Origin of the sequence: Streptomyces sp. NPDC056061 (assembly GCF_042266885.1) — a bacterium.
Lineage (GTDB): Bacteria > Actinomycetota > Actinomycetes > Streptomycetales > Streptomycetaceae > Streptomyces.
This window is the reverse complement of record NZ_JBHJWQ010000001.1, coordinates 115,344-171,134: the sequence shown is the minus strand read 5'-3', so window position 1 is coordinate 171,134 and position 55,791 is coordinate 115,344. Positions and strand designations below refer to the sequence as shown.

The following is a 55,791-nucleotide window of genomic DNA, read 5'->3' as shown; positions in this document are numbered from 1 at the left end:
CAGGGGTCCTGAGTAGTCGTGAACCGTCGTACCGGGTGCGGAGAACCGGGCAGAGATGGACTCGTCGCGCCGGGCCCCGGACGCAAGCACGAACAACACCGGGCCCCGACGGCAAGCGCGCGAGGCACCGGGCCCCGCAGCCGGGCGGGGGAGGCGGCGGGCGGCGGAGTTGCCCGCCGCGGGGCGGCCGGTGACGGTCCGTCGGGCGGACGGCTATCTGCGCCGCAGGTCCGCCACCCTTGTCCGGTCCCCCTGCCCCTGGTCCGCCAGCACGGCGGCTCCCCGCAGTTGCTGCGGGCCCGGCGCCCCGGGGCCGCCGCCACGGGTGCGGCGCTGGCCGGGCAACGGCATCTCACGGCGTGCCTGCCGACCCGGCGGGGGCGCCTCGGCCGGTGCCGGACCGCCGCCCGCTCCGGCCACCGCGATCTGCACCCCCTGGTCCGCCAGGGCCCGGAGTTCGGTGGCGGCCCGGTCGTCGTGCGCGGGCGGCTCGTCCGTCACCAGGCGGGTGATGAGGTCCGTGGGCACCGTCTGGAACATCGTGTCGGAACCGAGCTTGGTGTGGTCCGCCAGCACCACCACTTCCGCCGCCGCCTGCACCAGGGCCCGGTCCACGCTCGACGAGAGCATGTTGGACGTGGACAGCCCGCGCTCCGCGGTGAGTCCGCTCCCGGAGAGGAAGGCGCGCGAGACCCGCAGCCCCTGGAGGGACTGCTCGGCCCCGCTGCCCACCAGGGCGTAGTTCGACCCGCGCAGGGTGCCGCCGGTCATCACCACTTCGACCCGGTTGGCATGGGCCAACGCCTGGGCGACCAGGAGGGAGTTGGTGACGACGGTGAGGCCGGGGACGCGCGCGAGTCTGCGGGCCAGCTCCTGCGTGGTCGTACCGGCGCCCACGACGATGGCCTCGCCCTCCTCGACGAGTCCGGCGGCGAGGTCGGCGATGGCCGTCTTCTCGGCGGTGGCGAGATGGGACTTCTGCGGGAAACCGGACTCCCGCGTGAACCCACCCGGCAGCACCGCACCGCCGTGCCGACGGTCGAGGAGCCCTTCCGCCTCCAGCGCCCGCACGTCCCGCCGTACGGTCACTTCGGAGGTCTGGACGACGCGGGCGAGCTCACGAAGCGATACCGCCCCGTTGGCGCGCACCATTTCGAGGATCAATTGACGACGTTCTGCAGCGAACACGAAACTGACAGTAACGCGCCCACCCGAGCGTTTTCAGCAGTTTGCACCGAATAACAGAAGTTGCACACACAAGGGGTCACCAAGTGGTATAGGTGATCCCGTCGTTGCTCCGTACCGATCGTCCTACGGTCGTTTCGGTCGCCCGAGCTGCCGCAAATCGCCGCGCGACACAACGAGATGCAGCGAGATGCCGGGGGGGCACCGGAACCCCGGAGGGACGCGGCGAACCCCCGGGACCCCCTACGCCTCGCCCGACTGCTTCCGGGTGTGCAGCTGACGGGCCACTTCCGCGATCGAACCCGACAGGGACGGGTACACGGTGAAGGCGTTTGCGATCTGTTCGACCGTCAAATTGTTGTCGACCGCGATCGAGATCGGGTGGATCAGCTCGCTCGCCCGCGGCGCGACGACACAGCCGCCGACCACGATGCCGGTGCCGGGGCGGCAGAAGATCTTGACGAAACCGTCGCGGATGCCCTGCATCTTGGCGCGCGGGTTGCGCAGCAGCGGGAGCTTGACCACCCGGGCGTCTATGGCGCCGGAGTCGACGTCGGCCTGGGTGTAGCCGACGGTGGCGATCTCGGGGTCGGTGAAGACGTTCGAGGAGACGGTCTTCAGGTTCAGCGGGGCCACCGCATCGCCGAGGAAGTGGTACATCGCGATCCGGCCCTGCATGGCGGCGACCGAGGCGAGGGCGAAGATCCCGGTGACGTCACCGGCCGCGTAGACGCCCGGGGCGCTGGTGCGGGAGACCCGGTCGGTCCAGATGTGGCCGGACTCCTTGAGCCGGACCCCGGCCTCCTCCAGCCCCATGCCCGCGCTGTTCGGGATGGCGCCGACGGCCATCAGGCAGTGCGAACCGGTGATGACCCGCCCGTCGGCGAGGGTGACCTCGACCCGGTCGCCGACGCGCTTGGCGGCCTGGGCGCGGGAACGGGCCATGACGTTCATGCCGCGGCGCCGGAAGACGTCCTCCAGCACGGCGGCGGCGTCCGGGTCCTCGCCCGGCAGCACCCGGTCGCGGGACGAGACCAGGGTGACGCGGGAGCCGAGCGCCTGGTAGGCACCCGCGAACTCGGCACCCGTCACACCGGAGCCGACCACGATGAGCTCCTCGGGGAGCTCGTCGAGGTCGTAGACCTGGGTCCAGTTCAGGATGCGTTCGCCGTCGGGCAGCGCGTCCGGGATCTCGCGCGGGTGGCCGCCGGTGGCGATCAGCACGGCGTCGGCGGTGAGCCGTTCCTCCGTGCCGTCGGCGGCGGTCACCACGACGGTCCGCGAGCCGTCGGCGGCCTGGAGGCCCTCCAGACGGCCCCGGCCGCGCACCACCCGCGCGCCCGCGCGGGTGACGGAGGCGGTGATGTCGTGGGACTGGGCGAGCGCCAGACGCTTCACCCGTCGGTTGACCTTGCCGAGGTCGACGCCGACCACCCGGGCCGCCTGGTCGACGGGCGGGGTGTCGTCCGCGACGATGATGCCGAGTTCCTCGTACGACGAGTCGAAGGTGGTCATCACCTCCGCCGTCGCGATCAGGGTCTTCGAGGGCACGCAGTCGGTGAGCACGGACGCGCCGCCGAGGCCGTCGCAGTCGACGACGGTCACCTCCGCGCCGAGCTGGGCGCCCACCAGCGCCGCCTCGTAGCCGCCGGGTCCGCCGCCGATGATCACGATCCGGGTCACGAAAAGTCCGCCTCGCGTATGTCATCCCGCGGCCGTCCGCTGCCCCGGCCGGGGGTCCGGGGGGTCGCCCCGGGGAATGCAGTACGTACTTCATTGTCCCGCACGCGCCAAGCGGCTTCGCCCCGGGGCCCTCCATCCGGGCGCGAGACCTCGCACAGGGGCCCGGCACGGGGCTCCGCCGCCGCCCGGGCGCGGGGAGCCGGCAGGAGCCTCGCACGCCCCCGGCACGAGGTCTCGCGCCAAGGAGTCGACGTTCCGCCCGTCACCTCCCGTACCCTCGATCACATGTCGCTCTACGCCGCGTACGCCGGCAACCTCGACGCGCGGCTGATGACGCGCCGCGCACCGCATTCCCCGCTGCGCGGCACCGGCTGGCTCAACGGCTGGCGGCTGACCTTCGGCGGCGAGCAGATGGGCTGGGAGGGCGCGCTCGCCACAGTGGTGGAGGCGCCCCGCTCGCAGGTCTTCGTGGCGCTGTACGACCTCGCGCCGATGGACGAGGACTCCATGGACCGGTGGGAGGGTGTCGGCCTCGACGTCTACCGGCGGATGCGGGTGCGCGTGCACACCCTGGACGGCGAGGAGCCGGCCTGGATGTACGTGCTGAACGGATACGAGGGCGGGCTGCCCTCCGCCCGCTATCTGGGCGAGATCGCGGACGCCGCGGAGTCCGCGGGCGCCCCTCACGACTATGTGATGGAACTGCGCAAGCGCCCCTGCTGACCGAGCCGCCCGGCATTTTTGTGCGATTGCACGAGTAATCGGACGCAGACTCTGCACAAGGGCATCTACGCGCGTAGGGAATCAGCGGTTACGCTCATCCGCGTGAACGCATCAGTTATTCCGGACAACATCCAGGGCGACCCCCGGGCCGCCGCCGACGCCGCCGCCGCGCGCCTGCGCGAGCTGACCGGCGCCGAGACCCACGACGTCGCGCTCGTGATGGGTTCCGGCTGGGCTCCGGCAGGCGACGCGCTCGGCACTCCGGAGGCCGAGTTCCCGGTGACCGAGCTGCCCGGTTTCCCGGCGCCCGCCGTGCAGGGGCACGGCGGCACGATCCGCTCGTACCGGATCGGCGGGAAGCGCGCCCTGGTCTTCCTCGGCCGCACGCACTACTACGAGGGCCGCGGCGTCGCGGCCGTCGCGCACGGGGTGCGCACCGCCGTCGCCGCGGGCTGCAAGACCGTCGTCCTGACCAACGGCTGCGGCGGTCTGCGCGAGGGGATGCGCCCCGGGCAACCGGTCCTGATCAGCGACCACATCAACCTGACCGCCGCGTCCCCCATCATCGGCGCCAACTTCGTCGACCTGACGGACCTGTACTCGCCGCGGCTGCGCACGCTGTGCAAGGAGATCGACGACACCCTCGAAGAGGGCGTGTACGTGCAGTTCCCCGGCCCGCACTACGAGACGCCCGCCGAGATCAACATGGTCCGGGTCATGGGCGGCGACCTGGTCGGCATGTCCACCGTGCTGGAGGCGATCGCCGCGCGCGAGGCGGGCGCCGAGGTGCTGGGCATCTCCCTGGTCACGAACCTGGCGGCCGGGCTGAGCGGCGAGCCGCTCAACCACGAGGAGGTGCTCCAGGCGGGGCGGGACTCCGCCACGCGGATGGGCGCGCTGCTGGCCCGGGTGCTCGAACGGATCTGACGGCCTCGCACGCCGCCCGTCGGCGGGACCGCGGACCGGACCCGGAACGCGTGGCGTGGCCGCGCACGCGGGACGGGCCCGTACCGGCGGGGCCGCGTCCGCCGGATCGCCGCCCGCCCCGGGCCCGTACCGACCACCCGCCCGGGTACCGATTCCTTCAACCCTCCCCGCAGAAAGGCGGACACCGTGCAGCAGGACCTCATCGCGCGGGCCAGGACGTGGCTCGCGGAGGACCCCGACCCCGAGACCCGTGACGAGCTCGCCGCGCTCATCGACGCCGGTACCGCCGAGAGCGCCGACGAGCTCGCCGCACGGTTCGCCGGCACGCTCCAGTTCGGCACGGCCGGGCTCCGCGGCGAACTGGGCGCCGGGCCGATGCGGATGAACCGTGCCGTCGTCATCCGCGCCGCAGCCGGACTCGCCGCGTACCTGAAGGCGCGGGGGCAGGCCGACGGGCTCGTCGTCATCGGCTACGACGCCCGCTACAAGTCCGCCGACTTCGCCCGCGACACCGCGGCCGTGATGACCGGCGCGGGCCTGCGCGCCGCCGTCCTCCCGCGCCCGCTGCCCACCCCCGTGCTCGCCTACGCCATACGGCACCTGGGCGCCGTCGCGGGCGTCGAGGTGACCGCCAGCCACAACCCGCCGCGCGACAACGGCTACAAGGTCTACCTCGGCGACGGCTCGCAGATCGTGCCGCCGGCGGACGCGGAGATCGCCGCCGCGATCGACGCGGTGGGGCCGCTCGACGGCGTGCCCCGCCCCGACGGCGGCTGGGAGATCCTCGGCGACGAGGTGCTGGACGCCTACCTGGCGCGTACGGACGCCGTGCTCGCCGCCGGCTCGCCGCGCACCGCGCAGGTCGTGTACACGGCGATGCACGGAGTCGGCACGTCCGTGCTGACCGCCGCCTTCGCCCGGGCCGGATTCCCGGAGCCGGTGCTCGTCGCCGAACAGGCCGAGCCCGACCCGGCGTTCCCCACCGTCGCCTTCCCCAACCCGGAGGAGCCCGGTGCGATGGATCTCGCCCTCGCCACCGCCCGCCGCACCGGCCCCGACCTGATCATCGCCAACGACCCGGACGCCGACCGCTGCGCCGTCGCCGTGCCCGATCCGGCCGCCGAGGGCGGCTGGCGGATGCTGAGCGGCGACGAGCTCGGGGCGCTGCTCGCCTCCCACCTGGTGGACGGCGGCGCGACCGGGGTGCTCGCCGAGTCGATCGTGTCCTCCTCCCTGCTCGGGCGGATCGCCGAGAAGGCGGGCCTGGGGTACGAGGAGACGCTGACCGGCTTCAAGTGGATCGCCCGGGTGGACGGCCTGCGCTACGGGTACGAGGAGGCGCTCGGCTACTGCGTCGACCCCGAGGGCGTGCGCGACAAGGACGGCATCACGGCCGCGCTGCTGGTCGCCGAACTCGCCTCGGTCCTCAAGGAACGGGGGCGCACGCTCCTCGACCTCCTCGACGACCTCGCTGTCGAGCACGGGCTGCACGCCACCGGTCAGCTGTCGGTCCGGGTGGAGGACCTGAAGGTCATCGCGGACGCCATGCGAAGGCTGCGCGAGCACCCGCCCGCCTCGCTCGGCGGCCTCGCCGTCACCTCGGCCGAGGACCTGTCGCGGGGCACGGCGCAGCTGCCGCCCACCGACGGGCTGCGCTACCGGCTCCGGGGCGCCCGGGTGATCGTCCGTCCGAGCGGCACCGAGCCGAAGCTCAAGTGCTACCTGGAGGTCGTGGTACCGGTCGGCACGGCGGAGGAACTGCCCGCGGCCCGCGCGAGGGGCGCGGAGCTGCTGGCCGGGATCAGGCGGGACCTGGCGGCCGCGGCCGGTATCTGACTCCGCGACGCCTCCCCACCACCCGTCCCGCCCCCGGGCCCGGGACCTGCACGCGGTCCCGGGCCCGGGTGGTTCGTCGGCCCGGCCGTCCGGTGTTCTCGGGGTGGCTGTGCCGGGGCCCGGTGCTCAGGGTGGGTCGACGGTGAAGACCACGCGGTGAACCGTGTATTCGTCCAGGCCCCGGAGCCGGCCGGAGGCGAAGCTGTACGTGAGGTTCTGCGTGAGGCTGGGCGATCGTGTGACGACGGAGGGCGCGTCCTTGGGCCGGGCCCGGTGGATGCACGAGGAGGCACCCGTGGCGGTGGGGTCGGACACCCGACTCGTGGGGCACTCCCTGGCCATGCAGAACCAGGTTCCGTCGGTGGCCACGAACAGCTTGTTGCCGTACCAGACGATGCCGTCGGCGTGGATGTTGGAGATCGGCACGAAATTGCCGTTCACGGCATCACCGGTCGGCGCGACCAGCATCACGTGGCCGTGGCCGACCGCGTTGCCGGTGGACTCGGCGATGGTGATGCGGCCGTACCGGTTCTGTGTGGAACCGGCGCCGTAGTACCAGGAGGCGAGGTACAGGTGGTGGCCGTTGTCGTCGCTGCCCGTCGCGTCGTGGGCGGCGGTCATGCCCTGCGAGTGCCGGCCCCCGCCGCTGGAATACGCGCTGGTGTTGTCGTCGGCCGTGTCCCAGCAGAAGCCGTCGTATCTTCAGGGATCCGTACAGGCCCGTGTTGTGGCACAGCGCCGCCCGCCCGGTGTGCTGTCCGGACTCGGCCACGGCCAGGGGCGTCACCCGCTCGACGGCACCGCTCTTCTCGACCCCGCCGATGGCGGCACCGTAGGCGTCGTAGTCCGATGCCCGGTCGATGTTCAGCTCGAAGGACTTGACCGTCGCATCCGGCAGGGAGGCGAACGACGCGGCGGCGGTCGCCGGTGGCGCGGCCACCAGCAGCGCCGCGATGGTGGCGGGCTCGCGCACAGCGACCCCAACAGCCGCCGTAATCTCAAATATTCGCCCGATTTCATCGGCGCAGAGGACATCGCCCCACCCGATCCCGATGCGCCCCGACGGGCTCCCGGAGAACGGGATACGGTCCCCGATCCGCCCGCCCTCCCCGTCGCCCTCGTCGCGGATCGGGCGGCACGCGCACTGCGGGAGGGCGGGCGCGGCCCGTGCCGCCGCCGGGCACCATCCGTTCGATTTACCCGATATGACACGAATGAGGAACGTACTTACGCTCAGTCACGGGTCGACTACCGGGTCGACCGCTCCCGGACAGGAGAAGTGACATGGTCACGCGTTCCCTCATCATCACCGCCACCAGTACCGTCGCCGTGGCCGTCGCGACCGCGGCGGCCCTCGCCGCGACCGGCGGCACCTTCAGCTCGGCCGCCCCCGACAAGGCACCCCAGGCCGCTCCGGCCGCCCGGCACGCCGAGGCGCCCGCCGCGCCCCCGCACGACGGGGCCGCCGCCCCGAAGAACGACACGAGCAAGGGCAGCACCGGCGAGAGCGCCGCCGGGGACAGAGGCGGCGACACCTCGCGCGGGAACGAGGAAGGAGGGGGCGGCGGAGACCGCGGCCGTGACGGCGGCGACCGCGGCGAGGGCGGGGGCGGCGAGGGCGGGGGCGGCGACCGGGGCGAGGGCGGCTACGACCGCGACCGGGGCGGCGACGAGGGCGGAGGCCACGGACGGGGCCGGGGCCGGGACCACGACGAGGTGGGCCGCATCCACTTCAACGAGCGCACCTACCCCGCCTACCCCGGCGGCTGCGTCACCGCGGCCAGCGGCCTCGGCGCCACCAGCTTCAACATCTTCAACGACAGCCGGATGACCGTCGAGGTCTTCTCCGGCGCGACCTGCGACAACGGCGGCCCGGTCGCCGTCGTCGGCCCCCACGGCGACACCGCGGGCGTGTTCCCGCAGCGCGTCCAGGGCGGCGTCTCCGTGTTCAACGGGGTGGGCGCGAGCTTCCGGGTGCTCGGACACGACGACTGGGACTACTGAGCACCCCGCCCCGCCCGGCCGCCCGCCCGGCACGGCGACGCACGACACATCGCCGCACGACGGCGCACGGCACATCGCCGCGTGACGGCGCACGGGGCCCGGCCCACCGGAATCGGGCCGGAACCCCGTCGCCCGCGCTCGCCCCGCAGCCTCCCCCCACGTGAGTAGGTAGACTGGTCTACCTACTCACGGAGAGGGGCAGCCATGTCCGACACCGGGACCACCGGGACGCCGGGGAAACGGCCCGCGACGCGGAGGCGCGGGAGTGCGAGGGGCCGGATCCTGGACGCCGCGGCGCGCCGGTTCTACGCCGACGGCGTGACGGCGACGGGGATCGACACGATCACCGCGGAAGCGGGCGTGGCGAAGATGAGCCTCTACAACAACTTCGACTCCAAGGCCGACCTCGTCCGCGCCTACCTCCAGGCCCGGCACGAGGAGTGGCTGGACCTCTACCGGCGCCGTCTGGCCGACGCCCGGGGCCCGCGCGAGGCCGTGCTCGCCGTCTTCGACGCGTACGCCGACCACGCCGATCTCGGCTACGAGCACGGGTTCCGGGGGTGCGGGCTGCTCAACGCCGCCGCCGAACTCCCCACCGGCCACGAGGGCCGTGCGGTGGTGCGCCGCCACAAGGAGGAGGTCGAGGAGCTCCTGACCGGCCACCTCCGGGAACTGCTGCCCGGCCGGGACGAGCGGGCCCGCGCCACCGCCGAGCATCTGGCGTTCCTCCTCGAAGGGGCCATCGTGCGCGCGGGCCTCGAGGGGGACGGCGCACGCATGCGGCACGCCCGCGACCTGGCGGCACGCCTGGTGGACGAGCTGTGACGCGGTCGGCCGGACACGCCACCGGGCCGGGTGCCGGAGCCGCCTCCGGCACGACGGCCGGGGCGGGTACGGGCCCCGGCCCGGACGCGACGGCCGGGGCTGATACGAGCAGCGGCCCGGGGGCCGGGGCGGGGGCACTCGCCGTGCTGGTGGCCTCGGTCCTCTGGGGCACCACGGGCACCGCTGCCACCTTCGCGCCCCGGGTGGGGCCACTGGCGATCGGCGCCGCCGCAATGGGCCTGGGCGGCCTGCTCCAGGCGGCGATGGCCGGACGGAGCATCGCGCGGGTGCGAGCGGTACTCGCGGCGCAGTGGCGGATCGTGCTCGTCGGCGGGGCGGGCGTGGCCCTGTACCCGCTCGCCTTCTACACCTCCATGCACCTGGCCGGGGTCGCGGTGGGCACGGTCGTCTCCATCGGGTCGGCCCCGCTCGCGTCGGCGCTGATCGAGCGCATCGCCGAGCGGCGCCGCCTGTCCCGGCGCTGGACGGCCGGTGCGACGCTGGGGCTGGTCGGCACCGTGCTGCTGTGCGCGGCCGAGGCCGCGCAGTCGGGTTCCGGGCCCGGTGCCGGCTCCGCGGGGCAGACCGTCGCCGGGGTGGGGCTCGGGCTGATCGCGGGCGTGACCTACGCCGTCTACGCCTGGGCGGCGCACCGGCTCATCACCCGTGGCGTGCCGTCCCGCGCGGCCATGGGTTCGGTGTTCGGGCTGGGCGGGCTGATGCTGGTTCCGGTTCTGCTCGCCACCGGCGCGCCGCTCGTCGCCTCCTGGGCCAACGCGGGAGTGGGCCTCTACATGGCGCTGGTGCCGATGTTCACCGGGTACGTGCTCTTCGGCTTCGGCCTGGCCCGCATCCCGGTCAGCACGGCGACCACGCTGTCCCTGCTGGAGCCCGCCGTGGCGGCCGTCTTCGCGGTCCTGGTCGTGGGCGAGCACCTGCCCGCACTCGGCTGGACGGGGATCGTCCTCGTGATCGCCTGCCTGGGCGTGCTGACCGTCCCCGCCCGGCGCCGGCGCGCGTCTCGTCGGCTCCCCGCGCCCGTCCCCGCGCCACCGCGCCACGAGGAGACGACCGGCGCCACGTCCGGCCGGTGACCGGCGCCCGATCACCGGCGACCGCCGGGGCCCGACGCCAGGTCCCGGTGCCGGAGCCCCGGCGCGGCATCCCGGCGCGACGTCCCGGCGGGCACCCGCCCACCGGACGATCCGTCTCAGCCGATCGCGAGCAGCACCACGAACAGCACCGCGCCCGCCACGGCCGGCGCGATCACCTCGTACGCCCAGCGCACCGAGACCGACGGCTCCGCAACGGCCGCGGTGTGCGCGTCGGCCGCGGCGTCCGACGCGTCCGGGTCCGTCGAGGCCGCGTCGGACGCCGCCCGCACGGACGCCTGCGCCCTCGCCCGCTCGGCCAGCTCCCGCAGTTCCGACATGGCCCGGTCGGCCGGGGCCATCCGGGACGAGGGGGCGCGGACGTCGGCGGGTGCCGAGGTCCGGCCGGAGGCGCCCACCGCCGCGTCCCGGGCCTGCTGCCTGGACGCCCGCTTCCGCTGCCGCAGCGACACCGGCACCGCCCACATCTGGTACTTGCTGCCGTCCTCGGTGAACAGCTCGCTCGAATACCCGGCGCGGAGATCCGCGACCTCGGTCCACGGCGCGACGATCGTCCGGAACGGGTTGCGGACCCGGATGCGCTGCTCGTTGGCCGACACCACGGGCCGCACCGTGAACGCGACGACGAGCGGCACCACGGTCAGCATCCCGGCCAGGGCGAGCCACGGCACCCGGCCGGTCCCCCGGAACAGGGCGTCCCCGCCGAGCCAGCAGATGAGGAGGAGCAGCATGACACCGCCGGCGATCCCGGCGGGCGACCGGAAGGTCCGGTCGGCGTAGGTCGGTTCGGCGGGCGGTGTGGGGCTCGTCATGGGCCCGATTGTGCCTGACGGTCCCGGGGGCCACCGGGGCGCCCGTCCGGTACCGCACCGCGCACCGTCCGGCATGCCGCGCGTACCGCGAGGAAACCGACCCCCTGTACAGGTCGCTACGCGCGTAGATATGCTCCTCTGGTGACCATGCCCACCACAGCTCCAGCATTCTCCGACGCGACCGCGTCCGACAGTGCGCTGCGCCGCTTCCTGCACGGGCTGCCCGGCGTCGACGCCGTCGGCCTCGAAGCGCGCGCCGCGTCCCTCGGAACCCGTTCGATCAAGACCACGGCCAAGGCGTACGCCATCGACCTGGCCATCTCGATGATCGACCTGACGACGCTGGAAGGCGCGGACACCCCGGGCAAGGTCCGGGCCCTCGCCGCCAAGGCCGTCAACCCCGAGCCGCTGCGCTACACGCCGCACCGGCTCGCGACCGACCTCCCGGACGCCGAGCCCGACCGCCCCGCCCCGCGCACCGCCGCCGTCTGCGTCTATCCCGACATGGTGCCGACCGCCGTCGCCGCGCTCGCGGGCTCCGGTGTGAAGGTGGCGTCCGTGGCGACGGCCTTCCCGGCCGGCCGGGCCGCGCTCGACGTGAAGCTCGCGGACGTCCGCGACGCCGTGGCCGCCGGGGCCGACGAGATCGACATGGTGATCGACCGGGGCGCCTTCCTCTCCGGCCGCTACCTCAAGGTGTACGAGGAGATCCTGGCCGTGAAGGCCGAGTGCGCGCGGGCCGACGGCCCCGACGCCCGGCTGAAGGTCATCTTCGAGACCGGTGAGCTGTCCACGTACGACAACATCCGCCGGGCCTCCTGGCTCGGCATGCTGGCGGGCGCCGACTTCATCAAGACGTCGACCGGCAAGGTCTCCACCAACGCCACCCCGGCGAACACCCTGCTGATGCTGGAGGCGGTGCGCGACTTCCGGGCGCAGACGGGTGTGCAGATCGGTGTGAAGCCGGCCGGCGGCATCCGCACGTCCAAGGACGCGATCAAGTTCCTGGTCCTGGTGAACGAGACCGCGGGCGAGGACTGGCTGGACAACCACTGGTTCCGCTTCGGCGCCTCCAGCCTGCTGAACGACCTGCTGATGCAGCGCCAGAAGCTCAGCACCGGCCGTTACTCCGGCCCCGATTACGTGACGGTGGACTGATCCCCATGGCATCTGCATTCGAATACGCACCCGCCCCCGAGTCCCGCGCGGTCGTCGACATCGCGCCCTCGTACGGCCTGTTCATCGACGGCGAGTTCGCCGAGGCGGCCGACGGCAAGGTCTTCAAGACGGTCTCCCCGTCGACCGAGGAGGTGCTGTCCGAGGTCGCGCGGGCCGGCGCCGCCGACGTGGACCGGGCGGTGAAGGCGGCCCGTAGGGCGTTCGAGAAGTGGTCGGCGCTGCCCGGCTCCGAGCGCGCCAAGTACCTCTTCCGGATCGCCCGGATCATCCAGGAGCGCAGCCGCGAGCTCGCCGTCCTGGAGACCCTGGACAACGGCAAGCCGATCAAGGAGACCCGCGACGCGGACCTGCCCCTGGTCGCGGCGCACTTCTTCTACTACGCGGGCTGGGCCGACAAGTTGGACCACGCCGGGTTCGGCGCCGACCCGCGCCCCCTCGGGGTCGCGGGCCAGGTCATCCCGTGGAACTTCCCGCTGCTGATGCTGGCGTGGAAGATCGCTCCCGCGTTGGCCACCGGCAACACCGTGGTCCTCAAGCCCGCCGAGACGACCCCGCTGTCCGCGCTGTTCTTCGCGGACATCTGCCGTCAGGCGGGCCTGCCCAAGGGCGTGGTGAACATCCTTCCCGGCTACGGGGACGCGGGCGCCGCCCTGGTCGCGCACGAGAACGTGGACAAGGTCGCGTTCACCGGCTCGACGGCGGTCGGCAAGTCGATCGCCCGCCAGGTCGCCGGCACGGACAAGAAGGTCACCCTCGAACTGGGCGGCAAGGGCGCCAACATCGTCTTCGACGACGCCCCGATCGACCAGGCCGTCGAGGGCATCGTCACCGGCATCTTCTTCAACCAGGGCCAGGTCTGCTGCGCGGGCTCCCGCCTGCTCGTCCAGGAGTCGGTCCGGGACGAGGTGCTGGACGCCCTGAAGCGCCGGCTGTCCACCCTCCGGCTCGGCGACCCGCTGGACAAGAACACCGACATCGGCGCGATCAACTCCGCGGAGCAGCTCGCCCGGATCACCGCGCTCGCCGACACCGGCGAGGCGGAGGGCGCCCGGCGCTGGACCGCGCCCTGCGAACTCCCCTCCGCCGGCTACTGGTTCGCCCCGACGCTGTTCACCGACGTCACCCAGGCGCACACCATCGCCCGGGACGAGATCTTCGGGCCGGTGCTGTCGGTGCTGACGTTCCGCACGCCCGACGAGGCGGTCGCCAAGGCGAACAACACCCAGTACGGCCTGTCGGCCGGCATCTGGACGGAGAAGGGCTCCCGCATCCTCGCGGTGGCGAACAAGCTCCGGGCGGGCGTCGTCTGGGCCAACACGTTCAACAAGTTCGACCCGACCTCGCCGTTCGGCGGCTACAAGGAATCGGGCTTCGGCCGCGAAGGCGGCCGTCACGGCCTGGAGGCGTACCTCGATGTCTGAACCGAACCGTCTGAGCGTCTTCAAGACCTACAAGCTGTACGTCGGGGGCAAGTTCCCCCGCTCCGAGAGCGGCCGGGTGTACGAGGTGACCACGCAGACATCCGCCGCCGACGCGGCGGGCAAGGGCAAGTGGCTGGCGAACGCTCCGCTGTCCTCGCGCAAGGACGCGCGTGACGCGGTCGTGGCCGCCCGCAAGGCGTTCGGCGGCTGGTCGGGCGCGACCGCGTACAACCGCGGCCAGATCCTCTACCGCGTCGCGGAGATGCTGGAGGGCCGCCGGGACCAGTTCGTCCGGGAGGTCGCGGACGCCGAGGGCCTGTCGAAGTCGAAGGCGGCGGCCGTCGTGGACGCGGCGATCGACCGCTGGGTCTGGTACGCGGGCTGGACCGACAAGATCGGCCAGGTCGTCGGCGGGGCGAACCCGGTCGCGGGCCCGTTCTTCAACCTGTCCACGCCCGAACCGACGGGCGTGGTCGCGGTCCTGGCGCCCCAGGAGTCGTCGTTCCTGGGTCTGGTCTCGGTGATCGCCCCGGTGATCGCGACCGGCAACACCGCGGTCGTCGTCGCCTCGGAGAACTCCCCTCTGCCCGCCCTGTCCCTGGGCGAGGTGCTGGCCACCTCGGATCTGCCGGGAGGCGTGGTGAACATCCTGTCCGGGCGGACCGCGGAGATCGCGGCGCCGCTCGCCTCCCACCAGGACGTGAACGCCATCGACCTCACGGGCGCGGGCCCGGATCTGGCGAAGGAACTGGAGATCGCCGCGGCGGACAACCTGAAGCGGGTCCTGCGTCCACGGCCCGTGGACGGGGAACGCGCGGCGGACTGGACCGCCGACCAGGGCACCCACCGCCTGACGGCGTTCCTGGAGACGAAGACGGTCTGGCACCCGACGGGCGCACTGGGCGTGTCGGGCTCCTCGTACTGACGACCCGGCACCCAGTAGTGCTGCGACCGGAAATGTTCACCGGCTCGCGGCGCCCGGCACGGCACCTCGCCGCGTTGTCGCATCACCCGAGTACGTCCAGTACGAGGGCGATCCTCCGCCTTGCGATGCACCGCACCGGACGCCGCGAGCTTCCCGGCAAACCTTTCCGGCCACAGCACCAGCCGCGGTGCACACGGACACGGCCCGCTCCCCGGGGTATCCGGGAAGCGGGCCGTGACGTGTTCCGTGCACGCGTCCGTGCGCGTGCCGGACGTCCCCGGCAGGGTCTCAGCCGTGCAGCGCCTGCACCGCCTGCCCCACCACCGGCAGGTCCTTCAGCGCGCCGCCGCTGGTCAGCGGGTCGGTGACGAGGGTTGTGGAGATGGGCTCGAAGTCGGCGACCTGCGTCCCGACCGCGTTGTTCAGCGGGTCCGTTCCGGTACCGGCCAGCGGGTCGAGCTTCAGGTGCGTGATCGGTGCGACGCCGCTCCTGAGCGACTGTCCGAGCGCGCCGGTCACCGCGTGCCCGGCCGCTTCCGGATTGCTGTCGGTGCCCGTGGCCGACGCGACGGGCAGCGGCGCCGCCTGGGCAGCCGCACCCCCGGCGCCGAGTGCGGCGCCCACCGCGGTGACGGTAAGCCCCGCCCGCAACAGGGTGCGGCGCCGGGACGTTTTCAGTGCGTGACGTGCCATGGAGTTCCCACCTGATCGAGTCGATCGAGTAATCAACTGAACGCTCAGCGTAGTTGAGGTGTGATGCTCGATACCAACACGACCACCGGGGGATCCCCTGCGCGGGTCGATGCCTCACACTGATGTCCTGTGAGTTCCCAACCCATCCCGACCCGTGTCGTGCTGCTCGCCGGCCCCTCCGGCTCCGGCAAGTCCCACCTCGCCGCCCGCACCGACCTGCCGGTGCTGCGCCTGGACGACTTCTACAAGGAGGGCGACGACCCCACGCTGCCGCTCGTGTCCGGCAGTACGGACATCGACTGGGACTCCGCGCAGTCCTGGGACGCCGACGCGGCGGTGACGGCGATCGCGGAACTGTGCCGCACCGGACGCACCGAGGTCCCGGTGTACGACATCGCCACGAGTTCCCGGGTGGGCAGGGAGACGCTCCACATCGCGCGCACGCCGTTGTTCGTGGCCGAGGGGATCTTCGCCGCGGACATAGTCGGGCGGTGCCAGGACCTGGGCGTGCTCGCGGACGCGCTGTGTCTGCGCGGCCGTCCCACGACGACGTTCCGCCGTCGGCTGCTGCGCGATCTGCGGGAGGGCCGCAAGTCGGTGCCGTTCCTGCTGCGGCGCGGCCTGCGGCTGATGCGGGCGGAGCGGCGGATCGTGGCCCGGCAGACGGCGCTGGGCGCCCACCCGTGCGGCAAGGAGGAGGCGCTGGGGCGACTGGCCGCCGCCGCTGCGGGTCGCTGCCGCCGCACCCCCACGGTGCGCGACACGGTGTAGGAGCCGTCCCACGACGGCCGGTGGTCGCGAGGGCCCGGCCCGGCACACGCCCCCCGGGACGCACGGCCGGAAAGGCCCCGTGCGTGCCGACCCCGGAACACGCCGACGGGGCCGGACAGGCCCCCCAGCCCGTCCGGCCCCGCAGCGTTTCCCCCGTACTCCCCCAGCAGGTCCCCCGACCCAGTGGGTCCCCCGTACTTCCCCCGTGTCTCCGCCGCCTCCCCCGAAGCAGCGGCCCCACTTCCCCCGTGGGTCCCCCGACCCATTTCCCCCGTGAGCCCCCGTGTCCCCCGCGGGCTCCCGTTTCCCCCGTTCCTTCAGGCCACCAGCTCGCCGAAGGACTCCTCCTGGTCACGGCCGAAGCTGAGGACCTCGTCCTCGCGCAGCCGACGGAGCGACCGCCAGATGCTGGACTTCACCGTGCCGACACTGATGTCGAGGATCGCCGCGATCTCCGGATCGGTGCGGCCCTCGTAATACCTCAGGACCAGCATCGTGCGCTGGAGTTCCGGCAGCCGCGCCAGCGCCTGCCAGAGCACGGTGCGCAACTCGGTGCCGCGCATCGCGTCCGTGTCACCGGGCGTCTCCGGCAGCTCCTCGGTCGGGTACTCGTTGAGCTTGCGCCTGCGCCAGGCACTGATGTGCAGGTTGGTCATGGTGCGGCGCAGGTAGCCGCCGATCGCCGCCTTGTCGCTGATCCGGTCCCACGCCCGGTACGTCGAGAAGAGGGCGCTCTGCAGCAGGTCCTCGGCCTCGAACCGGTCGCCGGTCAGGTGGTAGGCGGTCGCGTACAGGGAGGCACGACGTTCCCTGACGTAGGCCGTGAACGCCGTGTCGGCGTCCTCGGCCCGCGCCGGGACCGTCTTTTCCCCCGTGGTCTCCCCGTTGCCCCCCGCGGGCATGTCGACCACCGCCATCCAGGACCTGCGTCCCGTATCGGCGGACGACGTGCACGGACGTCCGGCGCCGCGGGCACACCCCCGTGTTCCCCCGTGCTCCCGGCCCCGTTCGAGCAGGGCGGTCCCCGCTCCGGCACCGGTCTTCTCGGCGCTCCGGCCGACATCGTGGAGACGCGTGACAACTGCGCTTGCGGTGATGCTGTGAGTTGCGTTCATCTCGCGCCCCCCATCGGTGGAGTCCGGCTCGTTCCGTGTGCCAATGAGCTTGCCGGGGCAGTTTCATCACGCTGTCCCCCGACTGTCACAGCCCTGTCACAGGGCCTGTCGTTCCCACACCTCCGGTGCGCCCGGCGCGCGAGTCGGCGCCAACGGTCGAACTGAGGCTCCACCATGGGTCAGAATGACCAGCGTGCCTTTCCTGTTGCTGATCGAGGACGACGATTCCATCCGCACGGCCCTCGAACTCTCGCTGTCACGCCAGGGCCACCGTGTGGCCACCGCGGCGACGGGAGAGGACGGCCTGAAACTGCTGCGCGAGCAGCGGCCGGATCTGATCGTGCTGGACGTGATGCTGCCCGGCATCGACGGCTTCGAGGTGTGCCGGCGCATCCGGCGCACCGACCAGCTGCCGATCATCCTGTTGACCGCGCGCAGCGACGACATCGACGTCGTGGTCGGGCTGGAGTCCGGCGCCGACGACTACGTGGTGAAGCCCGTGCAGGGCAGGGTGCTCGACGCGCGCATCCGGGCGGTGCTGCGCCGCGGGGAGCGCGAGTCCACCGATTCCGCGGTGTTCGGGAACCTCGTGATCGACCGGTCCGCGATGACGGTGACCAAGAACGGCGAGGACCTCCAGCTCACGCCGACCGAGTTGCGGCTCCTGCTGGAGCTGAGCCGCAGGCCGGGCCAGGCCCTGTCGCGGCAGCAATTGCTGCGCCTGGTCTGGGAGCACGACTACCTCGGTGACTCCCGTCTGGTGGACGCCTGTGTGCAGCGGCTGCGCGCCAAGGTGGAGGACGTGCCGTCCTCGCCGACCCTGATCCGTACCGTTCGGGGCGTGGGCTACCGGCTGGACTCGCCTCAGTGACTGCCGCCGCTGTACGGAGCCTGCTCACCGGGCTCCGCTGGACGAGCCTGCGCCTGCGCCTCGCCGTCGTGTTCGGACTGGTGGCGCTGACCGCCGCGGTGTCCGCCTCGGGAATCGCGTACTGGCTGAACCGTGAGGCCGTGCTGACCCGCACCCAGGACGCGGCGCTCGGCGACTTCCGCCAGGAGATGCAGAACCGCGCGGCGTCGCTGCCGCTGCGGCCCACCAAGGACGATCTGCAGAAAGCCGCCGTGCAGATGGCGAGCAGTTCGCCCGGTTACAGCGTGCTGCTGGTCGACGAGCGGGACGCCGGAAAGCCGATCGTCGGCAACTCCGACCTGGACTCCTTCACGCTCGACAACGTGCCGCCGTCGTTGCAGAAGGCGGTCACCGAGGAGCAGAAGGTGGGGCCGGGCAACAAGTACGAGTACCACCTGTTCTGGCAGCGGACCAGCATCGGCGGGACGCCGTACCTGGTGGGCGGCACGAGGGTCACCGGCGGCGGCCCGACCGGCTACATGCTGAAGTCGCTCGACCAGGAGCGGCAGGACCTGAACTCCCTGGCCTGGTCGCTGGGGATCGCCACGACACTCGCCCTGATCGGCTCGGCGCTGCTGGCGCAGGCCGCGGCGACGACCGTGCTGCGGCCCGTGCAGCGGCTCGGCGATGCGGCGCGCAAGCTCGGCGAGGGCAAGCTCGACACCCGGCTCGCGGTGTCCGGCACCGACGAACTCGCCGACCTTTCCCGCACGTTCAACAGGACGGCGAGTTCGCTGGAGAAACGGGTCGCGGACATGAGCGCGCGGGAGGAGGCGAGCCGCCGGTTCGTCGCCGACATGTCGCACGAACTACGCACCCCGCTCACCGCGTTGACCGCCGTGACCGAGGTGCTGGAGGACGAGGCGGACGGCCTCGACCCGATGATCGCGCCCGCGGTGCATCTGGTGGTGAGCGAGACCCGGCGCCTGAACGACCTGGTGGAGAACCTGATGGAGGTCACCCGCTTCGATGCGGGCACGGCCCGTCTCGTCCTCGACACGGTCGACGTCGCCGACCAGGTCACCGCCTGCATCGACGCCCGCGCCTGGCTGGACGCGGTGGACCTGGACGCGGAGCGCGGCATGATGGTCCGCCTCGACCCGCGTCGGCTCGACGTGATCCTGGCGAACCTGATCGGCAACGCGCTCAAGCACGGCGGTTCCCCGGTACGGGTCGCGGTGCGGACCGAGGGCGACGAACTCGTCATCGAGGTCCGCGACCACGGCCCCGGCATCCCCGAGGACGTCCTGCCGCACGTCTTCGACCGGTTCTACAAGGCCAGTGCCTCCCGTCCGCGTTCCGACGGCAGCGGTCTCGGGCTGTCCATCGCGATGGAGAACGCGCACGTCCACGGCGGCGACATCACGGCCTCGAACTCGCCGGACGGCGACGGCGCGGTGTTCGTGCTGCGTCTGCCGCGCGACGCCGAACGGCTCACCCGTTCCGGCGACGACGGGCCCGACGGCCCCGACGGCATCCCCGGGGAACGCGACTCCGGCGGCCGGGGCGAGGAGGACGACGCGACGTGATGGGCAGCAACCACCGGGCCCGCCGCCGGGCCGCGGCACTTGCCGGTGCCGTGCTCACGGCGGCACTGGCCGCGGGCTGCGGGATCAGGACCACCTCGGTGCCGGTGGACGCCGGGCCCGCACCTTCCCGGGTGCCGTGCACGACGTCCTCGGACGACGTGACCACGCAGGCCCTGCGGGGCATACCCGTGCAGATCTATCTGCTCTGCTCCTCGCAACTGGTCGCCGTGGACCGTGCCGTGCGGGTCGACGAGACGGCGTCGGGGACGAACCGGGTCGAGCTCGCACGGGCGCTCCTGGCGGAGTTGCGGCAGCGGCCTCCCGCCGAGGAGCGACAGGCCGGGTTCACCACGGCGGTCCCCGAGCGCCTGCGGATCGACGCGCCCCGTGACGGCGACCCGCACTACGCCCTGCGGCTCGGCGAACAGCCGGAGGATCTGCCGGCCGAGGCGCTCGCACAGATCGTCTGCACGTACGCGAAGAGCACGACGCTCGCACCGGGGGGCACCGTGGTGCTGGGCGGGCCCGGGAAGTACCCGTCGCGCAACTATCTCTGCACCGCGGAGATGAAGGCGAGGCCGCAGGCGGTCACGACGCCGAGCAGGAATGCGGACCCGGACGCGGATTCGGGGACGGAACCTGGGTCCGGGACGGGAACGGGGCTGGGCTCCGGGGCGGGAACGGGCGACGACTGAGCACCGGGGCGGGCGACCGCCGCGGATACCGCGTGGTTTCCCACGCGGCTTCCCCGCGCCGCATTCCCGGCGGACGGAACCGATCCTGCCGCCCGACGCGTCTTGGGTGGCGTGCGTCAAGGTTCGGACAGCCAAACTGTCATCCGTTTCCGCGCGGCCGGGGTCCTTCTCCTCCTCGCGCATCTGTTGTTCGTCGGGTGGCTGACCCTGCGTCCGCTCGATGTGCCCTGGATGACCGCCTCGAACCTGCATCCTTTCGCCGGGATCAGGGCGGATCTGTCCCTCGGCCCCGTCGAGGCGACTCGCCGGATCGGCAAGGGGCTGCTGCTGCTCGCCCCGCTCGGCATCCTGCTGCCGATGGCCGGGGGCCGCCTGTACGTCTCCCCCTGGGCCTCGATGGCCCGTACCGTCGCGGCGGGAGCGATGATTTCGCTGGCCATCGAACTGGGCCAGACCGGGGTGCCCGGACAGCGCGTCGATGTCGACTCCCTCCTGCTGAACACCATCGGTGTGGCCCTGGCCCATCTGCTGGTCGTCCCGATGTGCCGGGCGCGGCTGCGTCGCCGGAGGCAGCAGCAGCGGCAGCAACGGCAGCGGCGGGTCAGGGAGGCGCCCCGCCCGGAGGACGAGACGGCTCAGGGACCGACCCCGACGATTCCCAGGGTCGGGATGGCACCGTAGAGCGACGCTTCGCCCCGGTTTGCCGGGCGACCATGGAGGCATCGGGAGCACGGAGGAACGGCTCCCCCACCACGGTTCACGAAGGAGCCCACCATGGCCGCACTTGCCCGCCCCCGTGACGGACGCATGATCGGCGGAGTGTGCGCGGCGCTGGCACGGCGCTTCGGTACCTCCGCGGGGACCATGCGCATCATCTTCCTGATCTCCTGCCTGCTGCCGGGGCCGCAGTGCCTGCTCTACCTGGCGCTGTGGGTGCTGTTCCCGGCCGAGAAGACGCCATCGACCGCCTGGTGACAACCGCCGCACGACATGCCTGTGGGCGGCACCCGAATGCGGGTGCCGCCCACAGGCATGTGCCGGACACGTCGTACGGCGGGTACGCGGTGTAGCGGCGGTGTCGGCCGTGCGAAGGGGCTCAGCCGCCGAGCGGGAGTCCGTTGACCGAACCGCCGGCGGCGTTCAGACCGCCCGCGGGCAGGCCGCCGAGCAGACCCTTGACCGGGGCGGTGACGCCACCGACGAGCTTCTGCTGGCCGGTGCCGAGGAGCTTCGTGGCCGTGTCCTCGACCGGCAGGGTCTTGGTCGCGTTGCCCAGCGCCGCACCGGCGACCGGCAGGGCGGTACCCGCGGCGTCGGTCGGCAGCACGGCGGCGGAAGCGGTACCCGCGGCGGCAGCGGCGAAAGCGGCACCGAGAACGGCGGCACCGAGGGTCCTGGCAGCAGACTGCTTCATGTGAAATTCATCCTTGAGGAAGGGGATTGAGCGGCTCCGAAACGTAGTCAGCCCACTACCGCTTCCGCAAACAACACCGACACGGAAAACGGCCGGGACAGCCTCGCGATTCCGAGGCCCCGGCCGTCTTCCACGACATGCCTATCAGCCCGCCGACGCGGAAGAAACGCTGGTCGCGGCCGTCTGCTGGAAAAGCCACTCCGACTTCAGCTCGGCATAGCCGGGCTTGATCACCTCGTTGATCATTGCCAGACGTTCATCGAAAGGGATGAACGCGGACTTCATCGCGTTGACGGTGAACCATTGCATGTCGTCGAGCGTGTATCCGAAGGTCTCGGTCAGCTTCTCGAATTCGTGGCTCATGCTCGTGCCACTCATCAAGCGGTTGTCCGTATTCACGGTGGCGCGGAAATGCAGCTTCCGCAGCAGCCCGATGGGGTGCTCGGCGTACGAGGCGGCCGCCCCCGTCTGGAGGTTGGAGGTCGGGCACAGCTCCAGCGGGATGCGCTTGTCCCGTACATAGGAGGCGAGGCGTCCCAGCTTCACACCGCCGTCCTCGGCGACCTCGATGTCGTCGATGATGCGGACGCCGTGGCCGAGCCGGTCGGCCCCGCACCACTGGATGGCCTGCCAGATCGAGGGCAGCCCGAATGCCTCGCCCGCGTGGATGGTGAAGTGGTTGTTCTCCCGCTTGAGGTACTCGAACGCGTCGAGGTGGCGGGTGGGCGGGAAGCCCGCCTCCGCCCCGGCGATGTCGAAGCCGACGACGCCCTGCTCCCGGTAGCGGTTGGCGAGTTCGGCGATCTCCAGGGAGCGGGCGGCGTGCCGCATCGCGGTGAGGAGGGCGCCGACACGGATGCGGTGCCCGTCCTGCCTGGCCCGCCGCTCGCCCTCGCGGAAACCTTCGTTGACCGCCTCGACGACCTCCTCCAGGGTCAGTCCGGCCTCCAGGTGCTGCTCGGGGGCGTACCGCACCTCCGCGTACACCACACCGTCGGCGGCCAGGTCCTCGGCGCATTCGGCGGCGACCCGGACCAGGGCGTCACGGGTCTGCATGACGGCGCAGGTGTGCGCGAACGTCTCCAGGTAGCGCTCCAGCGATCCGGAGTCCGCCGCCTCGCGGAACCAGATGCCGAGCTTGTCGGGTTCGGTCTCGGGAAGCCCGTCGTATCCGCTCGCGAGAGCGAGATCGACGATCGTTCCCGGGCGCAGACCACCGTCGAGGTGGTCGTGGAGAAGGACCTTCGGGGCGCGCCGGATCTGATCCCGGCCGGGCACGTGCGGGGTGGGGCTCGTCATTTGGGCACTGTAACGCCTACGCGCGTAGATTGTCGCTCGTCGATACGTAACAGTGACCGCGAAGACGGGTGGAGTACACCCGTCCTTCTGACACTGTTCTGTCATGGCACAGCGCGCACTCACCCCGCCCGGCGCAAGGCTGGGACGGGCCGTCGGCACGGCCGGAACACCGACTTCGGTCAGCGGCGTCGTTCTGCTGCTCCCGGACGGCGAACCCGACTCGCACCGCCGCCCCTCCCCCCTCGCGTACGCCCGCCGCCTACCGCTGGCCCGAGCCCTGGCCCGCGCGGGACGCGCGGACGGCCTCGCCGTGCACGTCGTGCACTACCGCTGCCACGGCTGGAACGCGCCCGACGCGCACCTCGCGGCGGACGCCGAATGGGCGACGGACGAGATCGTGCGGCGCTACGGCGACGTCCCCGTCTGCCTCACCGGCCATGGCATGGGCGGCCGTGCCGCCCTCCGGGCGGGCGGCCACGAGGCCGTCACCTCCGTTCTGGCCATGGCGCCCTGGCTGCCCGAGGACGATGCGGGCGATCCGGAGCCGGTCAAGCACCTGCTCGACCGCCGGGTCCTGCTCGTCCACGGCACCAACGACGCCCGCACCGACCCCGAACTCTCCTTCCGCCTGGCCGAACGCGCCAAGAAGACCAACCGCGACACCTGCCGCTTCGAAGTCCACTCCGACGGCCACGCGCTGCGCCAGCACCGTTATGAAGTGACCGCCCTGGCAACGGACTTCGCGCTCGGCTCCCTCTTCGGCCACGCCTACGCCCGCCCGGTCGCCGACGCCCTGGCGGCCCCGCCGCCCCTGGGGCTGCGGATGCCCCTCGCGGCGGGGTTCGGGAAGTCGCTGCGGAGGTGAGGGGACCGGGGCCTTTTTCGCGAGGACGGGATCGAAGGGCCGAAGCGAGGCGGCCACGACCCCGTGGTCCGGCAGCCACCGCCTCGCGACGTGATGGGGCGCATCGGGCTCGGGCGGGCGTCCCTGCGGTGTCACCGGGCGGTACACCTGCCCGATCGGGGACATTGTTCCCAATCGTTATACGGGACTATCGGGACAAGCAGCGCACAACGCGGCACATGCGGTCAGAGGTGCATTGACGGGGCGTGTGCCGTCGCAGGAAGCTGAGCGTTCTCCCCCCACGGTAGCCATTTCATTCAACCGTTGGATTACCCATGCGCACAGTTGCTTCCGCAAGCACGCTCACGGCCGCCGTCACCGCGGCCCTGCTGCTTGCCCCCACGGCGTACGCCACCGCTCCCGGCGACAACGGCACCGTGAAGATCCACGATGCCGCGACCGGCGAGGAGCTTCGCAAGAACGAGCCTCACGTGTGCACCTTCTACCTCGACGCCTTCGGTTTTGATGCCGGTCAGAAGGTCGACTGGCGCATCGAGGCCTGGCCCCCGACCGCCAAGGTCAAGGGCGAGATCGTGAAATCCGGTTCGCTGACGCTCGACGGCAAGGGACATCTCCGTTCGGAGGACCAGTCCCTGCCCGACGGCCACTACAAGCTCTTCTGGAACTTCGACGGCGAGCACGGCCGGGCCAAGCACAAGGTCTTCTGGGTCGATTGCGGCGAAACCCCGAGCGGTGAGAACCCGAGCGGTGAGAACCCGGGTGGCGGGACCCCTGGCGGCGAGACCCCGGGCGGTGAAACGCCTGGTGGCGAGACCCCCGGCGGGTCCACGCCGTCGGGCTCCGCCACCGAGCCGGGCGCCGTCGCCCCGTCCACCCCCGGGGACGCCACGGCAACCCCCTCGGCTGCGGCCTCGGCCTCCACCCCCTCGTCCGCACCGTCCGCACACGGTGGCGGTGACCTCGCCGAAACCGGTAGCAGCGCGCCCGTCGCCCTGCTGTCCGCGGCGGCTGCCGCGCTCGTCGCGGCCGGCGGCTTCCTGGTGATCCGTCGCCGCAAGGCCCAGCAGCACTGATGCGCGTCGGAGTCCCCGTGCTCCGCGGCCGGTGAGCCGTCGTTCGCTCTCCGACGCCCGTGGTCGGCCCTCGGCCGGCCACGGGCGTCGGGGTTTTCGGGGCGGCTTGGACGCTCGAACCGCGCCGGTGCCGCGGAGGGTGTCGCCGAGGTGGGCACCGGAGGCCGGGCCACTGGTGCAGTTCATCGACTGCCGCACTGCGACGGGCCGGAGGTCCGTGCTGAGCAGTGGTTCCTCGCGGTCAGGCCCGGTGGGCGCGGGACGCGAGGCGATCGGCGAACTCGATGACGCGGTCGCGCAGTTCGTCGGGGCGCTCGACGACGAACGGCCGGTCGAGTGAGGCGAGTACCGGAGGCAACCAGTCGAGCCGCTCCGCCCGCAGCTCGACGTGGAGCCAGCGCTCGCCCGCCCCGACCTCGCCCGCCGCGGGCTCGTACTCCAGCAGGCTCGCGATGCCGGAGGGAAGGTGGGCGCGGATCTGCTCGACGGTCCCGTGGATCCGCAAGGTCACCTCATGCCGGTACTCGGCCGTGGCGAACCCCGACAACACGCGCTCTGCGGGACCGGGACCTGTCGGCACCTCGAAGGAGCCGGGCAGGGTCCGCGCGTCTGCGATGCGATCGAGCCGGAAGGTTCGGTCCTCGCCGATCCGGGCGTCCTTGCCCGTGACGTACCACCGGCCCGAATGGCTGACGATCCCGTACGCGTGCAGTGTGCGTTCGCTGCGCCGTCCGTCGCGGCCGGTGTAACGGATCGAGACCGGTCGGCGGTGGCGCACCGCATCGGCGACGGCGAGCAGGACCCCGGCGTCCGGGGTGCCGGACTCTCCGGGCTGTTCCGTGAAGGCGAGGGATTCCAGAAGTGCGTCGAGACGGCGGGCGATGTGCTTGGGCAGCACCCGCCGGATCTTGGCCGATGCCGTCTCGTTCGCCGTGTGCTGCGTCGTCGTCAGCCCTGCCCGGCGGCCGGCGACAAGGCCGAGCAGCACGGCCAGCGCCTCGTCGTCGCTGAGCATGAGCGGAGGCAAGCGGTACCCGGGGGCGAGCCGGTACCCGCCGTAGCGGCCGCGCACCGATTCCACCGGCACGTCGAGGTCGATCAGCTGGTTCACATACCGCCGCACGGTGCGCGCTTCGACGCCGAGCCGGTCGGCGAGCTCGGCCACGGTCCGGCTGCCGCCCGATTGCAGCAGCTCCAGAAGTGTCAGCACGCGGCCGGTGGGTCGAGACATGTGCACAACCTAGTGCGAATACAGGACCGATTCTGTCCACTATTTCTCCTAGCCTGCGCTGTGCACGCCTCCACACAGCCAAGGAGATCCCCCCATGAACTTCGTCTCGATCCGCATCATCACCAGCGATGTGGCGCGTCTCGTCGAGTTCTACGAGCGAGCCACAGGAGTGCGGGCGACGTGGGCCACCGAGGACTTCGCCGAGCTCGGGACCCCGGGCGCCACCCTCGCGATCGCCGGCACCCGCACCGTCCCGCTGTTCGCCCCGGGCTCTGCCCGCCCGGCGGACAACCACAGCGTGATCGCCGAGTTCCTCGTCGACGACGTGGACCGCGTGCACCAGAACCTGACCGGCTTCGTCACCGACTTCGTCAACGGGCCCACCACCATGCCTTGGGGCAACCGGTCGCTGCTGTTCCGCGACCCCGACGGCAACCTCGTCAACTTCTTCACCCCCGTCACCCCGGCGGCTGTCGAGAAGTTCGCGCGCTGACGCCGCGCACGGCCGCTCGGCGTCAGGGGCGAAGCGCCACCAGGAGATCGACGACGTAGGTCTCTTCCAGCTCCTCGCGAGGAAACATCCTGCCCAGCCGCTCACGCTCCTCGGCGAAGAACGCACGGCGGGCGGACTCTTCCAGGACGAGGAATGCCGATCGGCTGCCGATGTTGGCGAGATGCATGTCCAGCGAGACGGTGCGGCTCCAGCGCACCTGGCGGCGCCCGACCCTCAGCCCCGTCAGCCCTGCCAACCGGACGGCCTCACTGTCCGAAGGGCGCACCGCGGACCTCGGACTCACCCCGCAGTGGTGCGCGATGCGCGCGTGCTGCTCACGGAGCCACGGCACGTCGAAGGCCGTGGTGTTCCACCAGATCGCCAGTGCACCGCTCGCTCGCAGCACACGCAACGCCTCCGGGACGGACCGGCCGGGGTCGGTCCACTGCCAGGACTGCGCATACGTGATGAGGTCGCAGGAAGCATCGGCCAGCGGCAGAGCGTTGCCGTCGCCCCTCACGACCGGCATGCCCGGGAGCGCCTGATGGAACCCACCGGCCATGACCTCACCCGGCTCGACGGCGATCACCTCGGCACCCCGCTCCCGCAGAAGCGCACTGGCGATTCCGGTACCCGCGCCGACATCGGCGACCCGGGCACCTGCCAGACGACAGCCTGCGAATTGCTCGACGGAGTCGAGGACCTCGGCCGGATAGGCGGGCCGACTCGCTGCGTACTGAGCCGCGGCCACATCGAACGACTGGGCGCGAGAGCTGGCGGTCATACCCTCGTCATCGCGTCCCTGCGCCGAACGTTCCACCACCGCGAACCCGGTGAACGTTTCCGGTCACGGCACCAGGGCGTGTGAGGAGGACCCGCCTGCCCACACGCCCTGGTGCTCGGACACGCCCCAGGAGGACTTCGGCGGGGACAGTGCGTTCGGTCGCGCATGCGAAGCCAGGGCTACGCTCGTCGGCATGCCGAACCGTGTTCCTTTCAACGAGGCGCTGCTCTCCACCGTGGGCACCCCCCAGCAGGCCGAACTCCTGGACAGCAGTCCGCGGTCACGGGTGTGGCGGGTGCGGCCGGCCGACCGGCAGCCGGTGATCGTCAAACAGATCACCGACGGCGGGGACGCGGACGCCGACGCGAACACGCGCTTCGCGCGGGAGGTCGCCGGGCTGCGCCTGGCGGGGCGGGCCTCCGGACCCGCCGTGGCGCCCGCGGTGCTCGCCACGGACCTGCCCTCGCGGGTGATGGTCCTGGAGCACGTGGACGACCTCGGCAGGACGGACGACTGGATGCCGGGGTACGCCGAGTCGCTCGCCCGGCTGCACGCCCTGACCGGGCCCGCCGACGTGGGCGCACTGCCGGTCTGGTCGGGGCCCACGGCCACCGACGCGGAGTCCTTCCTCGCCCTGGCCAGGGCGCTCGACGTGCCCGTACCGTCCGCGGTTCCCCATGAACTCGCCGGTCTCCTGGAGCGGTTGGACCCCACCCCGTACCATGCGCTGCTGCACGGCGACCCCTGCCCCGGCAATGATCTGCGCGCCGCCGACGGCGTCCGCTTCGTCGACTTCGAGCGGGCCTCGCTCGGCAACGGCCTGATCGAACTCGCCTACTTCCGCATCGGTTTCCCCACCTGCTGGTGCGCCATGTCGGTCGCCGCGGCCCCGCTCACGGAGGTCGAGGACGTCTACCGGACCACCTGGCGCGGCCTCACCGGGAAGGACGTTCCGGGTGACCTCGCCGACGCGTGTGCGGGCTGGCTGATCCAGGGCGACGCGCTCGTCGAGCGGGCCCACCGCGGGACGGTCGACCAGCTCGCCCGGGTGCCCGCCGAGGACTTCGAGTGGGGGTACATCTCCGCCCGTGAGCGACTCGTCCACCGCCTGGGCGTGGTCGCCGACATGACCCGCGACCACGATCGCCTGCACGCCGTCGGCCGCCTCAGCTCCGCCCTGGCCGACCGCCTGCTCGAACGCTGGCCGAAGCTGCGTCCGCTGCCCGCACATGACGCCCGCCCTTGGTACTAGGCCCGGTCTCCTCGATCCTCTTCGGCTGCGGATCGTGTTGCCCTCAACGGCTGAGTTGATCAGGGCCCGTTGTCGACCGAGCCGGCCGGCCGCCTCGCGTTCCGGAAAGCGCCGACGCCCGTGCGACCGCCGCGCTCTCACCGCTTCGGCGTCCCGTCCGGCAGCAACAGCTCCATGCGTGCCCACTGTGCGTCAGCCAACGACACACCACACCAGCGATCAGGTGACCGAAGGAAACGGCCTGGGCTCCCCGTCACGGACGACGTCCGGCCACCACCGCGCACAAGGCCGCGAGCGGCAGCTCGGCGACCACGGCCATGACGGCGGCGATGGCCAGTTCCCGGCCGGGGGCGGCGGTGACGAGGTCGACGCAGGCGTCGGCGAGGAGGAGAACCGCCGCGGCGGCCGCGGGCGCGCGGTGGCGGGCGTCGGCGTGCAGCAGCCGGCCGCCCGCGGCGAGCAGCGCGACGGCCTCCAGGGCGTCGAGGGTGACCCAGGCAGCGGCCTCGGCGGGCGGCAGGGTGCCGGCGAGATAACCGAGCCAGGGCAGCAGCGCGAGGCCCGCGCCGACGAGGACGCGGCCCTGCCGACGGTGGGCGCGGCTGAGGCGCACCACTCCGAGCGCGGCACCGTCCGGGGCACAACCACTGTCGATGGAAGGCGAGTTGAAGGCGACGAGAGTCACGTCGAAAGACCTCTTCCGGGTGTCGTGAACCCTGCCGTCGGGCTCGTGATCCACCCTCCGGTTTCCGTCGCCCGGAATCAGTAACGCCGCTGTCCGTCTTGGGGTGGCACTGGTTATACCCCTGTCATGGACGACAGGTTCATGGCAGACCGGCGGGACCGGCGCCTACGGTGAGGCCATGAAGATCCCGCCCCGGCTGCGGCGCGCGCTCACCCGCCTGGCCCGCGACACGTCCTTCCTCGCTCTGGGGGCGCCGCTCCATATCCTCATGGGGTTCCTGCTGTTCATCGACTTCGGTCTCACCTGGGAGGTCATCGGCGGGGGCGACGACAGCGCGCCGATAGCCCTGGGGGTCGTGGTGGTGCTGACAGCGGTCTGCGTGCCCGCGCTGACCGTGGCCCAGTGCTGGCGGTTCCGGCGGCTGCTCGGGATCGACATCCCACGCCCGGGATGGCGGCGGCCGTGGCGCCAGTTCGGCTACCACGGCCTGGCCGGGACGCTGTTCGGCTGGCTCGAAGTGCTGGTGGTGGGGCTGCTGCTGGTGGGCGCGGTCGCGTCGCTGACCGTCGTGTGGGTGTACGCGCTGCCCTGGGAGTGGCGGATCGAGCACCTCGGCCATGCCACGCAGGCGGCGTACGTCTCCGCCGCAGGACTGATCGCGCTGGGCGCCGTCCCGGGCCTGTCCGCCGCCCTCGTACGGCTTGAGGCCCAGGTGGTCCCGAGCCTGCTCGGCAACAGCAGGGAGGAGGACCTGGAGCGGCGGGTCGAGGACCTCACCGAGAGCCGGGCGGGTGCGGTGGACGCGGCGGACGCGGAACGGCGGCGCATCGAGCGGGATCTGCACGACGGTGCGCAGCAGCGGCTGGTGTCGCTGGCGCTGAACCTGGGTCTGGCCAAGGCCACGCTGACGGATCTGCCGCCGGAGGCGCGCGAGGTGATCGATACGGCGCACCGGGAGGCAAAGGAGGCGATCGAGGAACTGAGCAGTCTCGTGCGCGGCCTGCACCCCGCCGTCCTGGACGAACTCGGCCTGGACGCAGCCATGTCGGGGCTCGCGGCCCGTGCCCCGCTGCCCGTACGGCTGCGGGTGGAGATGCCTCGGCGGGCGGCTCCGGCGGTGGAGGCGGTCGCCTACTTCGTGGTCTCCGAGGCGCTGACGAACGTCGCCAAGCACGCGCGGGAGGCGACCCGGGCGGAGGTGACGGTCACCCAGCTGGGCGGGATACTGCGGGTGGCGATCGCGGACGACGGCCTGGGCGGGGCCGACCCCGGCAGAGGGAGCGGCCTCACGGGGCTCGCCCAGCGGGTGCGGTCGGTCGACGGAACATTCCGGATGAGCAGTCCCGTGGGAGGACCGACCATGATGAACGTGGAGCTGCCGTGCCAGAGCTGAGCGGTGCCGTCCTCGGCACGAGACACGAGGGGGCCGGTGTGCGGCGTGCGGTGATCGCCGAGGACTCCGTCCTGTTGCGGATGGGGCTGGTCAAGGTGGTGGAGATGGCCGGTTTCGAGGTGGCCGCCGAAGTGGGGGACGCCCAGGGGCTGCTGGCCGCCGTCGAGGAGCACCGGCCCGATCTGGCGGTGGTGGACGTCCGGATGCCGCCGGACTTCACCGACGAGGGGGTACGGGCCGCGCTGTCGATCCGGCGCGACCGGCCGTCGACCGCCCTGCTGCTGCTCTCGCAGTACGTCGAGGAGCGCTACGCGGCCGATCTGCTCGCCGCCAACACCAGTGGCGTGGGCTATCTGCTCAAGCAACGGGTCGCGGACGTCGAGGAGTTCATCGGGGCGCTGCGGCGGGTGGCGGACGGCGGTACCGCGCTCGACCCGCAGGTCGTCGCCCAGCTGCTGGTACGGCGGTCGAGCGATCCGCTGACCCGGCTGACGGCCCGCGAACGGGAGGTGCTCGCCCTCATGGCCGAGGGCCGGTCCAACGCGGGCATCGCCGCCGAACTCGTGGTCAGCGAGAGCGCGGTGGCCAAGCACATCAACAGCATCCTCGCCAAACTCGACCTGCCCAAGGCCGACGCCGACCACCGCCGGGTGCTGGCGGTGCTGCGTTTCCTGGGCGTGGGCGCCTAGGCCGATTCCTTCGGATCACCTCGCCGGACTCCGCCTCGCCGCCATCGTCATCTGGTCGGCGAGATGATCCGAAAGAAACGCCTCAGCTCCCCACCGAGGATTCGAACCTCGTCCTCCGGGTCCAGAGCCCGGCGTGCTGCCAATTAGACCAGCGGGGAAAGTGTCCGGGTCGTTGTCGGGGAGCGTATGGGCTCGCGCTGCATTGCCACCAGCGAATTACACACCGCTGCGCCAACGCGGAATCCGGGCAGCCATTCCGCAGCCCGCCGGCAAAGCCGCCAAGCCGCCAACCGCGCCGTCGCGACACGGTTCGACGAACTCACCGCCCGCTGCGGGGCCGGTGGGCGGACATCCCTCCGGCTTGCGATGCACCGCATCCGATGCCGCGCGCCGATCCGCCGCGGATTGCGGGACAGCCCTAAGTCGACGCCGGGCGCGGTGTTCTTCCTGCTCCGCGCATCGGCGACGGCGTACGGCAGTCCGGGGAGGAGGAGCACCGGGCCCATCCACAGCGGCAGCGTGAACAGCGCCTCGCCGCCGTCCAGCCACTGGAAGAGCAGCACGACGACCACAGCGACGACGAGGGCGACCGTCATGTTCCTGCCGAGCCCCAGGCTGCCGCGCCGCAGCTCCCAGGCGACCGTGACCGCTCCGACGACGGCCCAGAAGGCGAGATCGCCGACGCTCACGGCACGCTCGGTGGTCCACCGGACCAGACACGTGGTCAGGATCAGCCCGCCGATCACACAGCTGACCCTGGCCGCCATGCGCAGCAGTCGGCTTGCGAACGGAACACGGGCCCGCGCCCAGGACGCGGCGAACTTCGTGGCGTCGCCGCCCACGACGTCCTGGGGCGTGCGGCCTGCGGCCACCGCGTCCTGCCACTCCCTTGGTGTGGGCCCGCGCACGCGGGGACGCCCCGAGCTCCGCCAGTGCTGTGACCGGGTTGGTCCATCGTGATCGGAAGGCGGCTCGCGGGACGAGCGCACGCGCAATGGCTGGTATTACTGGGGCATGCAGGAAGAGACGGCACGCTCCGCGATCGACACGTTCATCTCCGCGTTCAACGCCTCGGACGACAGCTATGTGACTGCCCTGCTCTCCCAGGCCCTGACCTCAGACGTGGTCTTCTGGGGGCCGTTGGGTCGCAGCGAAGGAATCGCGGCGGTCGAGCGGTTCGTGCTGGACATCCGGCGCCACCCGGCGGGGACCGGCACGATGGTGCGCTGCTCAGCAGTGGACATGCCTGGCGAGTGGGCCCGGTACCAGTGGGTCTTCACCACGCCGGATGGAGGCCCCCGCCTGGCGGGAACGGACGTCGTCCATCTGCGGCGGAGCCTCATCGACCAGGTCATCGTCTTTGCGGGGGAGATCGAGCCGTCCGCCTCCTGAGTCGTCCTTCTGTCGCTGTCCTTCTCGTGAACCTGTCCCTTTCGGCACTCCGGGGCTGCGGTTCGCGGTCGGTCAGGCTGCGGCGCTGAGGGGGCGTCCGCCCCAGCGGATGCCTTTGGGTACGGCCCGTACCCCGAGCGGCTGCGGCAGCAGTTCGAGGGCGTGATCCGGCGGTTCAAGACGGGCGGGCGGTGGCGGGAGACGCCGCAGGAGGTCGGTGCCTGGTCGACCGTCTGCAACCGCTTCCGGCAGTGTAGGGACGCCGGCGTCTTCGAAGCCCTGCTGGAGGGCCTGATCGCGGAGGCCGCGAAGCGCGGTGAGGCGGACCTGTCCTTGGTCAGTATCGGCTCCACCACCGCCCGGGCTCACCACGGCACAACCGGGATGCACCTCGACGAGGACGTCGTCACCGCCCCTGGAGAAGGCCACCGCCGAAGAGGAGAAGGCCAGGTCAAAAGGGGCCGCCTCGAAGAACAAAGCGGGCAGGAGGCCGAAGGTGATCCCGAGCGGGAGGAGCGACGACGCATCCGGCGTCGGTGAAAACTCCGGCTGAAGGCCGCCCTCCTCGGACGTTCCAGCGGTGGGCAGACCAGCAAGGTCCATCTCGCCGCCGACCGCAAGTGCCGCCCACTGGCGTTCGTCCTGACCGTGGGCCAGGCGGCGGACAGCCCGCAGTTCATCCCCGTCCTGAGCAAGTGCGGGGCAGGCCGACGGGATCGCAAGGCGGTCGGAGGCTCTCGGATGGGGTCTCCCCTGCTCGAACGAAGCCGAGAGCTCGGGGAAGTGCCGGACGGTGCGACGGGGGCAAACGTTGCCTGGATCGGCACTGGTTCCGAGCCGAGCCGCCGCGGACCGCCGGATCCCGCCAAACAGTCGATTTCCCACCGCACTTGGGGGGCGGTCGTGCATTCGTTCGGGCCTGGGCTAGCCTGAAACCATGGACAGGGGGCGGGAAGAAGAGCCAGGTTTACGCGGCAGCGGAGCCGGGCCGACCGGGCCGGATGATCCTCGGCGGATCGGTGCCTTCAGGCTGCTCGGCGTGCTTGGCGCCGGCGGTATGGGGCGGGTCTATCTCGGCGCGGCGGCGGGGCGGTACGCGGCCGTCAAGCAGGTGCTGCCGGTCCTCGCCGCGGACAAGGACTTCCTGTCCCACTTCGGGCACGAGCTCGACAATCTCGCCAAGCTGCCGTCCGGGGTCAGCGCCCGGCTGCTGGCCAGTGACCGCACGGCACAGCCACCGTGGTTCGCCACGGAGTACATCCCGGGCATCACCCTGAGCGATGCGCTGCGGCTGAACGGCGGCCCACTGCCCGCCGACAGTCTCTGGCGACTGCTGCGCGACGCGGCAAAGGGGCTGCGCGCCGTACACGCCGCCGACATGGTGCACCGCGACCTCAAGCCCTCCAACGTCATGCTGACCCTCGACGGTGTGACCCTCATCGATTTCGGGGTGGCGCGGGCGGCTGACCAGAGCAGGGTGACGAGGACCGGCATGGTCATCGGGACACCTGCCTACATGGCTCCGGAACAGGCCATGGCCGAGCGGGAGCTGACCGGAGCGGTGGACGTGTTCGCACTCGCCGGCCTGCTGCTCTTCGCGGCGAACTGCCGTCCGCCGTTCGGCGACGGGTCGGGGCCGGGCCTGTTCTACCGCATCGTGCACACCGAACCCGATCTCGGGCGTCTGCCGGACCTCGATCCGGCCCTGGCCGCCGTGGTCAAGTCCTGTCTCGCCAAGAACGCCGCGGACCGGCCGACGGCCGCCGAGATCTTCGAGATCGCCGACGAACGGGTGCCCGCCGCGGTCACCGAGCCGTGGCCGTCGGTCGTCACGGACCGGATCACCGAGCGGGCGGCGTTCGCGGCGAACCCGCCGCCGCCCGAGGAGCCCGAATCGGAGCGGGCGGAAAAGCCCGCCTCCGCCGTGGTGCCTTCCCTGCCGGTCGTCGGGATGACCGGCGCCGTCCCCGAGAAGCCGCACAGGCGCCGCCAGCGGGTGCTGCTCGTCGCGATCCCCGTCGTGGTGGCCACGGGCACGACGCTGACCCTGGCGCTCGGGCCGTACCAGATCGGCCGATCCGGGGCGGACTCCGATGCCGCGGCGCCGTCGATCAGCGTCGGACCGTCCGGATCTGCGGCGGGCAGTGGTTCCTCGGATCCCGTGAAGTCGCCCTCCCGCTCACCCGGTTCCAAGCCCGGATCGGGCTCCGCCTCACCAAACGGCTCCACAGACAAGTCCAAGGACGGGAAGGACGGTGCGGGCGGAGCCGAAGGCTCAGGTTCCGGCGGTTCCGGCGGTTCCGGCGGTTCCGGCGGTTCTGGCGGTTCTGGCGGTTCCGATGGCGGTGGTTCCAATTCCTCGGGCGGTTCCGGCTCAGGTTCCGCTTCCGGCTCCGGCTCCGGCTCCGGCTCCGGCTCCGGCTCCGGCTCCGGCGGATCCCAGTCCTCCGGCGGCTCCGGTTCGAGCTCCGGCTCGGGCGGAGGACAGGTTCCGGCCCCCTCGGGGCAGCACTACCTCAAGAACGCGTCCAACAAGCGGTGCCTGGGCGAGTCCGCCTCCACCTACGGCGGCTCCATGATCATGAATTCGGTATGCGGCGAGCCTGCGCACAACGGGGCCACGCTCTACTACAAGTGGACGTACAAAAACACCTCCGGCGACAGCTTCAAGCTCGTCGGCCAGGGCACCGGCAAATGCCTCAGGCTGAACGGCTACGCAGGGCTGTCGACCGAGACCTGCAACTCCTCCGAATCCCAGACCTGGCGGATTGGGTCCAAGACATCGAGCGGCCACACCCTGATGAACGTCGCCGAGGGCGTCTGCCTCCAGATGTTCAGCAGCATCGGCTTCCAGTCGGCGGCGTGCAACCCCTCGGAACCGTCCCAGCTGTGGCGCAACTCCTGACCGCCGGACACGGACCTTCGCGCGCGAGCGCGGAAGCCCGTACGGGGTCGGGCACTGGCTGCCGGGCGGCCGAACGGACGTGTCGCGCAGCGGTGTTCAGCGCCGCGATACCGGCGCCGCGCCCGCCAGGATGCGTGGTTCCTCGCCCTGGTACAGGCGGCGTGCGGCGGGTGCCCTGTTGCGGAGGAGGACCGTGCCGAGCCAGCCGGCCAGGAAACCGGCCGGAACGGAGACGAGCCCGGTCGTGATGTACGGGTACCAGTTGAAATCGAGGTCGGTGAAGACCGACGAGGGCGAGCCCGAGACCGGGTTGGTGCCGGTGATCAGCACCAGCACGGTGCCGGTTCCGACGATCAGGGTGCTGAGCAGCCTGATGCGGGTGAAGCGTCGCCAGAACATACTGTAGACGAGGGCTGGTGCCGGGGCCGCAGTTCATCCCCGTGCTGGAGAAGGCCCGGGTCCGTGACCCGGTCGGCCGCCCCCGCACCCGGCCCGACGCCGTCGCCGTCGCCGTCGCCGTCGCCGGAGACAATGCCTACTCGTCTCGCGAAAACCGCGCTCACCTGCGCAGACGTGGCATCAAGGCCGTCATCCCGGAGAAGCGGGACCAGGCCGCGAACCGGAAGAAGAAACGCTCTGGCGGCGGTCGGCCCGTCAGCCACGACGCGGACCTGTACAAGGAGCGCAACACCGTCGAGCGGCCGATCAACAAGTTGAATACCTGGCGGGGCATCGCCAGCCGGTACGACAAGACCCCGGAGAGCTACCTCGTCGGCCTCCACTTGCGAGCCTCGATGATCTGGATCAAAGACCTCACCAGGACGGCCAGTTGATCACGACCCGATACGCACTCCAGTCGACTCACGGAGCTCCGCCCTGCACCCCGCGCATGTGCAGGAGGTAGTCCTGTTCTACAGCGTCGCGCTGAGCTCACGAACACGGGCAATGCGGAGATCGCGCAGGTGTACACCTACACATCGGGCGACAGGTCGACCGAACCCAACGCCCATCCGGGCCTGGGCGTGGTATTCCACAGCAAATCCCGGATCTTTATGCTGTTCCAGCACACGGCACGCCCCGGCCAGGGCAAGGGAAGTGAGCCGTTCGCACTGCAAGAAGCATTCTGATCGTCCCCTCCGGCTGCGCAGCGGGAGAGGAACGTAAGAGCACCACCTATCAGCACCACCCCGCCAAGGAGGAACTGATATGTGCGACACGCTCGACCATCGCTTCGATCCCAGCCGATGCGAAGGCTCCTGCCCCGTCTGCGGTGCGGGAGTGGGCACGGCGACCGGCCAAAGCCCGCCACGATCCACCAACGCTCCGGGAGCGGCACCGAGACCTGTCCGGGGAGCGGGCAGCCTGCACTGTAGCGCCAACCATCCGAGTCCTGGACGCACGTGTACCGGGACTCGGATGGCCCGGGACGTGGAGCAGCCTGACTCCGGACTCGACGTGACTGTCGTCGTCCACCGGTCCGAACGCCCGTCGAGAGGAGCGGCTCCACACGGGTTCACCGGTTCGGTGAAGTGTCAGCGGTACCAGCTAGGTTCGCGGCATGAATGATGCTGAAGTCGCCTCGCTCCTGGCCGGATGTACGCACAGTCCCTACCCCGGGGCGTGGCAGAACTCCCCTTTCACGGAACGCACGGTGGACGGTGTGCGGTACGCCTTGGTCGCGGTCGACCCGGGGGTGAGCGCGCTGGGCATGCGGCGTGACGACGGTTCGCTGTGGGGCTTGCCGGAGGACGGTGTCCCCCACCTGGTCAACGCCGACGTCGAGGCGTTCGTCGCCTTCGACCGCGCCTACGCGGAGGCCGCGGCCGAGGCCGCCGCGTACGAGGGGCCGGGTGACGATCTCGACGACGAGGAGGCCGCCGACCGGGCCGAGGAGGCCGCCGACGCGCTCACCGAAGCGTTGGTGGCCCGGTTCGAGTCCCTGGACACCGACGCCGTTGTCGACGAGAACTCCTTCTGGTGCCTCGCCGCCGAGGAACTCGGCTACGGCATGAGCACGTGACCACGCGGAACACCTGAACGGGTCCGGCAGGCCGGAGCCATCGAGGCGGGAGACGGTCGCGAACTCGCGCTGCCATGCCGCACGATTGCCGCACCTCTCCCTCCACCGCAGCGAGAAGCCCCACCGCGCATGCTCCGCGCGATGGGGCCTCCCAGGACGGACAGGCGTGGCGCCGGGTGGTCAGAGCGTGCCGAACTCGTCGGCCTTGACGCCCGCCACGAAGGACGCGAACGCACCGGCAGAAGCGTTCAGCGCCGGGCCGCTCGGGTTCTTCGAGTCACGGACGGGGACCACGCCACGCGCGGCGACGAGATTGACGGCGACCTCGACGCAGGTGCCGCCGTTGTTGCTGTAGGAGGACGTGAACCAATGAGGGGATTCGGTCGTCACGGGGAGCCCTTTCGTATCCAGCTGATCACGGCCACAGGCGCCGCTTGGGGCAACGCCTCGGCTTGAAGGTGATGGCAGACCGTCAACAACGGTAGTGCCGACGCGCTTACCCGGTCGAGACGGCCTCGTCGAGCGGACTCCTCATACGACTTCAGCTCCACGCCGCACCCCTCCAGCACCCCTCCGCCGCGCAGCATGACCGAAGCCCCGCCATGCCCCTAACTCGGGGCAGACGGGGCCTCGTTGTGCCGTGCTCGGCATCGATGTGTGCAGGCCCGGTGATCAGACCGTGCCGAACTCTCCGGCCTTGACGCCCGCCACGAAGGAAGCGAAGGAGGCGGAGGAGGTGTGCAGCACGGGGCCGCCGGGGTTCTTGGAGTCGCGCACGGGGACGATGCCGGTGGTGGACGCCTGCGCCGGGGCCCACTCGACGCAGGAACCGCCGTTGTTGCTGTAGGAGGATTTGACCCAGTGCTGGGTCGCAGCTTCGGTCGTCACGGGGTGCCCTTTCGTAGCTGGTGGATCAGGTCCACGGAGGCCGTCTGCGACAGAGATACAGCCTGCAACTGATGGTAGTCCCTCACCAGCGGCAGTACAGACGACAGTTCGCGGTCCAGATGCCCCTGGGTCTGCGACTCCACGTAGGCGAACACGGATCGGTCCGGGAGGGTCAGCAGATTCACCAGCCGGTCGAGTGGGCGGCGTTCGCCGACGCTGTACGGGGCGATCTGAAGCATGGTGTTGGGCTGCGCGGCGAAATCGATCAGATGCTGAAACTGGGCATCCATCACGGCCGGGCCACCGATGGCTCGTCGGACGCAGCTCTCGTCCAGCACCGCGACCACCAGCGGGGGCAGGGGGCGTGCCAGTGCGGCTTGTCGTTCCATGAGGAACGAGACCCGCTCGTCGGCCTGTTCCTGCGTGATGACTCCCCGGTCGACCGCGCCGGTAGCCAGGGCCTGTGCGTATTCACGCGTCTGAAGTGGCCCAGGGACCATGCCGCACTCGAACAGCTTGATCTCCGCAGCCCGGTGCTCGTACCCCACGTACTCCGGGAAGCCCTCCAGCAGATTGCCGTGCTTGATCTCGCGCCACTCACGCTCGAACGAATCGGCGGTGTTGGTCGTATCTAACGACACATCGGCACGACGAGAGAACGGCAGAGTAGGAGATTTCCTACCGGTTTCGATAGCAGAGATATGCCTGCCCGTGCAGCCAAGCAGCGAACCGAGGTGGTCCTGGGTCCAGCCGCGCTCTTCGCGCAACCTGCGTAGACGTGCCCCGAAAGCCGCTTGGGGGCTTGCTTCAGGGTTCAGCTCCTTGCGGTTTACCAACGTACCCTCCACATAAGCCACGTTGAAGACAACCCAACTCTAGGTCACGCTACTCCCGCTTGGTAGTGGATTCGCTACGGAGAGGAGTTGCCTTGTCTGCGAGGAACACCCCCCGAGACGGACAGGAACCTGCCCGCGCGCCATCCGTTGGCGCACTCGTGAAGGACGCGAGCCACGGTGATCGCTTGGGTGAGTTCCGTGGACTCGCCGGCCCGAAGTGGTCGTTGCGGCCGATCGGTGGCGGGGTCGAGTGGGAAGCCGAACCGAAATGGGTTCAAGCGCTCACCCCTGCCGAACGGTTGAGCGCGGAGAACGCGTTGCGGAACCTCAGAAGCAGCCGGGGCGGGCTGTGACCCGTGGCCCCACCGTGCCGACGCACGTCCTGGTCGAGGTGCACGCGGGTGATGCGCGGACGAGCGTCCGTCTCGGTGGAGCGCTCGTCGCATCGCCCCGTCTGGCGCTCCGCTGGTTGCGCGACCGGGCCGACCGGATCGCGAACGGGCTCGATCCGGACCCCGGCACCCCGTGGATTCCCCCGGCGGCGTTGTGGCCGGTCTCCCCGCCGCAGGCCGACGCCGCCGAGGGGGACGCACCGGCCGACTTGCGCGCGTGGGCCACCGACGACGAATGCCAGGACGGCGCGATGCGGCGACTCGCCGAAGGAGGCGAATTCGCGTTCGTCGCACGGGACGGAACGGGCTGGTACGGGCTCTCCGCAAAGCCCTTGTCCGCAACCGAGTTCACGCACATACCGCGTACGCCGATCCACGCGTGCCCCAACGAAACACGTGCCCAACGAAACACGTGCCCAACGAAACACGTGCCCGATGAAGCACGTACCCGACGAAACGCGTCACCCGACGAAAAGGCCCCTGATGTCCGCACAGCCCATGCAGCAGACCGACGACGGCAAGCTCTGCCCGCACTGCAACTACTGCGACGGGACCAAGCCCTACTGTCCGTTCAACAAGAAGCCCGACGCGATACAGGTCGACGACTGGGGCGAGCCCCGTCGAGACCGGTCCGCCGCCGCGATCGTGCGCGGGCCCGGCGTTCCCCCGTCCGGGCCGCGAGGGTGAGGCAACGCCCGTATCCGTCCGATGTGTTCAGGGACGGGGAGACGGGGCAGCTGTACATGCTGCGCTGTCCCGGCCCTCGTTGTTTTCGCCCGATCCCCGTGATCCGGGGCCGACTTGACGAGCACTGCGACGACGTCGGCGGGGAGCTCTGTCCTCTGTCCCGCGCAGAGGTTCTGGACCGTGTATCGCCGACGGTTCCGCCGCCTCGGAAACGATGAGGAAGAAACACCCGCCCCATGCCCGCAACCGCCAGGGGCATCCGGTCGCGGTCCACGTACTCACGCACTCGTCACCGGCCCGAGGCGCACGAGCGGGTTCCGTGGTGTCCGCCCACCGTGAAGGAGATCCCGCAGAAGTGCTCCTGCAATGCACTGCCTTCACCGCAGTGCCCGAAGAAGACACGTTCGCCCTGCTCAAGGCCATCCCGGGCGGCCCGGCCGATCCGGCCCAAGCGCTGGACCGCCACGCGTTGTGTGCTCTCGCCGAGCACGACGACGACACCGAACACGCCGCACGGTTATGGGCGGTACTGCCGCCGCTCAACCCGCTGCATGTGTGGCTGTTCTGGACGGTCACCGGCACACAGAGGCTCTACCGTCTCGCCAGACTGCCCGCGTGCGGTGCACGGATCCGCCGGAAACCGATCGGCCACATGCGCTCGTGCCAGTTGTTCACCGAACACCTCGCCGCGCACTCGTGGGACGTCACGGACCCGTTGGGAGACCTGCTGACGGAGATCGCTCGCGACGACCTTCGGCGCATGTACGGGGATCACGACCAGTACGGCATCGCCGATCAGACCGACCGGCGCGACCGGCGCGACCGGGACGACCAGACCGGCCAAACCGGCCAGAACGACCAGACCGGCCGGGACGACCAGACCGGCCGGGACGACCGGAGCGACCGGAGCGGCCGGGGCGGCCAGGGCCACGGGGGCGACACGGGCCACAGGGGCGACACGGGCTGAGTGGCCCTTCCGGCGTGGCGCCCGGCAGCTCACCGCGCCCCCACGCCTTCACGCCTTCACGCCTTCACGCCTTCACGCCTTCACGTTTCCATGATTCAACACCCGTCATTTCCAACGGACTTGACGAAAACTCGGGAGGGTTTCCATGACGAGCCGGAACACGGCGGACACGGATGCACAACGGTGGGAGTACACGACGTTCGCTCCCTCGGGGGAGACATGCCCGGCGTGCATGAGGCCGATCAAGAGCCTTGAGCGCTGCCGACGCGGTGAGATCGTGCGCACGTCCGGCAGTTCCGTCACGGTCTATCGGCACATCGACTGCGAGGACCCGCAGGGGCTCAAGAAGGGGCTCAAGAAGGGGCTCAAGAAACGGCGGGCGCGAAATGAGTCTGCGCCTCCCGCCGGACGACGTCCGGCGGACCCTTGCGCCGGACGGGTCGGCGGGTGAACAAGAGGGCGCTCGCTTCGGCAAAAAGAAAGGGAAAGGAGGCTTCCCGCTCCTTTCCACTCTCAACGTATAGCGCACCGGGGGGCTTGCGGCAAGGCCCCCGTCGTACCGCAGAATCACCGCCCTGAGCCGGTATCCGCGGAAGAAGGGGAGTCACGACGTGCGGGTGTTGTTGTCGACGTACGGGTCGCGCGGGGACGTCGAACCGCTGGTGGGACTCGCGGTGCGGTTGCGGGAGCTCGGCGCGGAGGTGCGGGTGTGTGCGCCGCCGGACGAGGACTCCGCGCGGCGGCTCGCCGGCGTCGGCGTGCCGCTGGTGCCGGTCGGCAGGCCCGCCCGCGCGCTGGCGCCGGCGGCTCCGGCGCCGTCGTCCATCCCGGAGCGCGCGGCCGAGGTGATCGCCGCCCAGTTCGAGGTGGTCACCGAAGCGGCCGAGGGCTGTGACGTGCTGGTGGCGACGGGCATGATGCCGGCCGCGGCCGGTGCGCTGTCGGTGGCCGAGAAGGTGGGCATCCCGTCCGTGTCGGTCACCTTCCAGCAGCTCACCCTGCCGTCGCCGCACCATCCGCCGCTCGCGTACCCGGGGCGGCCGTTCCCGCCGGGGGTCACCGGGAACCGGGTGCTGTGGGACCTGGACGCCCGGAGCATCGAGGTGCTGTTCGGCGAGGCGCTCAACGGCAACCGGACGGCGCACGGCCTGCCCCCGGTGCGCGGCGTCCGCGACTACGTCATCGGCGACCGGCCGTGGCTGGCGACGGACCCGGTCCTGGACCCGTGGCGGGGGACGCCGGAGTTCGACGTCGTACAGACCGGCGCATGGATCGCGCCCGACGACCGTCCGCTCCCGGACGAGCTGGTGGCATTCCTGGAGGCCGGTGCGCCACCGGTGTACGTGGGCTTCGGCAGCATGCCCCTGCACGCGGCGGCGGACGCCGCCCCGGTGGCGGTCGAGGCGGTTCGGGCGCTGGGGCGCCGGGTGGTCCTCGGGAGCGGCTGGGCCGGACTGGCCCCGGTCGACGACCGGGACGACTGCTTCGTCGTCGGCGAGGTCAACCAGCAGGCACTGTTCGCCCGGGTGGCCGCGGTCGTGCACCACGGCGGCGCGGGCACCACCACGACGGCCACCCGGTCCGGGACGCCCCAGGTCGTCGTACCCCAGGCGGCCGACCAGCCGTACTGGGCAGCCCGGGTGGCCGAACTGGGCACCGGCGCGGCACATGACGGCCCGACGCCGACCGTCGGCTCCCTGTCCGCCGCACTCACCACGGCCCTGGCCCCGGAGACCCGCGCACGGGCGACCGACGTGGCCGCAACGATCCGCGCCGACGGGGCGGCCGTGGCCGCGAAACTGCTGCTGGATACCGTCGGTCGCGGAACGCCGCCCATGACGACGTGAGCCGCACCGGGGCGCCGGGCCCCGCGTTCCGGGCGGTACGAACGTCCAGGAACGACAGAACCGGAGCACCGGGCCATCACCCGGGTACACACCCTGCTTCGCGCCGTGGTCGCGAGCAACCCCAGATCGGAGCTCATGCCGTGCCCCCCTCGACCACCAGCGCGTTCGCCCTTCCGGACCGCCTCTCCCCCAAGGCCGAACCGAGGCTGATCGCGGGCGACGAGCAGCACTTCGCGGCCATCGCCGAGTGCCTCGAAGACTCGATCGCCGAACTGTCCGGTCGCCTCGCCGCCGCGCGCAGGGCGCCCGGCGGTGCCGGCCGGGAGGCGATGGAGCGGGACATGGAGGTGCACCGGCTGAGCGGTCGCCTGCGCACCCTGCGCCGCTTCGGCCTGGACCTGTGCCTCGGGCACATGGTCGGCGCGGACGGCTCCGAGCCCGTGTACGTCGGACGGCTCGGTCTCACGGACAGTGCGGGCCGCCGACTGCTGATCGACTGGCGCTCCCCCGCGGCCGAGCCGTTCTTCGGAGCCACCCACGCCAACCCGATGGGGCTGGCGAGCCGCCGCAGGTACCGCTGGACCGGCGGCCTGATCAGCGACTACTGGGACGAGGTGTTCACCCCGGACGGAATCGTCGGGCACGCCGCGCTCGACGACCAGTCCGCGTTCATCGCCAGTCTGGGCGGCAACCGGTCGGCGCGGATGCGGGACGTGCTCGGCACCATCCAGGCCGACCAGGACGCCATCATCCGCGCGGGCTCCCGCGGCGCGCTCGTCGTCGACGGCGGTCCGGGCACCGGGAAGACCGTCGTCGCCCTGCACCGTTCCGCCTATCTCCTCCACTCCGACCCGCGTCTCGGGCACCGCAGGGGCGGTGTGCTGTTCGTCGGCCCGCACCGGCCCTACCTCGCCTACGTCGCCGACGTCCTCCCCAGTCTCGGGGAGGAGGGGGTGCAGACGTGCATCCTGCGGGACCTCGTCGCCGAGGGGGCCGGGGCCGCGATCGAGACCGATCCCGACGTGGCCCGCCTGAAGTCGTCGGCGAAACTGGTCAAGGCGATCGAGACGGCCGTCAGGTTCTACGAGGAACCGCCCGCCGAGGGGATGACGGTCACGGTCCACGGCACCGACGTCCGGCTGGGCGCCGACGACTGGGCGGTGGCGTTCGACGCGGCGGACCCCGGTGTTCCGCACAACGACGCACGCGAGCAGGTCCGGGAGGAGTTGCTCACGATCCTCGGGGACCGGTACGAGGGCGACGCCCCGGCCGAACTGGTCCGCAGGGCGCTGCTGCGGAACCGGGAACTGCTCGCGGCCTTCGACCGGGCGTGGCCGCTGCTCGAAGCGGCGGACCTCGTCGGTGACCTGTGGTCGGTCCCCGCCTATCTGCGGATGTGCGCCCCCTGGCTCGGCGCCGACGAGGTGGCGAAGCTGCAACGCGGCGACGCACGGGCCTGGACGGTGTCCGACCTGCCGTTCCTGGACGCGGCACGACAGCGGCTCGGCGACCCGGGGGCGGCCCGGCGCAGGCGTCGGCACGACGCCGCGGTCGCCGCCGAGCGCGAGCGAATGGAGCGGGTCATCGACAACCTGCTCGAAGCCGACCCCGACGGGGAGGGCGCGGTGACGATGCTGCACGGGCAGGACCTGAGGGACACCCTGGTCGACGGGGGCGCGGTGCCCGGCACCGAACCGGACCTGCTCGCCGGTCCGTTCGCGCACGTCGTGGTGGACGAGGCCCAGGAACTCACCGACGCGGAATGGCAGATGCTGCTGCTCCGGTGCCCGTCCCGGAGCTTCACCGTCGTCGGGGACCGGGCCCAGGCCAGGCACGGGTTCACGGAGTCGTGGCAGGACCGGCTGAAGCGGATCGGGCTCGACCGCATCGACCTGGCCTCCCTGACCATCAACTACCGGACGCCGGAGGAGGTCATGGCCCAGGCCGAACCGGTCATCCGGGCCGTGCTGCCCGATGCCAACGTGCCGACCTCCATCCGCAGCAGCGGCGTACCCGTCGTGCACGGATCCGTCGCGGACCGGGACGCGGTCCTCGATGCCTGGCTCGCCGAGAACTCCGAGGGAGTCGCCTGCGTCATCGGCGATCCGGCCTTCCGGGCGACGCCCCGCGTCCGGTCGCTGACCCCGGAGCTGTCGAAGGGGCTGGAGTTCGACCTGGTCGTCCTCGTCGACCCGGAGACGTTCGGCGACGGCGTCGAAGGGGCGGTCGACCGCTATGTCGCGATGACCCGGGCGACCCGGCAGCTGGTCGTCCTCACCAGCTCCTGAAACCGGTCGGACGGACCGCGGCGATCACTCGGGCAGCAAGTGGCCCCGGCGCGAGAGCAGGAAGCGTTTGAAGGCGGCCACCGGAGGCGTGTCCGGGTGGCCGTCCAGCCAGGCCACGCCGATCTCGCGGGCCGCCCTCGGGGCCGTGACGGTGAGTTCGACGACGCCGGGGCGGGCCACCGCGGGCGGGGGCAGCAGTGCCACGCCGAGACCCGCCGCGACGAGCCCGCGCAGCGTCTCCGCCTCCTCGCCCTCGAACGCGACCCGCGGGGTGAAACCCGCCTGGGCGCACAGGTCGTCGGTGATCCGGCGCAGGCCGTACCCCGGTTCCAGGGTGACGAACTTCTCGTCCGCGGCCTCGGCCAGCCGGATGCGGCGACGCGAGGCGAGCCGGTGGTCCTCGGGGACGACGAGGCGCAGCCGCTGTTCGTCGAGGCGGCGGGCCACCAGGTCGGGGGCGTCCGGGACGGGTGAGGTGAGGCAGAGGTCGAGGCCGCCGGCGCGGAGGCGTTCGAGCATCGCCTCCCCGTAGTTCTGCACGAGCTGGAAGCGGACCCGGGGGTGGTCGGCGCGGAAGGCGCGGAGCAGGGCGGGCACGGTCTCGGAGCCCATGGTGTGCAGGAAGCCGAAGGCGACCCTGCCGGTGGCCGGGTCGGCGTCGGCCCGTACCGAATCCGCGGCCTTCTCGACCTCGGCAAGGGCCCGCTCGGCCGAGCCCAGGAAGGTGCGGCCCGCGGGGGTGAGGGAGACGGTACGGCCCTTGCGGGCGAACAGGGCGACTCCCAGGTCCTGTTCGAGCCTGACCATCGCCCGCGAGAGGGTCGACTGCGGGATGCCCAGCTCGTGCGCGGCCCGGGTGACATGCTCGTGGCGGGCCACCGCCTCGAAGTGCGCGAGCCGTGGCGCGAGAACGGCGCGGATGTCTTCTTCGTAACTACTCGGTGACAGCCGGGGCTGTGAGCTGTGTTCATGCGCCATGGGATTGATTATGGCCATTTCATGCATTGGACGCATGAAACTGCGGAGCCTACCTTCGAAGCATGCCTCCTGCCAGTACCGGGGCGTCCACGATCGTCGTGGCCGCCTCGCCCCAGCCGTCCCCCGTCGCCGACTCGGACCGCGCCGCCGCCGTCGCCGGCCCCTCCGCCGCCACCGCGACCGCCGGTCGCCCCGCGCCGGACCGTCTCGAACCGGGCCGCCCCGGATACCGCCGGATGAGCTTCGCGCTCTTCGCCGCGGGGGTCGCGACCTTCGCGCTCCTCTACTCCACGCAGGCCCTGCTGCCGGCCGTCTCCGCCTCGCTGGGCGCCACGGCCGGGCAGGCCAGTTGGACGGTCTCCGCCGCGACCGGCGCGCTGGCGCTGTGCGTACTGCCGCTCAGCGCGCTCTCCGAACGGTTCGGGCGGCGGCAGATGATGACCGCCTCGCTCGCGGTCGCCGTGCTGGTCGGGCTGCTCGTGCCCTTCGCACCCTCGCTGGGCTGGCTGATCGCGCTGCGCGCCGTCCAGGGCGCGGCACTGGCCGGACTGCCCGCCTCCGCGATGGCGTACCTGGCGGAGGAGGTGCGGCCGAAGGCGCTGGTGGCCGCGATCGGGCTGTTCGTGGCCGGGAACAGCATCGGCGGCATGAGCGGCCGCATCCTTACCGGCTGGATCGCCCAGCTGTGGGGCTGGCGGGCGGCGCTGGGGGCGGTCGGGCTGCTGGCCGCGGCCTGCGCGGTGACCTTCCACCTGCTGATCCCCCGGGCCCGGAACTTCACCCCCGGATCGCTGAACCCGAAGGCGCTGGCGAAGACGGTCGGCGAACATCTCGCCGACCCGCTGCTGCGACGGCTGTACGCGATCGGCGCGCTGTTCATGACGGTGTTCGGCGCGGTCTACACGGTGATCGGCTACCGGCTGGTGGAAGCGCCGTTCGGCCTTCCGCAGGGTGTCGTCGGGTCGATCTTCCTCGTCTACCTGGTCGGCACGGTCTCCTCGGCCGCGGCCGGCAAGCTGGTCGAACGGCTGGGCCGCCGGGGTGCGCTGTACCTCGCCGTCTCCACCACCGCCGCCGGACTGCTGCTGTCGGTCGCCGACGATCTGACCGCCGTCCTCCTCGGTCTTGTGCTGATCACCGCGGGCTTCTTCGCCGGGCACGCGGTCGCCTCGTCGTCCGTGAGCCGTACCGCGACAAGGGGCCGGGCGCAGGCGTCGGCGCTGTACCAGTCCGCGTACTACCTGGGTTCCAGCGCGGGCGGCACCCTCGGCGCCGTCGCCTTCCACGCCGGGGGCTGGGCGGGGACGGTGTCGCTGGGGCTGCTCGCTGTCCTCGGTGTCGTCTCGATCACGCTGTACGGTTCGCGGGCCGCGGCACGTGCCGCGCGACGGCGGCCGGTGCCGGTGGTCTTCCCGCAGCACTGAGCGCGTTCGCACGTCGGCGTGCGGGCCCCTCGCACCCCGGCGGCACGGGAGTCACACAGCGGGTTCCTCCGTTCGCGAGACCGGGGGAACCCGCGATCGACTGCCGTGCGGGCAGGAACTCAGCCCGGCTGGTCCCCGGTGTAGCGGTAGATGTTGCCGGCCGCGTTGACGTGCCAGACGGTGCCGTCGGCGCCCGCCCCGACGTCGCTCCCGTTTCCGGCGATCTGGGCCCAGGGGCTCGCGTCGTTGTTGGTGTAACGGTAGATGTTCCCGGCCGAGTTGATGCCCCACACGTTCGTCCGGGACCCCGCCGAGATACGGGCCAGCGCACCCGAGACGAGCTTCCAGTGGGTGGAGCTCTCGTCCCCGGTGTAACGGTAGGTGTTCCCCGACGCGTTGACCCCCCACACCGTGCCGTCCGCAGCCGCACCGATATCCGTCAGCGCACCCGGGATCTGCACCCACGGACTCGCGTCGTTGTTGGTGTAACGGAAGATGTTCCCGGCCGAGTTGACCCCCCACACATTCGTCCGCGACCCCGCCGAGATACGGGCCAGCGCACCCGGGATCTGCTTCCAGTGGGTGGAGCTCCCGTCCCCGGTGTAACGGTAGATGTTCCCCGACGCGTTGACCCCCCACACCGTGCCGTCCGCAGCCGCACCGATATCCGTCAGCCCACCGGGGATCTGCACCCACGGACTCACGTCGTTATTGGTGTAACGGTAGATGTTCCCGGCGGAGTTGACCCCCCACACATTCGTCCGGGACCCCGCCGAAATCGCCTTCAGGGAACCGGAGACCTGCTGCCATTCAGCCATGGTGCGCTCGCTTTCCTGCTGCGTCGTTCGCTGCTCCCAGATCATTGGCGTCCCGAAGATTCACCCAAACAGTCCTTTATCGCGATGAGATATCCAAATAGTCCGGAAGTAGTCGTTTGACGATTCGGCGCCCCGGGGGTGTCGACGGGATCGCGTGCCGTTCCGGGTCTCGACTGTCCGAAAGCCCCGTACCTCACACAGGCTTCGCAGCCCCCGCCAGTTGACGACCGCAACGGGCCGGAACTCGTCGGGTCGGCGGGCCGGAGACAGAACCGAGACGTTCCGCGTACAACCGTCCGCTCCCCGGCGGACGTCTGGTGCTGTGAAGGTTCACCGACACGCGGACCGGCCACGGCACGGGGCCGTGCGGCAGAGCAAGGGGAGTCGGCACAGATGAGAGTCACCACCACGGGAGGGATACGGCTGCGGCGCGCGCTCGCCGTGTCCGCGGCCGCGCTGACGGCGGCACCCGCCCTCGTCCTGGGCACCGGCGGATCGGCGCAGGCGGCAACCTGCACCACATCCACCGGGCCCTACCAGAAGCAGGTGGAGAAGTACCTGCACAGGCCGGTCGACGGCAAGCAGTCGGCGGCCGACTGCAAGGCCATCCGGTCGTTCCAGAGCACCTACGGGGTCACCCCCACCATCGGATACGCCGGTCCGGTCACCTGGCGCACGATGAAGACGATCACATCCCAGAAGGCGGCCGGAAAGAACCCGAACAAGGCGAGGAAGTGCCCCACCAACAAGGGGCGCATCGCGTGTGTGGACCTGACCCGGCAACTGTCCTGGATCCAGGACGGCAGCAAGCTGAAGTTCGGTCCGGTACCGGTGCGGACCGGGCGCGACAAGTACGAGACGCGCACCGGGCTGAAGAAGGTCTACTGGCGGCACATCGACCACGTGTCGTCGATCTACCACGTGCGCATGCCGTACGCGCAGTTCTTCGACGGCGGGCAGGCGTTCCACGCGGTGGGCGTGAAGATGTGGAACCCGCCGGGCTCGCACGGCTGCGTCAACATGCGGACCGCCGACGCGAAGACCTACTGGAAACTGCTGAGGAACGGCGACGAGGTGTACGTGTACGGACGCAAGCCCGGCACCTGATCCGGCGGGACACCGTCCGACCGGCCGCACCGCACCCCGCCGGGTGGGGTGCGGCCCGGTCGTCGGCCGGACACCTGCCGGAGTGTGCGCGGCTTCGGCACTTCCCGCCCCCGTTGTCAGTGGTCTGTTGTAGCTTCCGAAGTGCTGAAGTGAGCGGTGTCACAGCGCAACAGGGGTGGAGCGATGAGTGATCTGACAGCGACGGCGGACGTCGACAGCCGTCTGGAGGGATACCGGGTCGAGCTGACCGGCTACTGCTACCGGATGCTCGGCTCCGCCTTCGAGGCGGAGGACGCGGTGCAGGACACGCTGGTGCGTGCCTGGCGCAACTTCGAGAAGTTCGAGGGCCGTTCGTCGTTGCGGTCCTGGTTGTACCGGATCGCCACCAACGTCTGCCTGGACATGCTGAACGCGGGCAGGAAGCGGGCGCGTCCGGTCGACCTGTCGGGTCCGACGCCCCTCGCCCAGGCGGCGCTCAACCCGCTCCCGGAGAACACCTGGCTGGAGCCGATGCCGGACGGGCGCATCCTGCCGTCGGTCGAGGACCCGGCGGAGGCCGCGGTGGCGCGGGAGTCGGTGCGGCTGGCGTTCGTGGCGGCGTTGCAGCACCTGCCGCCCAAGCAGCGGGCCGTGCTGATCCTGCGCGAGGTGCTGGCCTGGAGGGCCAGCGAGGTCGCCGAGCTGCTCGACACCTCGGTCGCCTCGGTGAACAGCGCCCTCCAACGGGCGCGGGCCACCCTCACCGAGCACGGCGACAGGGCCGCGGACTGTGCGAACCCGCTCGACGAGGAGCAGCGCAAGCTGCTCGACCGATACGTCGCCGCCTTCGAGGGGTACGACATGGCGGCGCTCACCGCGCTGCTCCACGAGGACGCAGTGATGACCATGCCGCCGTTCGACCTCTGGCTCCGGGGGCACGACGACATCACCGGATTCATGCAGACCATCGGTGCGGGCTGCGCGGGCTCGCGGCTGGTGCCGACGCAGGCGAACGGCACCCCGGCGTTCGCGCACTACAAGCCCGACCCGGACGGGCCGGGGTTCGTGCCGTGGGCGGTGCAGGTCATCGACATCTCGGACGGGGCCATCACCGGTATGCACTGCTTCCTGGACACGCCGCGCTGGTTCCCGCTGTTCGGGCTGCCCGATCACCTGGACGCCGCTGCATGAGGCGTGGCGTCCGCAACGGGCTGGTGGCAGGGCTACTGCTGCTCGCCGTCGGCGGTTGGGGGGCGACCCGGTGGCTGGGCGAGCCCTCGGCCACCGACGGCCGCCCCACCCCCGGAGCGGAGTGGGTCCTGAATCCCGACGCGGAGCCGGGAGCCGAGGACTGAGCCGGGAACGGGTTCGTACGACGCGAGGGGCGAAGGGCTGAGGGCGTCGGACGAAGGACTGGCCCGGGACGGACCGGCGCCGGCGCGGCCGGCCGCCGGGACCGTGTCTGCGGGTCAGACTTCGGGGCTTTCGGGGCCCGGCCCCGGCACCGGGGGGCCGCACTCCACGTCCACCACGTCGGCGAGCCCGACCAGGTCGATCAGGCCGCGCAGTTCGGGTGGTGTGTTGCGCAGCCGCAGTCGCTTTCCGCCCGCTCGGCGCGCGACGAGTCCCAGTCGCGCTATGGCCTCGACCAGGGTCAGATCCAGCTGCTCGACACCGCCGACATCGCAGTCCACCCCGCTGCCGGGGATGCGGACGGCGCCCTCGGGGCCGTGCAGCAGCGACTCCAGCTCGGCGCAGAGTCCCGGCATCTCGGCCCGCGTGACACGGCCGGTGACGACAAGAACGTTCGGGTTCACGGATTCCACGTCAGGCAGACCGCCCCGACGGCCGAAACTCATCGCTGTCCGCACCCCGTCCGCTCGCCATCCGCACCCCGTGTGCCCGTCCCTCTCCGCCGCCGCTCGCCCGCCCCGCCCGGCCGAGGGCCCGTCGGCGCCGGTCCCGCAACGGATTCGTGCCCGGCGACACCGCACGCCCGGCTCCTGCGGCTGCTCCTCCGATCCGGTCCCGGACCGATGATCTTCCGTCAACTCCGGTCAGCTGTACGTCGGCTGTGAACCCGCGCGATCGAATTCCCCTCTAGGTACGTGACCGGTCGGCACCGACCGTCCCATCGGCGCCGACTGACCAGCGGCCCCCGGGGCCGCCTGATTCTCCAGGGGGAGAGTTGCGCAAACACGTGAAACACGCGTGTGTATCGACCATCGCCGCGGCTGCTGCCGTGGCTCTCGCGGCGGGTATGACCACCCCGGCCGCGGCACAGTCCGACACCGCCCGACGGTCCGGCACCACGTCGGCGGACCGGCACGAGCTGACGCTCATCACCGGCGACCGCGTGACGGTGGACGCCAAGGGCCGGGTCCTGCACTTCCGTCCCGCCGCGGGGCGTGAACACATAGCCGTGCAGCGGCAGATACGGAACGGGCACACCCTGCTCGTCCCGGCCGACGCCCACCGGTTGATCGGCTCCGGCAAGCTGGACCGCCGGCTGTTCGACATCACCGAGCTGAACCGCGCGGAGATCCGCAGGTCCCAGAAGTCCGGCCTGAAGCTGATCGTCTCCTACCGCGGCGCGCAGGCGTCGGCCGCGAAGGCCGAGGTCCGTGACGCGGGGGCCACCCGGGTCGGCCGGACCCTGACGTCGTTGAACGCCGAGTCGGTGACCACGCCGACCGACGACGCCCAGGAGATCTGGAAGGCGCTCACCGGCAAGCCGTCGCGCGGGCTCCAGCGCACCACGGCCGCGGGCATCGACCGGGTCTGGCTGGACGGCGTCCGCAGAGCGAGCCTCGACCGGAGCGTCCCGCAGATCGGCACCCCGACCGCCTGGAAGGCCGGTTACACCGGGAAGGGCGTCAAGATCGCCGTCCTGGACACCGGCGCGGACGCGACCCACCCGGACCTCCGGGGCCAGATCCTGGAGACGAAGAACTTCTCCACCTCGCCCGACACCAAGGACCGGGTCGGCCACGGCACCCACGTGTCGTCGATCGCGGCCGGTACCGGCGCCAAGTCCGGCGGGAAGTTCAAGGGCGTGGCCCCGGACGCCAAGCTGATCGAGGGCAAGGTCCTCGACGACGACGGCTACGGCGACGACTCCGACATCCTGGCCGGTATGGAGTGGGCGGTCGCGCAGGGCGCCGACGTCATCAACCTGAGCCTCGGTGGCGCCGACACCCCGGGCATCGACCCGCTGGAGGCGGCGGTCAACAAGCTGTCCGCCGAGAAGGGCGTCCTCTTCGCCATCGCGGCGGGCAACGAGGGCGACGGCGCGGGCACGATCGGCTCGCCCGGCAGCGCGGACGCCGCGCTGACCGTCGGCGCGGTCGACCACGACGACGTGCTTGCCGACTTCTCCAGCCGCGGCCCGCGCCTCGGCGACGGCGCGATCAAGCCCGATGTCACGGCCCCCGGCGTGGACATCACGGCTGCGGCGGCGCCCGGTTCGGCCATCGAGCAGGACGGCGGACAGAACCCGCCCGGCTACCTGACGATCTCCGGCACGTCGATGGCGACCCCGCACGTCGCGGGCGCCGCGGCACTCCTCAAGCAGCAGCACCCCCAGTGGAAGTACACCGAACTCAAGGGGGCGCTCACCGCCTCGACGAAGCCGGGCGCGTACACCCCGTTCCAGCAGGGTTCCGGCCGGATCGCCGTCGACCGGGCGATCGCCCAGACCGTCGTCGCGGACCCGGTGTCGGTCGACTTCGGTGTGCAGCAGTGGCCGCACACCGACGACGCCCCGGTCACCAAGCAGGTCACCTACCGCAACCTGGGGACGACGGACGTCACCCTCGACCTCGCCGTCGACGGCACCGGCCCGAAGGGCGAGCCCGCCCCGGCCGGCTTCTTCGCCCTCGGCACGAAGAAGGTGACCGTTCCCGCGGGCGGTACCGCCGACGTGCCGCTGACCGTGAACACCAAGCTCGGCGGCACCGCCGACGGCAGCTACTCCGCGTACCTCGTCGCCACCGGTGGCGGGCAGACCGTCCGCACCGCCGCGGCGGTCGAGCGCGAGGTCGAGTCGTACGACCTCACCGTCAAGGTCATCGGACGCGACGGCAAGCCCGCCGAGTCCTACACGAACGACCTGGCCGGCCTCTCCGGCGAGGCGACCGGTGTGTGGCTCAGCCCGTCGGGCGAGGGCGCCACGGCGAAGGTGCGGGTGCCCAAGGGCGGCTACACGCTCAACTCGGTCGTGTACACCGACCCCGAGGACAGCACCAAGGGCACGGACTGGCTGTCCCGGCCGAAGCTGGACATCACCGGGAACACCACCGTGACCCTCGACGCGCGCACGACGAAGCCGGTGGCCTTCACCCTCCCCGCCAAGGGCGCGAAGAACCGGATGGCAGCCCCGGAGCTCCAGTTCCGCCTGGGCGACGACATGGGCTACACCTACGGCTGGCTGATGGACTCGTACCAGGGCCTGCGCACCGCGCACGTGGGCCCGAAGGTGACGGACGGTTCGGTCTCCCAGCAGTGGGCCGGCACCTGGACCAAGGGTGACTCGACCCGCTACGACATCGCGGTCGGCGGGCCGGTGACCCGGGCCGCGACCGGATACGTACGGAACTTCACCGCCGGTCAGCTGGCCAAGGTGAGGATCGGCATCGGCGCCTCCGCCAGGAACAAGACCGCCACGGTCTCGGCGACGGGCCTGCTCCCCGGTTCGTTCGGCGGCTGGGGCTCCTGGTCGAACCACAGGCTGCCCGGCACCATCGACGCCTACGTGTCCGCCACCGACCGTGCCAAGTGGTCCTTCGACGTCATGCAGGCGGGCAAGCCGGACGCCGACGGCGTACCGGCCATCGAATCGATACACATGATCGAGGATCCGCAGCCCTTCAAGGCCGGTCGGACCTACGAGAAGAAGGCGAACATCGCGGTGTTCGGCCCCATGATCGAGGGCGACTTCGGGATCTTCCGCGAAGGCGACGCCCTCGTCACGGATCTGCCGCTCACGGCCGACGGCAGCGGCAACTACGGTGCCCTGAAGTACGCCTCGGTCAAGACCGTGCTGTACCGCAACGGCACGAAGCTCGCCGAGAACGCGAACCCGATGGAGGGCGAGTACTTCACCGTGCCGTCGGGCGCAGCCGACTACCGGCTGACGACCTCGGTGCGGCTCGACCCCGAGGTGTCGGCCGTCTCCTCCCGGATCGACGCCAGTTGGACCTTCCGGTCGAAGAAGACCGCCGACCTCACCGCGCTGCCCGTCTCCACGGTCCGCTTCACCCCCGAGGTGGCGCTGGACGGAACGGCTGCCGCGGGCAAGACCGCCTCGGTGCCGGTGACGGTGCAGGGTGCGGCCGCCGGGAAGAACCTCAAGTCGCTGACGACGTACGTCAGTTACGACGGCGGCAAGAGCTGGAAGAAGACCGCCGTCAAGGCGGGCAAGCTCTCCGTGAAGAACCCGGCCAAGGGGAAGTCGATCTCCTTCAAGGCCGACGTCACGGACAAGAAGGGCAACAAGTCCTCGGTCGCGATCTACCACGCCTACCTCGGCAAGTAGACCGTCCCGGGAGTCCTTGGGAAGAGAACGATCCGGTGCCCCGGCGAGCCCATCGGCCCGCCGGGGCACCGGCCGTGTGTGCGGGAAACGATCGCCGAGCGGGTCGGGCCGGGCTCGCCTGCCGCACGGGACCGGTGGCGGTCCACCGGTCCCGTTCACCCGTTCGGGGAAACCACGGGTCAGGCGATGCGTTCCCGCACCACG

At 71.4% G+C, this 55,791-nt stretch carries 53 protein-coding genes, 1 tRNA gene and 4 pseudogenes (1 of these 58 cut by a window edge); 37 read left to right on the top strand and 21 right to left on the bottom strand.

The features are described 5' to 3' along the window. Window positions 1-213: 213 nt before the first annotated feature. Complete coding sequence (locus tag ACFC79_RS00785; protein WP_376233343.1) at window positions 214-1,188, bottom strand: DeoR/GlpR family DNA-binding transcription regulator; 975 nt, start codon at window positions 1,186-1,188, stop codon at window positions 214-216. 240 nt (window positions 1,189-1,428) lie between these two features. Further along, a complete protein-coding gene (locus tag ACFC79_RS00780; protein ID WP_376233342.1) occupies window positions 1,429-2,868 on the bottom strand; it encodes an NAD(P)H-quinone dehydrogenase in 1,440 nt (479 codons plus the stop codon). A 285-nt stretch (window positions 2,869-3,153) separates the two neighbouring features. Here ACFC79_RS00780 and ACFC79_RS00775 point away from each other — a divergent pair, with 285 nt between their 5' ends. The 3 genes from ACFC79_RS00775 (at window position 3,154) to ACFC79_RS00765 (ending at window position 6,354) form a co-directional block, all read left to right on the top strand. Continuing rightward, window positions 3,154-3,591, top strand: a complete 438-nt coding sequence (locus tag ACFC79_RS00775; protein ID WP_376233340.1) for a gamma-glutamylcyclotransferase — start codon at window positions 3,154-3,156, stop codon at window positions 3,589-3,591. Window positions 3,592-3,693: 102 nt separating this feature from the next. Next, window positions 3,694-4,518 (top strand): purine-nucleoside phosphorylase, encoded by an 825-nt coding sequence (locus tag ACFC79_RS00770; RefSeq protein ID WP_376233338.1) that lies wholly within the window; start codon window positions 3,694-3,696, stop codon window positions 4,516-4,518. Between the two features lie 186 nt (window positions 4,519-4,704). Then, window positions 4,705-6,354: a phospho-sugar mutase gene (locus tag ACFC79_RS00765; protein ID WP_376233336.1), complete on the top strand. Its 1,650-nt coding sequence runs from the start codon at window positions 4,705-4,707 to the stop codon at window positions 6,352-6,354. Window positions 6,355-6,480: 126 nt separating this feature from the next. Here ACFC79_RS00765 and ACFC79_RS00760 read toward each other — a convergent pair whose 3' ends face one another. After that, window positions 6,481-6,975, bottom strand: a complete 495-nt coding sequence (locus ACFC79_RS00760; RefSeq protein WP_376233333.1) for a hypothetical protein — start codon at window positions 6,973-6,975, stop codon at window positions 6,481-6,483. A 663-nt stretch (window positions 6,976-7,638) separates the two neighbouring features. Between ACFC79_RS00760 and ACFC79_RS00755 the strand changes: the two genes are divergently transcribed. The 3 genes from ACFC79_RS00755 (at window position 7,639) to ACFC79_RS00745 (ending at window position 10,277) form a co-directional block, all read left to right on the top strand. Beyond that, window positions 7,639-8,358, top strand: a complete 720-nt coding sequence (locus tag ACFC79_RS00755) for a hypothetical protein (protein ID WP_376233332.1) — start codon at window positions 7,639-7,641, stop codon at window positions 8,356-8,358. Window positions 8,359-8,562: 204 nt separating this feature from the next. Continuing rightward, complete coding sequence (locus ACFC79_RS00750) at window positions 8,563-9,183, top strand: TetR/AcrR family transcriptional regulator (protein ID WP_376233329.1); 621 nt, start codon at window positions 8,563-8,565, stop codon at window positions 9,181-9,183. Window positions 9,184-9,326: 143 nt separating this feature from the next. Further along, a complete protein-coding gene (locus ACFC79_RS00745) occupies window positions 9,327-10,277 on the top strand; it encodes a DMT family transporter (RefSeq protein WP_376234855.1) in 951 nt (316 codons plus the stop codon). 116 nt (window positions 10,278-10,393) lie between these two features. Here the strand turns inward: ACFC79_RS00745 and ACFC79_RS00740 are convergent, their stop codons facing one another. Then, window positions 10,394-11,107, bottom strand: a complete 714-nt coding sequence (locus ACFC79_RS00740; protein WP_376233327.1) for a PH domain-containing protein — start codon at window positions 11,105-11,107, stop codon at window positions 10,394-10,396. Between the two features lie 147 nt (window positions 11,108-11,254). On the opposite strand from ACFC79_RS00740, the gene deoC reads away from it, so the two are divergent. From deoC to ACFC79_RS00725, 3 genes are read left to right on the top strand one after another with little or no spacing between them, the layout of a single operon-like run. Next, window positions 11,255-12,265: a deoxyribose-phosphate aldolase gene (gene deoC, locus ACFC79_RS00735; RefSeq protein WP_376234853.1), complete on the top strand. Its 1,011-nt coding sequence runs from the start codon at window positions 11,255-11,257 to the stop codon at window positions 12,263-12,265. A gap of 5 nt (window positions 12,266-12,270) precedes the next feature. Further along, window positions 12,271-13,707, top strand: a complete 1,437-nt coding sequence (locus ACFC79_RS00730) for an aldehyde dehydrogenase family protein (RefSeq protein ID WP_376233324.1) — start codon at window positions 12,271-12,273, stop codon at window positions 13,705-13,707. Then, a complete protein-coding gene (locus ACFC79_RS00725) occupies window positions 13,700-14,632 on the top strand; it encodes an aldehyde dehydrogenase family protein (RefSeq protein WP_376233321.1) in 933 nt (310 codons plus the stop codon). The genes ACFC79_RS00730 and ACFC79_RS00725 overlap by 8 nt, the downstream gene beginning before the upstream one ends. A gap of 288 nt (window positions 14,633-14,920) precedes the next feature. Here the strand turns inward: ACFC79_RS00725 and ACFC79_RS00720 are convergent, their stop codons facing one another. Further along, on the bottom strand, window positions 14,921-15,325 hold the full coding sequence (locus ACFC79_RS00720; RefSeq protein ID WP_376233319.1) for a hypothetical protein: 405 nt from the start codon (window positions 15,323-15,325) through the stop codon (window positions 14,921-14,923). Between the two features lie 129 nt (window positions 15,326-15,454). On the opposite strand from ACFC79_RS00720, the gene ACFC79_RS00715 reads away from it, so the two are divergent. Next, a complete protein-coding gene (locus tag ACFC79_RS00715) occupies window positions 15,455-16,096 on the top strand; it encodes a uridine kinase (protein ID WP_376233317.1) in 642 nt (213 codons plus the stop codon). A gap of 317 nt (window positions 16,097-16,413) precedes the next feature. Here the strand turns inward: ACFC79_RS00715 and ACFC79_RS00710 are convergent, their stop codons facing one another. Next, on the bottom strand, window positions 16,414-17,211 hold the full coding sequence (locus ACFC79_RS00710) for a SigE family RNA polymerase sigma factor (RefSeq protein WP_376233315.1): 798 nt from the start codon (window positions 17,209-17,211) through the stop codon (window positions 16,414-16,416). A gap of 193 nt (window positions 17,212-17,404) precedes the next feature. Between ACFC79_RS00710 and afsQ1 the strand changes: the two genes are divergently transcribed. The 5 genes from afsQ1 to ACFC79_RS00685 all read left to right on the top strand — a co-directional run bounded on the left by afsQ1 (window position 17,405) and on the right by ACFC79_RS00685 (window position 21,320). Beyond that, window positions 17,405-18,082: a two-component system response regulator AfsQ1 gene (afsQ1, locus tag ACFC79_RS00705; protein WP_199883123.1), complete on the top strand. Its 678-nt coding sequence runs from the start codon at window positions 17,405-17,407 to the stop codon at window positions 18,080-18,082. Then, window positions 18,079-19,650, top strand: a complete 1,572-nt coding sequence (locus ACFC79_RS00700) for a sensor histidine kinase (protein ID WP_376233312.1) — start codon at window positions 18,079-18,081, stop codon at window positions 19,648-19,650. Before afsQ1 ends, ACFC79_RS00700 begins: the two co-directional genes overlap by 4 nt. Then, window positions 19,650-20,345 carry a hypothetical protein gene (locus ACFC79_RS00695; protein WP_376234851.1) on the top strand — a complete coding sequence of 232 codons (696 nt, stop codon included), beginning with the start codon at window positions 19,650-19,652 and terminating at the stop codon, window positions 20,343-20,345. The genes ACFC79_RS00700 and ACFC79_RS00695 overlap by 1 nt, the downstream gene beginning before the upstream one ends. 111 nt (window positions 20,346-20,456) lie before the next feature. Beyond that, window positions 20,457-21,026 (top strand): VanZ family protein, encoded by a 570-nt coding sequence (locus ACFC79_RS00690; RefSeq protein ID WP_376233311.1) that lies wholly within the window; start codon window positions 20,457-20,459, stop codon window positions 21,024-21,026. Between the two features lie 93 nt (window positions 21,027-21,119). Further along, on the top strand, window positions 21,120-21,320 hold the full coding sequence (locus ACFC79_RS00685) for a PspC domain-containing protein (RefSeq protein WP_376233309.1): 201 nt from the start codon (window positions 21,120-21,122) through the stop codon (window positions 21,318-21,320). A 121-nt stretch (window positions 21,321-21,441) separates the two neighbouring features. On the opposite strand, the gene ACFC79_RS00680 is transcribed toward ACFC79_RS00685, so the two are convergent. Together ACFC79_RS00680 and ACFC79_RS00675 are read right to left on the bottom strand one after the other, a co-directional pair. Further along, entirely contained in the window at window positions 21,442-21,759 is a 318-nt protein-coding gene (locus tag ACFC79_RS00680) for a hypothetical protein (RefSeq protein WP_376233306.1), read from the bottom strand. Window positions 21,760-21,903: 144 nt separating this feature from the next. Beyond that, window positions 21,904-23,058 (bottom strand): adenosine deaminase, encoded by a 1,155-nt coding sequence (locus ACFC79_RS00675; RefSeq protein ID WP_376233303.1) that lies wholly within the window; start codon window positions 23,056-23,058, stop codon window positions 21,904-21,906. A 103-nt stretch (window positions 23,059-23,161) separates the two neighbouring features. Here ACFC79_RS00675 and ACFC79_RS00670 point away from each other — a divergent pair, with 103 nt between their 5' ends. Then, entirely contained in the window at window positions 23,162-23,923 is a 762-nt protein-coding gene (locus tag ACFC79_RS00670; RefSeq protein ID WP_376233300.1) for an alpha/beta hydrolase family protein, read from the top strand. Window positions 23,924-24,237: 314 nt separating this feature from the next. Further along, window positions 24,238-24,996 (top strand): LPXTG cell wall anchor domain-containing protein, encoded by a 759-nt coding sequence (locus ACFC79_RS00665; protein ID WP_376233297.1) that lies wholly within the window; start codon window positions 24,238-24,240, stop codon window positions 24,994-24,996. Between the two features lie 241 nt (window positions 24,997-25,237). On the opposite strand, the gene ACFC79_RS00660 is transcribed toward ACFC79_RS00665, so the two are convergent. Then, complete coding sequence (locus ACFC79_RS00660) at window positions 25,238-26,227, bottom strand: helix-turn-helix transcriptional regulator (protein ID WP_376233295.1); 990 nt, start codon at window positions 26,225-26,227, stop codon at window positions 25,238-25,240. Between the two features lie 94 nt (window positions 26,228-26,321). On the opposite strand from ACFC79_RS00660, the gene ACFC79_RS00655 reads away from it, so the two are divergent. Next, the gene (locus ACFC79_RS00655; protein WP_376233293.1) at window positions 26,322-26,720 is read left to right on the top strand and encodes a VOC family protein; all 399 of its coding nucleotides are present in this window, start codon (window positions 26,322-26,324) and stop codon (window positions 26,718-26,720) included. Window positions 26,721-26,742: 22 nt separating this feature from the next. Here ACFC79_RS00655 and ACFC79_RS00650 read toward each other — a convergent pair whose 3' ends face one another. Next, window positions 26,743-27,504, bottom strand: coding sequence for a class I SAM-dependent methyltransferase (locus ACFC79_RS00650; RefSeq protein ID WP_376233290.1), 762 nt, complete (start codon window positions 27,502-27,504; stop codon window positions 26,743-26,745). Between the two features lie 193 nt (window positions 27,505-27,697). Between ACFC79_RS00650 and ACFC79_RS00645 the strand changes: the two genes are divergently transcribed. Continuing rightward, on the top strand, window positions 27,698-28,756 hold the full coding sequence (locus ACFC79_RS00645; protein ID WP_376233287.1) for a phosphotransferase: 1,059 nt from the start codon (window positions 27,698-27,700) through the stop codon (window positions 28,754-28,756). Between the two features lie 253 nt (window positions 28,757-29,009). Here the strand turns inward: ACFC79_RS00645 and ACFC79_RS00640 are convergent, their stop codons facing one another. Then, complete coding sequence (locus tag ACFC79_RS00640; RefSeq protein WP_376233285.1) at window positions 29,010-29,441, bottom strand: hypothetical protein; 432 nt, start codon at window positions 29,439-29,441, stop codon at window positions 29,010-29,012. A gap of 178 nt (window positions 29,442-29,619) precedes the next feature. Here ACFC79_RS00640 and ACFC79_RS00635 point away from each other — a divergent pair, with 178 nt between their 5' ends. Next, window positions 29,620-30,834 carry a sensor histidine kinase gene (locus ACFC79_RS00635; protein WP_376233282.1) on the top strand — a complete coding sequence of 405 codons (1,215 nt, stop codon included), beginning with the start codon at window positions 29,620-29,622 and terminating at the stop codon, window positions 30,832-30,834. Between the two features lie 50 nt (window positions 30,835-30,884). Continuing rightward, the gene (locus tag ACFC79_RS00630) at window positions 30,885-31,523 is read left to right on the top strand and encodes a response regulator (protein ID WP_376234848.1); all 639 of its coding nucleotides are present in this window, start codon (window positions 30,885-30,887) and stop codon (window positions 31,521-31,523) included. 86 nt (window positions 31,524-31,609) lie between these two features. Here ACFC79_RS00630 and ACFC79_RS00625 read toward each other — a convergent pair. Both ACFC79_RS00625 and ACFC79_RS00620 read right to left on the bottom strand, forming a co-directional pair. After that, a tRNA-Gln gene (locus ACFC79_RS00625) sits at window positions 31,610-31,681 on the bottom strand. Next, window positions 31,667-32,395 carry a hypothetical protein gene (locus tag ACFC79_RS00620; RefSeq protein ID WP_376233279.1) on the bottom strand — a complete coding sequence of 243 codons (729 nt, stop codon included), beginning with the start codon at window positions 32,393-32,395 and terminating at the stop codon, window positions 31,667-31,669. The genes ACFC79_RS00625 and ACFC79_RS00620 overlap by 15 nt, the downstream gene beginning before the upstream one ends. A gap of 142 nt (window positions 32,396-32,537) precedes the next feature. Between ACFC79_RS00620 and ACFC79_RS00615 the strand changes: the two genes are divergently transcribed. The 4 genes and pseudogenes from ACFC79_RS00615 (at window position 32,538) to ACFC79_RS00600 (ending at window position 35,820) form a co-directional block, all read left to right on the top strand. Further along, a complete protein-coding gene (locus ACFC79_RS00615; protein ID WP_030278697.1) occupies window positions 32,538-32,915 on the top strand; it encodes a nuclear transport factor 2 family protein in 378 nt (125 codons plus the stop codon). A gap of 123 nt (window positions 32,916-33,038) precedes the next feature. Next, window positions 33,039-33,303: pseudogene (locus ACFC79_RS00610) on the top strand (transposase); the annotation flags it as partial. A 62-nt stretch (window positions 33,304-33,365) separates the two neighbouring features. Next, window positions 33,366-33,611, top strand: a pseudogene (locus ACFC79_RS00605) (hypothetical protein); the annotation flags it as partial. Between the two features lie 343 nt (window positions 33,612-33,954). Next, complete coding sequence (locus ACFC79_RS00600; protein ID WP_376233277.1) at window positions 33,955-35,820, top strand: protein kinase; 1,866 nt, start codon at window positions 33,955-33,957, stop codon at window positions 35,818-35,820. A 96-nt stretch (window positions 35,821-35,916) separates the two neighbouring features. Here ACFC79_RS00600 and ACFC79_RS00595 read toward each other — a convergent pair. Then, window positions 35,917-36,249 (bottom strand): annotated as a pseudogene (locus ACFC79_RS00595) (cation acetate symporter); the annotation flags it as partial. Here ACFC79_RS00595 and ACFC79_RS00590 point away from each other — a divergent pair. From ACFC79_RS00590 to ACFC79_RS00580, 3 genes and pseudogenes are all read left to right on the top strand, one after another. Then, window positions 36,246-36,653 (top strand): annotated as a pseudogene (locus tag ACFC79_RS00590) (transposase); the annotation flags it as partial. The pseudogenes ACFC79_RS00595 and ACFC79_RS00590 overlap by 4 nt on opposite strands. Window positions 36,654-36,782: 129 nt before the next feature. Beyond that, window positions 36,783-36,947 (top strand): hypothetical protein, encoded by a 165-nt coding sequence (locus ACFC79_RS00585; protein WP_376233275.1) that lies wholly within the window; start codon window positions 36,783-36,785, stop codon window positions 36,945-36,947. 431 nt (window positions 36,948-37,378) lie between these two features. Further along, window positions 37,379-37,840, top strand: coding sequence for a hypothetical protein (locus ACFC79_RS00580; protein ID WP_376233272.1), 462 nt, complete (start codon window positions 37,379-37,381; stop codon window positions 37,838-37,840). A gap of 180 nt (window positions 37,841-38,020) precedes the next feature. On the opposite strand, the gene ACFC79_RS00575 is transcribed toward ACFC79_RS00580, so the two are convergent. From ACFC79_RS00575 to ACFC79_RS00565, 3 genes are all read right to left on the bottom strand, one after another. Beyond that, the gene (locus tag ACFC79_RS00575) at window positions 38,021-38,230 is read right to left on the bottom strand and encodes a DUF397 domain-containing protein (protein ID WP_376233270.1); all 210 of its coding nucleotides are present in this window, start codon (window positions 38,228-38,230) and stop codon (window positions 38,021-38,023) included. A gap of 282 nt (window positions 38,231-38,512) precedes the next feature. After that, window positions 38,513-38,728, bottom strand: a complete 216-nt coding sequence (locus ACFC79_RS00570; RefSeq protein ID WP_376233268.1) for a DUF397 domain-containing protein — start codon at window positions 38,726-38,728, stop codon at window positions 38,513-38,515. Continuing rightward, on the bottom strand, window positions 38,725-39,564 hold the full coding sequence (locus ACFC79_RS00565) for a Scr1 family TA system antitoxin-like transcriptional regulator (RefSeq protein ID WP_376234846.1): 840 nt from the start codon (window positions 39,562-39,564) through the stop codon (window positions 38,725-38,727). Before ACFC79_RS00565 ends, ACFC79_RS00570 begins: the two co-directional genes overlap by 4 nt. 875 nt (window positions 39,565-40,439) lie before the next feature. On the opposite strand from ACFC79_RS00565, the gene ACFC79_RS00560 reads away from it, so the two are divergent. The 4 genes from ACFC79_RS00560 to helR all read left to right on the top strand — a co-directional run bounded on the left by ACFC79_RS00560 (window position 40,440) and on the right by helR (window position 45,745). After that, on the top strand, window positions 40,440-40,643 hold the full coding sequence (locus ACFC79_RS00560; RefSeq protein ID WP_376233266.1) for a hypothetical protein: 204 nt from the start codon (window positions 40,440-40,442) through the stop codon (window positions 40,641-40,643). Between the two features lie 385 nt (window positions 40,644-41,028). Then, on the top strand, window positions 41,029-41,610 hold the full coding sequence (locus ACFC79_RS00555) for a hypothetical protein (protein WP_376233263.1): 582 nt from the start codon (window positions 41,029-41,031) through the stop codon (window positions 41,608-41,610). Window positions 41,611-42,221: 611 nt separating this feature from the next. Next, window positions 42,222-43,457, top strand: coding sequence for a glycosyltransferase (locus ACFC79_RS00550; protein ID WP_376233262.1), 1,236 nt, complete (start codon window positions 42,222-42,224; stop codon window positions 43,455-43,457). A gap of 140 nt (window positions 43,458-43,597) precedes the next feature. Beyond that, the gene (gene helR / locus ACFC79_RS00545; RefSeq protein ID WP_376233259.1) at window positions 43,598-45,745 is read left to right on the top strand and encodes an RNA polymerase recycling motor ATPase HelR; all 2,148 of its coding nucleotides are present in this window, start codon (window positions 43,598-43,600) and stop codon (window positions 45,743-45,745) included. Window positions 45,746-45,769: 24 nt separating this feature from the next. On the opposite strand, the gene ACFC79_RS00540 is transcribed toward helR, so the two are convergent. Then, window positions 45,770-46,723 carry a LysR family transcriptional regulator gene (locus tag ACFC79_RS00540; RefSeq protein ID WP_376233256.1) on the bottom strand — a complete coding sequence of 318 codons (954 nt, stop codon included), beginning with the start codon at window positions 46,721-46,723 and terminating at the stop codon, window positions 45,770-45,772. A 62-nt stretch (window positions 46,724-46,785) separates the two neighbouring features. On the opposite strand from ACFC79_RS00540, the gene ACFC79_RS00535 reads away from it, so the two are divergent. Beyond that, complete coding sequence (locus tag ACFC79_RS00535; protein WP_376233254.1) at window positions 46,786-48,147, top strand: MFS transporter; 1,362 nt, start codon at window positions 46,786-46,788, stop codon at window positions 48,145-48,147. Window positions 48,148-48,266: 119 nt separating this feature from the next. Here the strand turns inward: ACFC79_RS00535 and ACFC79_RS00530 are convergent, their stop codons facing one another. After that, a complete protein-coding gene (locus ACFC79_RS00530; protein WP_376233251.1) occupies window positions 48,267-48,965 on the bottom strand; it encodes a tectonin domain-containing protein in 699 nt (232 codons plus the stop codon). A gap of 393 nt (window positions 48,966-49,358) precedes the next feature. On the opposite strand from ACFC79_RS00530, the gene ACFC79_RS00525 reads away from it, so the two are divergent. The 3 genes from ACFC79_RS00525 (at window position 49,359) to ACFC79_RS00515 (ending at window position 51,406) form a co-directional block, all read left to right on the top strand. Further along, window positions 49,359-50,072 (top strand): L,D-transpeptidase family protein, encoded by a 714-nt coding sequence (locus ACFC79_RS00525; protein ID WP_376233249.1) that lies wholly within the window; start codon window positions 49,359-49,361, stop codon window positions 50,070-50,072. Window positions 50,073-50,255: 183 nt separating this feature from the next. Continuing rightward, window positions 50,256-51,242, top strand: coding sequence for a sigma-70 family RNA polymerase sigma factor (locus ACFC79_RS00520; RefSeq protein WP_376233246.1), 987 nt, complete (start codon window positions 50,256-50,258; stop codon window positions 51,240-51,242). After that, entirely contained in the window at window positions 51,239-51,406 is a 168-nt protein-coding gene (locus tag ACFC79_RS00515) for a hypothetical protein (RefSeq protein ID WP_376233243.1), read from the top strand. The genes ACFC79_RS00520 and ACFC79_RS00515 overlap by 4 nt, the downstream gene beginning before the upstream one ends. A 114-nt stretch (window positions 51,407-51,520) precedes the next feature. Here ACFC79_RS00515 and ACFC79_RS00510 read toward each other — a convergent pair whose 3' ends face one another. Then, a complete protein-coding gene (locus ACFC79_RS00510) occupies window positions 51,521-51,910 on the bottom strand; it encodes an STAS domain-containing protein (RefSeq protein ID WP_376233240.1) in 390 nt (129 codons plus the stop codon). A 401-nt stretch (window positions 51,911-52,311) separates the two neighbouring features. Here ACFC79_RS00510 and ACFC79_RS00505 point away from each other — a divergent pair, with 401 nt between their 5' ends. Continuing rightward, window positions 52,312-55,587 carry a S8 family serine peptidase gene (locus ACFC79_RS00505; RefSeq protein WP_376233237.1) on the top strand — a complete coding sequence of 1,092 codons (3,276 nt, stop codon included), beginning with the start codon at window positions 52,312-52,314 and terminating at the stop codon, window positions 55,585-55,587. Between the two features lie 179 nt (window positions 55,588-55,766). On the opposite strand, the gene ACFC79_RS00500 is transcribed toward ACFC79_RS00505, so the two are convergent. Next, a protein-coding gene (locus tag ACFC79_RS00500) for a thymidine phosphorylase (RefSeq protein ID WP_376233234.1) crosses the window boundary here: on the bottom strand, window positions 55,767-55,791 show its final stretch. Its footprint extends 1,253 nt past the window's final position; only the last 25 of its 1,278 coding nucleotides appear in the window; its start codon lies beyond the right edge, outside the window; the stop codon is at window positions 55,767-55,769.

Coding starts and splice junctions, on each gene's coding strand:
- ACFC79_RS00775 (WP_376233340.1), top strand. CDS start 3,154: ATGTCGCTCTACGCCGCGTACGCCGGCAACCTCGACGCGCGGCTGATG.
- ACFC79_RS00760 (WP_376233333.1), bottom strand. CDS start 6,975: ATGACCGCCGCCCACGACGCGACGGGCAGCGACGACAACGGCCACCAC.
- ACFC79_RS00755 (WP_376233332.1), top strand. CDS start 7,639: ATGGTCACGCGTTCCCTCATCATCACCGCCACCAGTACCGTCGCCGTG.
- ACFC79_RS00750 (WP_376233329.1), top strand. CDS start 8,563: ATGTCCGACACCGGGACCACCGGGACGCCGGGGAAACGGCCCGCGACG.
- ACFC79_RS00740 (WP_376233327.1), bottom strand. CDS start 11,107: ATGACGAGCCCCACACCGCCCGCCGAACCGACCTACGCCGACCGGACC.
- deoC (WP_376234853.1), top strand. CDS start 11,255: ATGCCCACCACAGCTCCAGCATTCTCCGACGCGACCGCGTCCGACAGT.
- ACFC79_RS00730 (WP_376233324.1), top strand. CDS start 12,271: ATGGCATCTGCATTCGAATACGCACCCGCCCCCGAGTCCCGCGCGGTC.
- ACFC79_RS00725 (WP_376233321.1), top strand. CDS start 13,700: ATGTCTGAACCGAACCGTCTGAGCGTCTTCAAGACCTACAAGCTGTAC.
- ACFC79_RS00720 (WP_376233319.1), bottom strand. CDS start 15,325: ATGGCACGTCACGCACTGAAAACGTCCCGGCGCCGCACCCTGTTGCGG.
- ACFC79_RS00710 (WP_376233315.1), bottom strand. CDS start 17,211: ATGAACGCAACTCACAGCATCACCGCAAGCGCAGTTGTCACGCGTCTC.
- ACFC79_RS00695 (WP_376234851.1), top strand. CDS start 19,650: ATGGGCAGCAACCACCGGGCCCGCCGCCGGGCCGCGGCACTTGCCGGT.
- ACFC79_RS00685 (WP_376233309.1), top strand. CDS start 21,120: ATGGCCGCACTTGCCCGCCCCCGTGACGGACGCATGATCGGCGGAGTG.
- ACFC79_RS00680 (WP_376233306.1), bottom strand. CDS start 21,759: ATGAAGCAGTCTGCTGCCAGGACCCTCGGTGCCGCCGTTCTCGGTGCC.
- ACFC79_RS00675 (WP_376233303.1), bottom strand. CDS start 23,058: ATGACGAGCCCCACCCCGCACGTGCCCGGCCGGGATCAGATCCGGCGC.
- ACFC79_RS00670 (WP_376233300.1), top strand. CDS start 23,162: ATGGCACAGCGCGCACTCACCCCGCCCGGCGCAAGGCTGGGACGGGCC.
- ACFC79_RS00665 (WP_376233297.1), top strand. CDS start 24,238: ATGCGCACAGTTGCTTCCGCAAGCACGCTCACGGCCGCCGTCACCGCG.
- ACFC79_RS00660 (WP_376233295.1), bottom strand. CDS start 26,227: ATGTCTCGACCCACCGGCCGCGTGCTGACACTTCTGGAGCTGCTGCAA.
- ACFC79_RS00655 (WP_376233293.1), top strand. CDS start 26,322: ATGAACTTCGTCTCGATCCGCATCATCACCAGCGATGTGGCGCGTCTC.
- ACFC79_RS00650 (WP_376233290.1), bottom strand. CDS start 27,504: ATGACCGCCAGCTCTCGCGCCCAGTCGTTCGATGTGGCCGCGGCTCAG.
- ACFC79_RS00645 (WP_376233287.1), top strand. CDS start 27,698: ATGCCGAACCGTGTTCCTTTCAACGAGGCGCTGCTCTCCACCGTGGGC.
- ACFC79_RS00635 (WP_376233282.1), top strand. CDS start 29,620: ATGAAGATCCCGCCCCGGCTGCGGCGCGCGCTCACCCGCCTGGCCCGC.
- ACFC79_RS00615 (WP_030278697.1), top strand. CDS start 32,538: ATGCAGGAAGAGACGGCACGCTCCGCGATCGACACGTTCATCTCCGCG.
- ACFC79_RS00580 (WP_376233272.1), top strand. CDS start 37,379: ATGAATGATGCTGAAGTCGCCTCGCTCCTGGCCGGATGTACGCACAGT.
- ACFC79_RS00560 (WP_376233266.1), top strand. CDS start 40,440: ATGTCCGCACAGCCCATGCAGCAGACCGACGACGGCAAGCTCTGCCCG.
- ACFC79_RS00540 (WP_376233256.1), bottom strand. CDS start 46,723: ATGGCGCATGAACACAGCTCACAGCCCCGGCTGTCACCGAGTAGTTAC.
- ACFC79_RS00535 (WP_376233254.1), top strand. CDS start 46,786: ATGCCTCCTGCCAGTACCGGGGCGTCCACGATCGTCGTGGCCGCCTCG.
- ACFC79_RS00530 (WP_376233251.1), bottom strand. CDS start 48,965: ATGGCTGAATGGCAGCAGGTCTCCGGTTCCCTGAAGGCGATTTCGGCG.
- ACFC79_RS00525 (WP_376233249.1), top strand. CDS start 49,359: ATGAGAGTCACCACCACGGGAGGGATACGGCTGCGGCGCGCGCTCGCC.
- ACFC79_RS00520 (WP_376233246.1), top strand. CDS start 50,256: ATGAGTGATCTGACAGCGACGGCGGACGTCGACAGCCGTCTGGAGGGA.
- ACFC79_RS00515 (WP_376233243.1), top strand. CDS start 51,239: ATGAGGCGTGGCGTCCGCAACGGGCTGGTGGCAGGGCTACTGCTGCTC.
- ACFC79_RS00510 (WP_376233240.1), bottom strand. CDS start 51,910: ATGAGTTTCGGCCGTCGGGGCGGTCTGCCTGACGTGGAATCCGTGAAC.
- ACFC79_RS00505 (WP_376233237.1), top strand. CDS start 52,312: ATGACCACCCCGGCCGCGGCACAGTCCGACACCGCCCGACGGTCCGGC.